This window comes from Dactylosporangium sp. NPDC000521 (assembly GCF_042898305.1).
Taxonomy (GTDB): domain Bacteria; phylum Actinomycetota; class Actinomycetes; order Mycobacteriales; family Micromonosporaceae; genus Dactylosporangium.
Genome location: NZ_JBIAYW010000031.1, coordinates 1 through 57,671, shown reverse-complemented (window position 1 = coordinate 57,671; position 57,671 = coordinate 1). Strand labels below are relative to the sequence as shown.

51 protein-coding genes (1 of these 51 running past the window's edge) are annotated in these 57,671 nt (G+C 72.1%); 14 read left to right on the top strand and 37 right to left on the bottom strand.

The annotated features are described in order from the left end of the window. A protein-coding gene (locus ACFY3L_RS49330) for a hypothetical protein (protein WP_389341059.1) crosses the window boundary here: on the top strand, window positions 1-829 show its 3' portion. The gene continues 170 nt to the left of window position 1, outside the view; only the last 829 of its 999 coding nucleotides appear in the window; its start codon lies beyond the left edge, outside the window; its stop codon occupies window positions 827-829. A gap of 47 nt (window positions 830-876) precedes the next feature. Here the strand turns inward: ACFY3L_RS49330 and ACFY3L_RS49325 are convergent, their stop codons facing one another. Genes ACFY3L_RS49325 through ACFY3L_RS49270 form a run of 12 tightly spaced genes read right to left on the bottom strand, consistent with a single transcriptional unit; the run spans window position 877 to window position 12,128 of the window. Continuing rightward, window positions 877-1,032, bottom strand: coding sequence for a hypothetical protein (locus tag ACFY3L_RS49325; RefSeq protein ID WP_389341056.1), 156 nt, complete (start codon window positions 1,030-1,032; stop codon window positions 877-879). 52 nt (window positions 1,033-1,084) lie between these two features. Then, window positions 1,085-1,576, bottom strand: coding sequence for a hypothetical protein (locus ACFY3L_RS49320; protein WP_389341053.1), 492 nt, complete (start codon window positions 1,574-1,576; stop codon window positions 1,085-1,087). A 15-nt stretch (window positions 1,577-1,591) separates the two neighbouring features. Continuing rightward, the gene (locus tag ACFY3L_RS49315) at window positions 1,592-2,425 is read right to left on the bottom strand and encodes a hypothetical protein (RefSeq protein WP_389341050.1); all 834 of its coding nucleotides are present in this window, start codon (window positions 2,423-2,425) and stop codon (window positions 1,592-1,594) included. A 23-nt stretch (window positions 2,426-2,448) separates the two neighbouring features. Continuing rightward, complete coding sequence (locus ACFY3L_RS49310; RefSeq protein WP_389341047.1) at window positions 2,449-3,678, bottom strand: MCE family protein; 1,230 nt, start codon at window positions 3,676-3,678, stop codon at window positions 2,449-2,451. After that, window positions 3,675-5,084 (bottom strand): MCE family protein, encoded by a 1,410-nt coding sequence (locus ACFY3L_RS49305; RefSeq protein ID WP_389341044.1) that lies wholly within the window; start codon window positions 5,082-5,084, stop codon window positions 3,675-3,677. Before ACFY3L_RS49305 ends, ACFY3L_RS49310 begins: the two co-directional genes overlap by 4 nt. Next, window positions 5,081-6,301 carry an MCE family protein gene (locus ACFY3L_RS49300; protein ID WP_389341041.1) on the bottom strand — a complete coding sequence of 407 codons (1,221 nt, stop codon included), beginning with the start codon at window positions 6,299-6,301 and terminating at the stop codon, window positions 5,081-5,083. Before ACFY3L_RS49300 ends, ACFY3L_RS49305 begins: the two co-directional genes overlap by 4 nt. 1 nt (window position 6,302) lies before the next feature. Beyond that, window positions 6,303-7,292 (bottom strand): MCE family protein, encoded by a 990-nt coding sequence (locus ACFY3L_RS49295; protein WP_389341038.1) that lies wholly within the window; start codon window positions 7,290-7,292, stop codon window positions 6,303-6,305. Beyond that, on the bottom strand, window positions 7,289-8,326 hold the full coding sequence (locus ACFY3L_RS49290) for an MCE family protein (protein WP_389341035.1): 1,038 nt from the start codon (window positions 8,324-8,326) through the stop codon (window positions 7,289-7,291). The genes ACFY3L_RS49295 and ACFY3L_RS49290 overlap by 4 nt, the downstream gene beginning before the upstream one ends. Beyond that, a complete protein-coding gene (locus ACFY3L_RS49285; RefSeq protein WP_389341032.1) occupies window positions 8,323-9,615 on the bottom strand; it encodes an MCE family protein in 1,293 nt (430 codons plus the stop codon). The genes ACFY3L_RS49290 and ACFY3L_RS49285 overlap by 4 nt, the downstream gene beginning before the upstream one ends. Then, entirely contained in the window at window positions 9,612-10,415 is an 804-nt protein-coding gene (locus ACFY3L_RS49280) for an MlaE family ABC transporter permease (protein ID WP_389341029.1), read from the bottom strand. The genes ACFY3L_RS49285 and ACFY3L_RS49280 overlap by 4 nt, the downstream gene beginning before the upstream one ends. Window position 10,416: 1 nt before the next feature. After that, the gene (locus ACFY3L_RS49275) at window positions 10,417-11,178 is read right to left on the bottom strand and encodes an MlaE family ABC transporter permease (protein WP_389341027.1); all 762 of its coding nucleotides are present in this window, start codon (window positions 11,176-11,178) and stop codon (window positions 10,417-10,419) included. After that, window positions 11,175-12,128, bottom strand: a complete 954-nt coding sequence (locus ACFY3L_RS49270) for an ABC transporter ATP-binding protein (protein WP_389341024.1) — start codon at window positions 12,126-12,128, stop codon at window positions 11,175-11,177. The genes ACFY3L_RS49275 and ACFY3L_RS49270 overlap by 4 nt, the downstream gene beginning before the upstream one ends. 165 nt (window positions 12,129-12,293) lie before the next feature. Between ACFY3L_RS49270 and shbA the strand changes: the two genes are divergently transcribed. The 5 genes from shbA to ACFY3L_RS49245 all read left to right on the top strand — a co-directional run bounded on the left by shbA (window position 12,294) and on the right by ACFY3L_RS49245 (window position 17,880). Beyond that, window positions 12,294-12,872, top strand: a complete 579-nt coding sequence (gene shbA, locus ACFY3L_RS49265; RefSeq protein WP_389341021.1) for an RNA polymerase sigma factor ShbA — start codon at window positions 12,294-12,296, stop codon at window positions 12,870-12,872. Between the two features lie 46 nt (window positions 12,873-12,918). Next, entirely contained in the window at window positions 12,919-13,689 is a 771-nt protein-coding gene (locus tag ACFY3L_RS49260) for an anti-sigma-D factor RsdA (RefSeq protein ID WP_389341018.1), read from the top strand. 316 nt (window positions 13,690-14,005) lie between these two features. Beyond that, complete coding sequence (locus tag ACFY3L_RS49255) at window positions 14,006-15,580, top strand: hypothetical protein (RefSeq protein WP_389341015.1); 1,575 nt, start codon at window positions 14,006-14,008, stop codon at window positions 15,578-15,580. Between the two features lie 9 nt (window positions 15,581-15,589). Continuing rightward, complete coding sequence (locus ACFY3L_RS49250; protein ID WP_389341011.1) at window positions 15,590-16,207, top strand: hypothetical protein; 618 nt, start codon at window positions 15,590-15,592, stop codon at window positions 16,205-16,207. A 38-nt stretch (window positions 16,208-16,245) separates the two neighbouring features. Beyond that, window positions 16,246-17,880 (top strand): hypothetical protein, encoded by a 1,635-nt coding sequence (locus ACFY3L_RS49245; protein ID WP_389341008.1) that lies wholly within the window; start codon window positions 16,246-16,248, stop codon window positions 17,878-17,880. A gap of 49 nt (window positions 17,881-17,929) precedes the next feature. Here the strand turns inward: ACFY3L_RS49245 and ACFY3L_RS49240 are convergent, their stop codons facing one another. The 3 genes from ACFY3L_RS49240 to ACFY3L_RS49230 form a co-directional block, all read right to left on the bottom strand. Then, on the bottom strand, window positions 17,930-20,698 hold the full coding sequence (locus ACFY3L_RS49240; protein WP_389341005.1) for a BTAD domain-containing putative transcriptional regulator: 2,769 nt from the start codon (window positions 20,696-20,698) through the stop codon (window positions 17,930-17,932). A gap of 180 nt (window positions 20,699-20,878) precedes the next feature. After that, complete coding sequence (locus ACFY3L_RS49235; protein ID WP_389341002.1) at window positions 20,879-21,487, bottom strand: YdeI family protein; 609 nt, start codon at window positions 21,485-21,487, stop codon at window positions 20,879-20,881. 72 nt (window positions 21,488-21,559) lie between these two features. Continuing rightward, entirely contained in the window at window positions 21,560-22,519 is a 960-nt protein-coding gene (locus ACFY3L_RS49230) for an AraC family transcriptional regulator (protein ID WP_389340999.1), read from the bottom strand. Window positions 22,520-22,632: 113 nt separating this feature from the next. Between ACFY3L_RS49230 and ACFY3L_RS49225 the strand changes: the two genes are divergently transcribed. Further along, the gene (locus tag ACFY3L_RS49225; RefSeq protein ID WP_389340996.1) at window positions 22,633-23,385 is read left to right on the top strand and encodes an SDR family NAD(P)-dependent oxidoreductase; all 753 of its coding nucleotides are present in this window, start codon (window positions 22,633-22,635) and stop codon (window positions 23,383-23,385) included. 105 nt (window positions 23,386-23,490) lie between these two features. Here ACFY3L_RS49225 and ACFY3L_RS49220 read toward each other — a convergent pair whose 3' ends face one another. The 8 genes from ACFY3L_RS49220 to ACFY3L_RS49185 form a co-directional block, all read right to left on the bottom strand. After that, window positions 23,491-24,789 carry an ammonium transporter gene (locus tag ACFY3L_RS49220; RefSeq protein WP_389340993.1) on the bottom strand — a complete coding sequence of 433 codons (1,299 nt, stop codon included), beginning with the start codon at window positions 24,787-24,789 and terminating at the stop codon, window positions 23,491-23,493. A 145-nt stretch (window positions 24,790-24,934) separates the two neighbouring features. Continuing rightward, window positions 24,935-25,555, bottom strand: coding sequence for a helix-turn-helix domain-containing protein (locus tag ACFY3L_RS49215; protein WP_389340990.1), 621 nt, complete (start codon window positions 25,553-25,555; stop codon window positions 24,935-24,937). 4 nt (window positions 25,556-25,559) lie between these two features. Then, window positions 25,560-26,684, bottom strand: coding sequence for an FAD-dependent oxidoreductase (locus ACFY3L_RS49210; RefSeq protein WP_389340987.1), 1,125 nt, complete (start codon window positions 26,682-26,684; stop codon window positions 25,560-25,562). Window positions 26,685-26,690: 6 nt separating this feature from the next. Further along, entirely contained in the window at window positions 26,691-28,013 is a 1,323-nt protein-coding gene (locus tag ACFY3L_RS49205; RefSeq protein ID WP_389340984.1) for an FMN-binding glutamate synthase family protein, read from the bottom strand. 13 nt (window positions 28,014-28,026) lie between these two features. Then, window positions 28,027-28,710, bottom strand: coding sequence for a hypothetical protein (locus ACFY3L_RS49200; RefSeq protein ID WP_389340981.1), 684 nt, complete (start codon window positions 28,708-28,710; stop codon window positions 28,027-28,029). Then, window positions 28,698-29,573, bottom strand: coding sequence for a hypothetical protein (locus ACFY3L_RS49195; protein ID WP_389340978.1), 876 nt, complete (start codon window positions 29,571-29,573; stop codon window positions 28,698-28,700). Before ACFY3L_RS49195 ends, ACFY3L_RS49200 begins: the two co-directional genes overlap by 13 nt. Before the next feature lie 23 nt (window positions 29,574-29,596). Next, the gene (gene glnT / locus ACFY3L_RS49190) at window positions 29,597-30,925 is read right to left on the bottom strand and encodes a type III glutamate--ammonia ligase (RefSeq protein ID WP_389340975.1); all 1,329 of its coding nucleotides are present in this window, start codon (window positions 30,923-30,925) and stop codon (window positions 29,597-29,599) included. A gap of 299 nt (window positions 30,926-31,224) precedes the next feature. Then, complete coding sequence (locus ACFY3L_RS49185) at window positions 31,225-32,322, bottom strand: LCP family protein (protein WP_389340972.1); 1,098 nt, start codon at window positions 32,320-32,322, stop codon at window positions 31,225-31,227. Between the two features lie 373 nt (window positions 32,323-32,695). On the opposite strand from ACFY3L_RS49185, the gene ACFY3L_RS49180 reads away from it, so the two are divergent. Further along, window positions 32,696-34,261 carry a DUF2142 domain-containing protein gene (locus tag ACFY3L_RS49180; protein ID WP_389340969.1) on the top strand — a complete coding sequence of 522 codons (1,566 nt, stop codon included), beginning with the start codon at window positions 32,696-32,698 and terminating at the stop codon, window positions 34,259-34,261. Between the two features lie 249 nt (window positions 34,262-34,510). Continuing rightward, a complete protein-coding gene (locus ACFY3L_RS49175) occupies window positions 34,511-35,734 on the top strand; it encodes a D-alanyl-D-alanine carboxypeptidase family protein (protein ID WP_389340966.1) in 1,224 nt (407 codons plus the stop codon). Window positions 35,735-35,851: 117 nt separating this feature from the next. Here ACFY3L_RS49175 and ACFY3L_RS49170 read toward each other — a convergent pair whose 3' ends face one another. From ACFY3L_RS49170 to ACFY3L_RS49120, 11 genes are all read right to left on the bottom strand, one after another. Beyond that, entirely contained in the window at window positions 35,852-36,793 is a 942-nt protein-coding gene (locus ACFY3L_RS49170; RefSeq protein ID WP_389340963.1) for a GNAT family N-acetyltransferase, read from the bottom strand. A 2-nt stretch (window positions 36,794-36,795) separates the two neighbouring features. Further along, window positions 36,796-37,809, bottom strand: a complete 1,014-nt coding sequence (locus ACFY3L_RS49165; protein ID WP_389340960.1) for a hydroxyacid dehydrogenase — start codon at window positions 37,807-37,809, stop codon at window positions 36,796-36,798. Continuing rightward, window positions 37,793-38,800, bottom strand: a complete 1,008-nt coding sequence (locus ACFY3L_RS49160) for a dihydrodipicolinate synthase family protein (protein ID WP_389340957.1) — start codon at window positions 38,798-38,800, stop codon at window positions 37,793-37,795. Before ACFY3L_RS49160 ends, ACFY3L_RS49165 begins: the two co-directional genes overlap by 17 nt. Before the next feature lie 2 nt (window positions 38,801-38,802). Further along, window positions 38,803-39,825, bottom strand: coding sequence for an NAD-dependent epimerase/dehydratase family protein (locus ACFY3L_RS49155; protein ID WP_389340954.1), 1,023 nt, complete (start codon window positions 39,823-39,825; stop codon window positions 38,803-38,805). A 5-nt stretch (window positions 39,826-39,830) separates the two neighbouring features. Beyond that, window positions 39,831-40,703 (bottom strand): carbohydrate ABC transporter permease, encoded by an 873-nt coding sequence (locus tag ACFY3L_RS49150; RefSeq protein ID WP_389340951.1) that lies wholly within the window; start codon window positions 40,701-40,703, stop codon window positions 39,831-39,833. After that, entirely contained in the window at window positions 40,700-41,620 is a 921-nt protein-coding gene (locus tag ACFY3L_RS49145) for a carbohydrate ABC transporter permease (RefSeq protein WP_389340948.1), read from the bottom strand. Before ACFY3L_RS49145 ends, ACFY3L_RS49150 begins: the two co-directional genes overlap by 4 nt. A gap of 69 nt (window positions 41,621-41,689) precedes the next feature. Next, the gene (locus tag ACFY3L_RS49140; protein ID WP_389340945.1) at window positions 41,690-42,937 is read right to left on the bottom strand and encodes an ABC transporter substrate-binding protein; all 1,248 of its coding nucleotides are present in this window, start codon (window positions 42,935-42,937) and stop codon (window positions 41,690-41,692) included. A 26-nt stretch (window positions 42,938-42,963) separates the two neighbouring features. Continuing rightward, the gene (locus tag ACFY3L_RS49135) at window positions 42,964-44,217 is read right to left on the bottom strand and encodes a Gfo/Idh/MocA family protein (RefSeq protein ID WP_389340943.1); all 1,254 of its coding nucleotides are present in this window, start codon (window positions 44,215-44,217) and stop codon (window positions 42,964-42,966) included. Between the two features lie 26 nt (window positions 44,218-44,243). After that, window positions 44,244-46,430 (bottom strand): hypothetical protein, encoded by a 2,187-nt coding sequence (locus ACFY3L_RS49130; RefSeq protein ID WP_389340940.1) that lies wholly within the window; start codon window positions 46,428-46,430, stop codon window positions 44,244-44,246. A gap of 19 nt (window positions 46,431-46,449) precedes the next feature. Beyond that, complete coding sequence (locus ACFY3L_RS49125; protein WP_389340937.1) at window positions 46,450-48,549, bottom strand: hypothetical protein; 2,100 nt, start codon at window positions 48,547-48,549, stop codon at window positions 46,450-46,452. 232 nt (window positions 48,550-48,781) lie between these two features. Further along, a complete protein-coding gene (locus tag ACFY3L_RS49120; protein ID WP_389340934.1) occupies window positions 48,782-49,594 on the bottom strand; it encodes an IclR family transcriptional regulator in 813 nt (270 codons plus the stop codon). Between the two features lie 221 nt (window positions 49,595-49,815). Here ACFY3L_RS49120 and ACFY3L_RS49115 point away from each other — a divergent pair, with 221 nt between their 5' ends. From ACFY3L_RS49115 to ACFY3L_RS49095, 5 genes are all read left to right on the top strand, one after another. Continuing rightward, a complete protein-coding gene (locus tag ACFY3L_RS49115) occupies window positions 49,816-51,186 on the top strand; it encodes an aspartate aminotransferase family protein (protein ID WP_389340931.1) in 1,371 nt (456 codons plus the stop codon). Between the two features lie 4 nt (window positions 51,187-51,190). Next, a complete protein-coding gene (locus ACFY3L_RS49110; protein ID WP_389340928.1) occupies window positions 51,191-52,378 on the top strand; it encodes a mandelate racemase/muconate lactonizing enzyme family protein in 1,188 nt (395 codons plus the stop codon). Further along, window positions 52,375-53,217, top strand: a complete 843-nt coding sequence (locus tag ACFY3L_RS49105) for an amidohydrolase family protein (protein WP_389340925.1) — start codon at window positions 52,375-52,377, stop codon at window positions 53,215-53,217. The genes ACFY3L_RS49110 and ACFY3L_RS49105 overlap by 4 nt, the downstream gene beginning before the upstream one ends. Further along, a complete protein-coding gene (locus tag ACFY3L_RS49100; RefSeq protein ID WP_389340922.1) occupies window positions 53,214-54,026 on the top strand; it encodes an SDR family NAD(P)-dependent oxidoreductase in 813 nt (270 codons plus the stop codon). The genes ACFY3L_RS49105 and ACFY3L_RS49100 overlap by 4 nt, the downstream gene beginning before the upstream one ends. 182 nt (window positions 54,027-54,208) lie before the next feature. Then, complete coding sequence (locus ACFY3L_RS49095) at window positions 54,209-54,520, top strand: hypothetical protein (RefSeq protein ID WP_389340919.1); 312 nt, start codon at window positions 54,209-54,211, stop codon at window positions 54,518-54,520. Window positions 54,521-54,539: 19 nt separating this feature from the next. On the opposite strand, the gene ACFY3L_RS49090 is transcribed toward ACFY3L_RS49095, so the two are convergent. From ACFY3L_RS49090 to ACFY3L_RS49080, 3 genes are all read right to left on the bottom strand, one after another. Then, complete coding sequence (locus ACFY3L_RS49090; protein ID WP_389340917.1) at window positions 54,540-55,706, bottom strand: transposase; 1,167 nt, start codon at window positions 55,704-55,706, stop codon at window positions 54,540-54,542. An 18-nt stretch (window positions 55,707-55,724) separates the two neighbouring features. Beyond that, a protein-coding gene (locus ACFY3L_RS49085; protein ID WP_389340914.1) for an IS3 family transposase occupies window positions 55,725-57,151 on the bottom strand; the annotation gives its coding sequence in 2 pieces (ribosomal slippage) (window positions 55,725-56,821 and window positions 56,821-57,151; 1,428 coding nt in all). Between the two features lie 181 nt (window positions 57,152-57,332). Then, window positions 57,333-57,671 (bottom strand): ROK family protein (locus ACFY3L_RS49080; RefSeq protein ID WP_389340911.1); only part of this gene is annotated, 339 nt, incomplete at its 5' end.

Here is a 57,671-nt window from a genome sequence, read left to right as displayed (position 1 = left end):
CCCGCTCTCGCTCAACCGGCCCGACCGTGACAGTCCATCTGTGGTGGATCCGAGCGGCAGCCCGAGCGGCAGCCCGAGCGCGGTTCCGGTCGCGCTGGTCCCGGCGTCGGGCGACATTGACCTGACCCTCGCGGTCAGCCCCGGCTGGCTGCCGGCGCAGCCGAAGAAGATCGATTCGGGCATCCGCCCCGGCCAGTCCAGCGTGACGTACCAGTTCGCCGACGGGGGTCGCGTCCGCTCGGTCACCATCAGTGCCTCCGACGCGGTGCCCGACCTGGTCCCGCCCCCGACCGACCCGTCATGGACCGACATCGACGTGAACGGCATCCCGGGGCGGCGGCGCACCGCCGTGTATCCACAGGAGGGCATCCGCGTGTGCCTGCTGGCGTGGCAGGACGGCGCACGATGGCTGAACATCATCACCGACGACGTCGGCACCACGCCATCGTGCGCGGTCGCCCTTCAGGTCGCGGCTCACCTGCAGCGCAAGCCGATGACACTGCCGCGGACGGTGCGCATCGGACTGGTCCCGCAGGGATACACGATGACCGGCACCGGGACGAGGGTGGAGACGTGGTGCCCGCCCCGCGACCAGCAGATGCAGGGGTGCCTGACGGCGCGGCGCGACCCCGTCAGCGAGGGGGTCGACGGCACGCCGGTGATCGTCCGCGGGCACCCGGGCGTGCTCCAGCGCACCGAATCGGTGGCAACCGTGTATGTCACCGGGTACCTGTTGCTTGAGATGCCGACGCCGCAGCGCCATCCGAGGTCCGCGCCGCTGACCGATGCCGACCTGCTCCAGATCGCCCAGAGCGTGGAGATCAGCTGATGACAGGGCTTCCTTGCTCCTCGCCGAGCTGCACCGGGGTCGTGGCGTCAAAGCGACCGGCAGTAGGTGCCAGCGCTCGGCAGTCCACCGTCCGGCACGCCTGCGAACGGCACGTCTGCGAACGGCACACCGGCGAACGGCACACCGGCGAACGGCATACCGGCGAACGGCATACCGGCGAACGGCATACCGGCGAACGGCACGCCAGCGAACGGCACGCCCGCACGGGAAGCGGCCCGGCGGTGGGTCGGACGCTCAGATGGCGATGGCGTTCGAGACCTTCCACGCCCCGTCGACGGGCACCATGGTGAGTACCACGCGGTTCTGGTCGACCTTCTCACCCGTGATATTCGTGTTGCGACGGTACTGGTTGAGGTAGAGCAACAACTCGACGCGTTCCGGGCCGGCGCTGACGACGCCGGAGGCGGACACGGCCGCGCGGACGATTGCCTGTTCCGACACTGCGTTGGGTTTGAGCGCGGCGGTCGTCCGGCCGTACTCGTCGGCGAACTGGCCGGTCACAAACGTCTGCGCGTTCGCGACGCTGGTGTCGAAGCTGCGGTAGTCGTACGAGAAGATCGCCTGCGCGGCGGCGGTTGCGGCGGCGAGCGACTGGCGGACCGCCACGTCCCGCTGGTGCGCCTGCTGGTGCTGGTACCAGCCCGCGCCGGCGACACCCAGACCCAGCGCGATGGCAAGGGCGAGCGCGACGACGCCCTTGCGGTACCCCTTCAGAAACATCGGCATGACGGACCTCCTGCTTCAGCCGACGAACTGCAGTCGGGACACGAGCCAGCGGCCCGATCCGCGGTCGTGGGCGACGTCGACCTGGATGCGGTAGTGCGAGGCGCGCCCTTCCGGCGACTTGGCGTTGCGGACGGTCGCGTCGACGGCGACCAGCACGACGGCGGTGCTGCGGTCGCCGGAGACCAGTGCTGCGCGGAGCACCGTCCCGCGCGACTCGACGTTGTTCTCCACGACCGCGGCCCGCACCTGCGTCTGGCCGCGGGTGAACTCGTCGCGGAAGTCGCCGGTGGCGCCGGCGACGATCCGCTGCAGGTCGCGGTCGACGCTGGCGGCGCTGACCGAGACGAAGTTGACAGTCGTCTGTTTCGCCGCGGCGAGGGCCTCCTGGTGGGCGCGGTCGAGCATCCGGTCGTCGTACCAGCGGCTGCCGAAGACGCCCGCCCCTGTGACGGCCGCACACATGACGACCACCAAGACGACGGTGCTGAGCGCGGGCCGGGAGAACCGGATCCGGCTGCGCGGTGCCGGCTCGCGACGCTGCACCGTGCGGCGGTGCGGTCGCGGCCTGACACGCTTACCCGGTTCCGGCGCGCGCTTCCGCTCCGCCGTGGACTCGGTCGTGGCCTCGGTCCTGGACTCGGTCGTGGACTCGGGCGCGTCCGGTGGGGCCGGGGAGTCGTCGGACAGGACGGGCTCCTCGTCGAGATGTCGCAGGACGGCGGTGATCGGGTCACGCTGCCGCCGCGTGCGGCGGGTGGCCGTGCGGCGCCGGACGCTGCGCGGCGGGAGCTCTGTCCCGGCCGCGCCGCCGTGCACGAGCTTCAGGGTCGGGTGCTCAGGTGCGGACACAACTGCCTCCATCCGAAGGTGCGCTACGGGGTGAGCCCGGCGAGCAGGAGCTGTTTCCAGGACTGGTCCCCGGCGAGTTCGTACTGCCCGCCGGTCGTGCCGAACAGCAGCGGGTGGCCGTCCGTGCTCAACGCCAACCCGGACGCCGGGTCGTACCCGCCGGTGCCGCCCGATGGGCCGGGCGGTGGTGGGTCGCTGCCGCCCGGGCGCGGTGCGTTGTTCGTGCCCCGGACGCTCGAGCCCTGGGCCTGGTCGGCGGCGCCGCAGCGGGTGCCCTGCCCGTACTTGCAGGGCGGTGGGTCGTCGACGTTGAGCACCAGACCGAGGTGGGCGGTGCCGTCCCCGGGCGTGACGGTGAAGCCGCCGGCGACCACCATCGGATACACGACGAGGATCTGCTCGATGCCGGGCAGGCGGCGCGCCGCGACGCCGTTGACCGACACGAGGTTGCCCAGCAGCGTGCCGATCGTGGGGTCGAGCGCGTCCAGCAGCGTCACGAGTTCTCGGGCGGCGGGTGGCGCATCGGTGATGAGCCGCCGCAGGTCGGGGTCGGACGAGCGCAGTGTCGCGGCGATCTGCGCCAGTCCGCTCGCCCATTGCCGGATCGCCGCTGCGGACTCCTCCTGGGTGGTGAGCACGGTGCGGCCGTCGCGCAGCAGGGTGAGCGTCTGCGGCAGGCTCGCCGACGCCTCCCGCAGGATCAGGTCGCCGGCGTCGAGGATGCGGCGCAGCGCCTGCTCGTTGCCCTCGAAGGCGGTGCCGAACTCGTCGATGACGATGGACAGGGCGGCCGGGTCGACGGAGCGCACGAGCGCGTCGAGGTTGGCCAGCAGCGTCTCGGGGGCCAGTGGGACGCCGGTGCGGCTGCGCGGGATGACCGAGCCGTCCCGGAGGTACGGGCCGGCATCGGTGGCCGGGCGAAGGTCCAGGAACTGCTCGCCGACGGCGGAGCGCTGTCCGACGACGGCCCGGGTGTCGCTCGCGACCCGGACGCCGCCGTCCAGCCGCAGCCGTGCCCGGGCATTGCCGTCGTGCAGCGTGACGGCCTCGACCCGGCCGACCGGCACCCCGCGGTAGGTGACCGGCGCGTTGGCGAAGAGGCCGCCCGCCTCGGCGAAGTCGGCATAGACGACGTACCCGCGGCCGAGGAGCCGGTCGCCGAGCCCGACGTACGTGACGCCGACATAGACGACGCCGACCAGCCCGATCACGAGAAACGCCAGGACCTGCAGCTTGGCGGAGCGTCGGATCATGGCAGCAGCCCTCCTCCGAGAACGTCGGGCAGCCCGCCCTGCCGCCCGGTGACGGCGCCGGTCGCGGGTGGCAGCAGGCAGCCGGGCGACAGTGCGGTGCCGGGCGGCAGCACCGTTCCGGGCGGGAAGACGGTGCCGGGCGGCACGATGCCGCCGGGCGGGAGCAGGCTGCCGGGCGGCGGGACGCTGCCGGGCGGCAGCAGGGTGCAGTCCTTCGGCAGGTCGCAGCCGGACGGGGGCTGCCAACCGGGCGGCAGTACCCCGCCGATCGGCAGGCACGGCAGCGGCAGTACGCCCGGCAGCGGCGGCGTGGTGACCGGCGGCTTCGGGCTCTTCCCACCCGTCGCCGGGTTGGACTTCCCCGGTTGTGCGCCACCGGTCGCCGCCGGCGCCGGACCGGCCGGCGCGGTCGCGACGAGCAGGTTCGAAAGGATCGTCGGGGCGTCGAGGTCCGCGGTCGCGCCGAGGTTGACGAAGTCCCCGACGATCGCGCCGGTCACGTTGGGCGGGAACGGGAACGTCAGCATGAAGTCCAGGGACTTCGGCAGCGCGTCGCCCGCCTTCGCCAGCTGTTCGAGGATCGGCTGGAGCGCGCGCAGGGAAGCCAGGGTGTCGTCGCGGCTCTGGTTGACCACCTGGGTGCCGACCCGGCCCAGCTCGCCCAGGGCGGTCAGCGCGAGGGTGAGCTGCTCCCGCTGCTCCTCGAGAACGGTCAGGCCCGGGGCGAGGGAGACCAGCGCCGTGCCGATGACGTCCCGCTGCCGGGACAGCTGCCCGGTCAGGCGGTCGAGCGAGTCGACCGCGCGCACGATGTCGGCCTTCTGCTGGTCCAGGCCGCCGACGAAGGTGTCGAGCTGGTGCAGCACGTCCTTCGCCGCCGGCTCGCGCCCGTCGAGAGCCTTGGCCAGCTCCTCGTTGATCGTCTTGAGCTGCGCCAGGCCGCCGCCGTTGAGCAGCATGCCCAGCGCGGCGAGCACCTCCTCGACCTCGGCCGCCCGCCGGGTCCGGTCCAGCGGCACGACCGCGCCGTCGGTCAACCGGCCCCGCGGCGGCTCGGTCGCCGGCGGGTCGAGCGCCACGTACTTCTCGCCGAGCAGGCTGGTCTGGCGCACCGCCGCGGTCGCGTTCGCGGGCAGCTGCACGTCCCGGGCGATCCGCAGCCGGACGCGGGCCGTCCAGCCGGACAGCGAGATCTTCTCCACGCTGCCGACGGTCACGTCGTCGACCTTCACCGCAGCCTGCGGCACCAGGTCGAGGACGTCGGCGAACTCGGCCGTCACGTGGTACCCGTCGCCGCCGGGTGCCCCGCCCGGCAGCGGGAGCCCGGCGACGTCTGGCAGCCCGCAGCCACCCACGAGGAGCGCGCCGGCGAGCACCGCGACCAGGTGCCGTCCGGCGCGCTTCACGGCGTGCCTCCCAGGATGCCACCGAGGGTGAGGTCCCGCGTGACACCGGGCAGCTCGGGCAGTCCAGGTGGTGCCGGCAGTCCGGGCGCGGCCGGCTGGGCGGACGTCGCGGCGCCGTTCGCGGCGGCCGGCAGGCCGAGAAGCTTGCGCAGCTGGTCGGTCATCGGCAGTCCCCGGGCGTTGAGGGTCTGGGCGAGTGCGAAGCACTCCTTGGGGATCTGCGCCGTCGGCACGAGGTCGACCATGACCGAGCACACGTAGCTCGCCGGGTCGTACGGCCCGAGCGCGTTGTCCCGCGTGTCGAGCGTCCCCGACCTGGCGTTGTAGGCCAGGTTGAGGTTCGACAAAGCCAGCGGGGTGACGTCGAGGATCTCGATGATCGCCTTCTGCTGCCGTACCAGGATGCCCGTCACGTCGGCCAGGGCGTCCACATCGGACTTCAGCGCGTCGCGGTTCTCCCGGATGAACGTGGTGACGTCGCCCAGCGCCGCCGCGAGGCTGCGCAGGGCGGCGGCCAGCTCGTCGCGCTCGCCGGCGAGCTGCCCGGCCACTGCGGCGAGCTGCTGGTTGAACCCCCGCACCTGCTGGTCGCTCTCAGCGAGAGCGGTGGTGAACAGCTGGAGGTTGACGACCGTGCCGAAGAGGTCCTGCCGCCCGTCGGCCACAGTGGACAGTGCGCGGTCGAGCCCGTCGAGCGTGGCGTGCAGGTTGTCGCCATTGCCCTCGAGATTCGCCCGACCGGCAGCGACGAGGTCCTTGAGCGCGCCGTCGGCGTTGGCGCCGCCCGGCCCGAGCGCCCGGTTGAAGTCGTCGAGCGCGCGGTAGATGTCGTCGATCTCCATCGGCGCGGCCGTGCGCTCCACCGGCACGTCGGCGCCGTCGCTCAGGGCCTCGCCACCACTGTACGCGGGGGTGAGCTGCACGTACCGGTCGCTGACGACGCTGGGCGGGATGATCAGCGCCTGGGCGCCGGCCGGGATCCGCCGGTCGGCGTCGTACCGCATCTCCACGCGGACGGTGCGGCCCTGCGGAGTCACCGAGACCACCTCGCCGATGCGCACCCCGAGCACCCTGACCGATGAGCCCTCGTGGATGCCGACCGTGCGGCTGAAATGCGCGACGAGACGCCGTTGCGGCCGCCCGGCCGGGAACACGACGGCTGCTGCCGCGGCGACGGCGAGCACCACACCCGCCGCGATGAGACGACGCCTGCGCATCTCAGCGGCCTCCCGTCGTCGGCTGGTACGGCTGGAGCAGCCCGCTGACGTAGGAGTCGAACCAGCGGCCGTTGCCGACCACGTTGGCGAACGCGTCGACGAACGGCCCCATCCTCTGGATGGTCTGCTCGAGGTTGTCGCGGTTGCGTTGCAACATGACCACCACGCCGCGCAGCTGCCGCAGGGCCGGCTCCAGCTGCTGCCGGTTGTCGGCGATCAGGCCGGACAGCTGCGTCGCGAGCGCATTGGTGCCGACCAGCAGGTCGTGGATGGCGTCCCTGCGGCGGCTGACCTCGGCCAGCAACGCGTTTCCGTCGGTGACGAGCTTGCGGAACTCCTCGTCGCGCGCGGCGAGCACCCCGGTGACGTTGTGCGCGCGGGCAAGCAGCTCGCGCAGCTCGGCGTCGCGGTCGCCGACCGTCTTGGACAGCCGCGACAGCCCGTCCAGCGACAGCTGCACACTCGCCGGGGTATCGGCGAATGTCTGCGCCAGCGTGGTGAACGCGTTCGCCAGCTGGGTGGTGTCGATCGAGCCGAGCGTGTCGGCCAGGCCGGTCACCGCCTGGACCACGTCGAACGGGCCGGCGGTGCGCTCCAGCGGGATCTCGGCGTCGTCGGCGAGCCGGCCCGGCCCGTCGGGTGCGAGCGCCAGGTACTTCTGCCCCAGCACGGTCTTGATCCGGATCGTCGCGCCGGTGCGGGTGCCCAGCCGCACGTCGTGGTCCTCCAGCCGGAACCGCACACGCACGTACGGTCCGGTGTTGCCCTGCGCCAGGTCGACGCCGGTGACCTTGCCGACGCGGACCCCGGCGACGCGGACCTCGTTGCCGGGGACCAGCCCGCTGGCGTCGCGGAACGCCGCGCGGTACGAACCCTGAGCGGTCAGCGCCGCGAGCGCGTCGAGCTGGAACGCGCCGAGCATCAGCGCCGCCAGGACGGCCAGGCTGACCGCGCCGACCACGACCGGATTGCGTTCCCGGAACGGTTTCACGCGCCACCCCCCGGTTGCCGGCAACGCGCCGCCTGGGAGCTGAAGGTGGCCGGGTTGAGGTCGCCGCCCCCGGCCACGCTCACGTTGCCGTCGAAGTCGCAGAGGAAGAAGTTGAACCACGAGCCGTAGGACGCAACGCGGGTCAGCGCGGTATACCGCTGCGGCAGCCCGCCGAGCGTCCGGTCGATGACCGCGGCGTTGTCGTTGAGCGTGCCCGACAGGGTGCCGAGCGCGTTCACGTCGGCGGCGATCGCCGGCCGCGCGTCACCGAGCAGCGAGGCGGTCGCCCCGGTCAGCTGGCCGAGGTTCACCAGGGCGTCGCCGATCGCCAACCGGTCGGCCGCGAGCCCCGACACGAACTGCTGCAGCTGGCTGATCGTCACGTCGAGATCGCCGCTGTGGTCGTCCAGTGTGGACAGTACCGCGTTGAGGTTGGTGACGACCCGGCCGATCACCGCGTCCCGGTCGGCGAGCGTGTTGGTCAGCGAGGCGGTCCGCTGCAGCAGGCTCGCCATCGTGCCGCCCTCGCCCTGCAGAACCTGGATGATCTCGAAGGCGAGCTGGTTGACGGCCTGCGGGGTCAGTGCGGTGAACAACGGCCGGAAGCCGTTGAACAGCACTGTCAGGTCCAGCGCCGGGGTCGTCTGCGACTCGGGGATGACCTGGGACGGCCGCAGCGGCACGCCGTCGCCCGGTCCCTCGCTCAGCGCCACGTACCGCTGGCCGACCAGGTTGCGGTACCGGATCTTCGCTCGGACGCTCGTCGTCAGCGGGATGTCGTCGGCCACGGTGAAGGCGATCTCCGCGACGGTGTTGCCGGCGACCTTGATGTCGCGGACCTCGCCCACCTTTACGCCGGAGATGCGCACGTCGTCGCCGACGAGCAGCCCGGTGACGTCGGTGAAGCGGGCCCGGTAGCTGGTGCCCCCCGTCGAGAACGCGCCCAGCGTCTGTGCGAGCAGGGCGGTCAGCAGCACGGTCACGGCCGCGAAGACGGTCAGCTTCACCAGCGGTGCGAGCACAGTCCGGTTCATGGCGCGTTCACCACCGCTCCGCGCAGCAGCGGGCCCCACAGCAGTACCGCGATGTCCGGCACCTCGGCGGGCGGCACGCCCATCGTCGCGCCCAGCAACGGCTCCAGCAGCTTGCGCTCCTCGGCGGTGCTGGCGTCGGCGGTGGGCAGCGGCGCCGCAGGGACCGCGCCCGGGATCAGCCCGACGGGCAGCTTCGACGGTCCGGGCCGGGCGGCACCGTAGTCGTACCCGTCGTTGATCGGGGTCTCCGGCGCGGGGACGTGCGGGTCCGGCAGGCCCCGGCAGCCGGGGCCGTTCCTCGCGCCGTACACCGGCTCGTCCCTGCCCGGCACGAACCTGCCGTTGTCGCGGGTGATCTCCAGCGTGATGCGCATCCGCCCGGAGGCGAACACCTGCTCCACCCGCGGCTGCAGCGCCACCAGGCCATGCATCAGGCAGGGATACTCCGGCGCGTACGCGGCCAGCAGCTCCAGGACCGGCCGGCTCACGTCACCGACCTGGATGAGCTGGTCGCCGTGGCGTTCGAGGAAGAACCGGGTCACGTCGGCGGCCTCCGTGCTGTCGGCGAGGAACGCGGCGAGCTGGGTACGTTGGTCCGTGACGGTCCTGGCGGTCACCGACGCGTCGCGCAGGATGGCAAGCAGGTCCGGCATCGCGCCGTCGTAGACGTCCAGGACGTTGGCGAGCCTGCGCACGTCCTCGGCGATCAGCGGCATGTCCTTGTTCAGCACGGCGAGGTAGCCGTCCAGGGAAACCAGGTGCTCGCCGAGCTGGTCACCCTTGCCGTCGAGGGCCGTGGCGATCGCGCCCAGGGTCGCCGCGAGCTTGTCCGGCTGGATCGACTGCAGCAGCGGCAACGCGTCGTCGAGCACGCGCTCCAGCTCGACGCCGCTCGCGCTGCGGTCCTGCGGGATCACGTCCCCGTCGCGGATCGGGCGGCCGGTCCGCTGCGCGGGGGGCACCAGCGCGACGTACCGCTCCCCGAACAGCGTCTTGGGCAGCAGCCGGGCGCTGACGTCGGCGGGGATCTGCGGCACGAGCGCCGGGTCGAGCGCGAGCCGCAGCCGGGCGCCGGCGCCGTCGCTGGAGACTGTGCGCACCTCGCCGACGACCACGCCGTGCAGCTTGACCTCCGCGCCGGGGCTCAGCTGCATGCCCGTTCGGCTCGCCCGCAGCGTCACCCAGGTCGTGTCGTCGAACGCCTTGCGGTATTGCAGCACGGCGAGGCTGAGCGCCGCGCCGAGCAGCGCCACGAAGGCGAGGCCCAGGAACCTGTGCCGCGCGTTCATCCAGCGATCCGCACCGTGGTGGTCGCGCCCCAGATGGCCAGCGACAGGAAGAAGTCCACGACGTTCACCGAGACGATCGCCAGGCGTACCGCACGGCCGACCGCTATGCCCACTCCGGCCGGGCCGCCGCTGGCGGTGTAGCCGTAATAGCAATGCACCAGCACGACGATGACGCTGAACACCAGCACCTTGCCGAAGGACCACAGCACGTCCTCCGGCGGGAGGAACAGGTGGAAGTAGTAGTCGTACGTGCCGGCCGACTGGCCGAAGTAGACGATCGCCATCGTCCGGGTGGCGAGGTAGCTCGAGAGCAGGCCCAGCACGTACAGCGGGATGACCGCGATGAAACCGGCGATCATCCGGGTGGTGACCAGGAATGGCAGCGCCGGCACGGCCATCACCTCGAGGGCGTCCACCTCTTCGGAGATGCGCATCGCGCCGAGCTGCGCGGTGAAGCCGCAGCCGACGGTCGCCGACAAGGCCAGCGCCGCGACGAGCGGCGAGATCTCCCGGGTGTTGAAGTACGCGGAGATGAACCCGGTGAAGGCGCTGCTGCCGATCTGGTCGAGGGCCTGGTATCCCTGCAGCCCGACCTCCGTGCCGGTGAAGAAGGTGAGGAAGCAGATGACGCCGACCGTGCCACCGGCGACGGCGAGCGCTCCGGTGCCGAAGCTCACCTCGGCGAGCAGGCGAAGGACCTCCCGCTTGTACCGCCGGATCGTCCGCGGCGTCCAGGCGAACGCCCGCAGGTAGAACGCCAGCTGCCCGCCGAGGTTGTCGAGCTGTCGCAGGATCGGCATGTCAGCTCCCCTTCTGCGGCACGATCTGGAAGTACACGGCGGTGATGACGAAGTTCAGCGCGAACAGCAACATGAACGTGATGACCACGCTGTGGTTGACCGCGTCCCCGACGCCCTTCGGCCCGCCGCGTGCCGTCATGCCCTTGTACGAGGCGACGAGCGCGGCGACCGCGCCGAAGCACAGCGCCTTGATCTCGCCGACGACCAGGTCCGGCAGCTGCCCCAGCGCCTGGAAGCTGGCCAGGTAGGCGCCCGGCGTGCCGCCCTGCATGACGACGTTGAAGAAGTAGCCGCCGGCCACGCCCACCACGCTGACCAGGCCGTTGAGCAGGACCGCGACCAGCATCGTGGCCGCGATCCGGGGTGCGACGAGGCGGTGCAGCGGGTCTATGCCCAGCACCTCCATCGCGTCCAGCTCCTCGCGGATCTTCCGCGCCCCGAGGTCGGCGCAGATCGCCGAGCCGCCCGCGCCGGCGATGATGAGCGCGGTGACGATCGGGCCGGCCTCGCGAACCACCGCGAGCACTGACGCCGCGCCCGTGAACGACTGCGCGCCGAGCTGGCGGACCAGGGAGCCGAGCTGCAGCGCGATCACCGCGCCGAACGGGACCGAGACGAGTGCCGCCGGCAGGATCGACACGGAACTGACGAACCATGCCTGCTGCAGGAACTCGCGCACCTGGAACGGCCGTCGGCCGAGCCCCCGCAGCGCGTCGAGGCAGAACGCGAAGAACAGCCCGGACTGGCGCAGCGGCGCGGTCATCGGACCCGCCCCGGTTCGGTGTGGAAGGACCCCGGCGGCGGAATGACGCCGTGCTCGAAGCACCATTCGCCGGGCGGTCGCTCCGCCCGGCGCGGCAGGCCGTCCGACGGCTGCAGTTGCAGCGGGATCGGCGGCAGGGGCGGAAGCTCGACACCGGCGTCTGCCTCGGCCTTGAGCTCGTCGGCGTCCTTCTCCTCGGCCATGCCGATCGGCCCGACCCGCTGCGCGTTGAGGAACTGCCGAACCACCGGCTCGGTGCTCGACAGCAGCATCTCGCGCGGGCCGAACATCGCCAGGTGGCCGTGGTAGATGAGCCCGATGTTGTCGGGCACCGTACGGGCCGTGTTGATGTCGTGCGTGACGATCAGGAACGTCGCGTCGATCTGCTGGTTGAGGTCGATGATCAGCTGGTTCAGGTAGGCGGTGCGCACCGGGTCAAGACCCGAGTCCGGCTCGTCGAACAGGACGATCTCCGGATCGAGGACCAGCGCCCGGGCCAGGCCGGCGCGCTTGCGCATCCCGCCGGAGATCTCCCCGGGCAGCTTCCGCTCCGCGCCGACGAGGCCGACCATCTCCAGCTTCTCCGCGACGATCGCCCGGATCTCCCGCTCCGGCTTGCGGGTGTGCTCCCGCAGCGGAAACGCGACGTTGTCGTAGATGTTCATCGAGCCGAACAGCGCGCCGTCCTGGAACAGCACGCCGAAGAGCTTCCGCACCTCGTACAGCTCCCGCTCGCCGAGGCGGGTCAGGTCGTGCTCACCGATCCAGATGGCGCCCCGGTCCGGCTTGAGCAGGCCGACCAGCGTCTTGAGGAACACCGATTTGCCGGTGCCGGACGGGCCGAGCAGGACCGAGATCTCGCCGGCGGGCAGGGTGAGGCTCACGTCGGACCACACCGGCTGGGCACCGAAGGACTTCGCCAGTGCCTCGACACGCACCTCGACGCCCATCCGGCCCTCCTGCCTGAACCCGTTGCCTGTGACATCGCGGCAGGGGCGCCCGGCGTAACACCGCGGGCCGGAATTTTTTCGCGACCGCCCGTCCGGCTGGTGGGATCGGCCGCCGCCGGTTACCGTGCGGAAACCCCCCGGTCACGAAGGTGCACACCCAACGCGATGACGGCAACGATCGAACCAGAGCTCGTGGACCGCGCCATGCGGGCCGATCCGGACGCCACGGCGGCGCTGCTCGCCAGGCTGCGGCCCGGCATCGTCCGCTACTGCCGGGCCAGGCTCGGGCGGGTGGGCGGCGCGTACACGACCGCCGACGACATCGCGCAGGAGGTGTGCCTCGCGCTGCTGCGGGCGATGCCCAAGTACCGTGACCAGGGGCGGCCGTTCACCGCCTTCGTCTACGGGATCGCGGCGCACAAGGTCGCCGACGCGCAACGCGCCGCCGTCCGCGACGCCGGGACGGCCCCGCTCGACACGCTCGCTGACCGGCCCGACGCGGCGCCGGGCCCGGAGCAGCGGGCGCTCAGCACCGACCTGGCGCGGCGCCTGTCCGGACTGCTGGCCCAGCTGCCCGAGCCGCAGCGGGAGATCCTCGTCCTGCGGGTGGCGGTGGGGCTGCCGGCCGACGAGGTCGGCGCGATCGTCGGCATGTCCGCGCCCGCGGTACGGGTCGCGCAGTCCCGCGCGCTGGCCCGCCTGCGTACGCTGGCAGGCGACACGTTGGGCGAGGTGGCGGCGTGAACGGGCCGGCGCGTGACCGCGCCGTCGAGCGGAGCGAGGTGACGTGGTGACGGAGCGCAGTGGCGAGCCGCCCGTCGACCTGGCCGAGATCCAGGCCGACGACGCGCTGCTCGACGCCCTCGGCCACGGCGAACCGGCACCGGACGACGACGACCTCGCCGGCCTCCTGGCGGGCTGGAGGGCAGACCTCGGCACCGACCTACCCGCGGACCCCCCCTCCGGCATCCCGGTGCCGCTGCCCGCCCGCCGCCGCACCGGCGTCCGGAGGATGCTCGCCGGTGCCGTGGCGGCCGCCGTGCTCCTCGGCGGCGCGGCGCTCGGCGCCCGTCATTCGGGACCGGACAATCCGCTCTGGCCGCTCACCCGGGTGCTGTACCCGCAGCAGGCCGACGTCCTGGCGGTGGAGCACACGATCGCGCTGGCCGGCGACGCGGTGGCGGCCGGACGCCACGACGACGCCCGCCGCCTGCTCGACGTCGCCGCGACGGACGTGGAACGGGTCGAAGACCCGGCGACGCGGCAGCGGCTGCGAGACCGGATCGAGGAGATCCGCCGCTCCCTGCCGGCGGCGACCGGCCCGGCCGCACCCGCCAGCACGCCGACCACGCCGGTCACCCCCTCGACCCCGGCGCCGTCGCCGGGCGTCACCACGCCTGGCCACACCCCCGGATCGGGCGGCGGGGACCCCACGACCGGTCCCGGTGACCTCGTCCCCGGCCTGCCGACACCGCAGGTGCCGCCGCTGCCCGGGCCGAGTCTGCCGCTGCCGACGCTGCCGCCGCTGCTGCCGACGCTGCCGCCCGGACTCACCGGCTGAGCCGACTCCCGGCGTCGTCGGCCGTCGCCGTATCCGGTGCCCCCGGATCGTCGTTCCTCGTAGCCATGACCACGGCGGGCCCAGACCTTCCCGTCGCGGCGTCGCCACAGGCACTGCCCGATCTGCGGCATGGGATTGATCGAGGTCAAGGGACGCGGGCTGCCCGTGCAGCTCGGACCGCGCAGGCGCGCCACCGCGGCGTCCGGCAGCCCTACCCTGGGCGCCCGCGAGAGCACTGTCCGTAGTTAAGAATCGTTCATGACCGCCGGTCGATGCTTCTCCGCACGGCACAAGGTGTGCCAATCGAGGAGAAGCGATGTCACAAGTCCTGGGCCGGCTCAGCGCCGCCCTCGTCACCGCGGCGGTCGGTCTCGCCGCGTCGACGGTGTTCGCGGCGCCGGCACGCGCCGCGACCCCCGACAGGCTCAGCCCGGGTGAGTCAGCCGCCGTCACCGCGGCCCAGCCGGACGTCGCGTGCGGCCCGGTCGGCGGCCGCGAGAACCAGCTCGCCGCCGAGCTCAACGGGGTGCTCGCCGGCAAGCTCCGCAACGCGATGAACGGCTATCGGGTGTCGTGCGCCCAGGCGATCATCGACGAGGTGCAGCGCCGTGGTCTCGCGCCACGCGCGTCGGTCATCGCCGTCACCACGGCGATCGTCGAGAGCGAGCTGCGCAACAACCCCAACCAGGTGGACCACACCAGCGTCGGGCTGTTCCAGCAGCAGGACAACTGGGGCACGATCAGCCAGCGGCTCGACCCGGCCTGGGCGACCAGCGCGTTCCTGAACAAGATGCTGCAGCTGTACCCGAACAACGCGTGGCAGACGGCGGACATCGGCACCGTCTGCCAGAAGGTGCAGGTGTCGGCGTACCCCGACCGGTACGGCACGCAGGCGGCGGACGCGCAGCGGATCGTCGACGCGGTCGCCCGCAGTGCCGACGCGGGGCAGCAGGCGGCGGCGGTGTACAACCCGGTGAGCCAGGCCCTGGAGGTGTACTACAACGCCGGCGGCACGCTGACCGAGCGGTACTGGGACTCGTCCGGCTGGCACGGTCCGGTGAACCTCGGTGTGGCGATCACCGGTGCCCCGGTCGCGGTCGCCAACCCGCTCAACAACGCCCTGGAGGTGTACTTCAACTCCGGCGGCAACCTCGTCGAGAAGTACTGGACGCCGCAAGGGTGGAGCACCACCGTCCACCTCGCCAGCGGCGTCACCGGCACACCCGGCGCCGTCTACAACCCGGCCAGCAAGGCCATGGAGGTGTACTACAACGCCGGCGGCACGCTGACCGAAAAGTACTGGAACGCCAACGGCTGGCAGGGACCCGTCGGCCTCGGCGCCGCGATCACCGGCAGCCCCGTCGCCGTCGCCAACCCGCTGAACAACGCCCTGGAGGTGTACTTCAACTCCGGCGGCAACCTCGTCGAGAAGTACTGGACGCCGCAGGGCTGGAGCAACACCGTGTACCTCGCCAGCGGTGTCACCGGTACACCGAGCGCGGTGTACAACCCGGCTGGCAACGCCCTGGAGGTGTACTACAACGCCGGCGGCACCCTCACCGAAAAGTACTGGAACGCCAACGGCTGGCAGGGACCCGTCGGCCTCGGCGCCGCGATCACCGGCAGCCCCGTCGCCGTCGCCAACCCGCTCAACAACGCCCTGGAGGTGTACTTCAACAGCGGCGGCAACCTCGTCGAGAAGTACTGGACCCCCCAGGGGTGGAGCAACACCGTCCACCTCGCCAGCGGCGTCACCGGTACACCCGGCGCCGTCTACAACCCGGCCGGCAACGCCATGGAGGTCTACTACAACGCCGGCGGCACCCTCACCGAAAAGTACTGGAACGCCACCGGCTGGCACGGGCCGGTCCCCCTCGGCGCGGCGGGCTGAGGCGCCGTCATGACCCCGCTGCTCACCACCGCCCGTGTGCTGGCCGGCACCGTCACAGCGGGACTGGTCCTGACCGCCCTCGGCGCGTGCTCGCAGGCGCACCACTCCGATCCGGCGGCGACCCGGCCGGCCGCCGCCGTGACGACCATGGCCGCGGCCGCGCCGACCACGCCGGCGGCGGCACCGCAGCAACCCGCCACCGGCACCCCGCCGGCGGCACAGAGCGCACCGGCACGAAGCGCACCCGCGCAGGGCGTGCCGCCGGCGCAGGGCGACCCCCTCGCTCCCGCGCCGCAGCCGTCGCTGTCGGCGTTGCCGGCCGCGCCGGCCGGTTTCACCGAGGCGTGCGCCCCGGCGGCGCTGCTGGCGTACGTCAGGACGCAGCCCGGACCGGTCACCGGCTTCGGCGAGGTCAAGGTCTACGCCTGCGTCGGCGGGTACGCCCGGCTCTACGCCAAGGCCAGTCCCGCGCCGTCCGGTGAACGGCCGGACGGCGACCAGTTCTTCCTGCAGTACAGCCACGGGCAGTGGCGCACCCTCGCCCGCGGCGCGGGCCTCGGCTGCGGCGACGGCACCGCCGAGATCGCCCAGGCGTGCGCGGTCCTCGACTTCGCCGCCAGGCACTGAGCCATCCGACCATCCCTCACCTCATCAGGAGCTTCACCATGTCCGCATCCCGTCTCGTGCGAGGCCTCGGCCACGCCTCCCTCTCCTTCGCCGTCGCAGCCGCGCTCGGCATCGTCGCCACCGCGGGGACGCTCGCCGCCGGCCCGGCCCTTCCGGCCGCCGCGGCGTCGACCCCCGGCAGCCAGATCAGCCGCTCCGAGATCCTGGCCCGGGCCCAGACCCTGGCTGACCAGCCCGTCACGTACGACCAGGAAAGCTGCTGGAACCCGGTCACCCAGACGGTGGCGGGCAAGCCCTGCACCGGCGAGGCGTACCGGCGTGACTGCTCGGGCCTCGTCGCCGACGCCTGGCACCTGCCGGTGCTGCGCCTGTCCCACGCCGGCACCACGAACAGCCCGGTCACCGACGACTTCCAGGAGCAACTGACCGGCAACGACCCGAACCATCCGTGGATGTCGGTGCCCGGCGGGCTCGAGCGGTTCCTCCCCGGCGACGCGATGGTCCGGGACGGGCACATCGAGCTGTTCGCGTTCTGGAAGAACCCGGGCAACCCGCACGACGGTGCCTACGTCTACTCGTTCAACAACGCGGCGAAGGACGGCAAGCCCGCCGAACGCGTCCAGAACCCGTACACGCGGACACCCGTCTGGAACAACCTGGGGTTCAATTCGTGGAGCGATCTGGGGACGTTCACCCCGATCCGCTACAAGAATGCCGTCGATGACGACGCCGTGGGGCAGCAGGCGTCGGCGGTATACAACCCGGCGTCGCAGGCGCTCGAGGTGTACTACAACGCCGGTGGTGTGCTCACCGAGCGGTACTGGGACTCGTCCGGCTGGCACGGTCCGGTGAACCTCGGCGTGGCGATCACCGGTGCCCCGGTCGCGGTCGCCAACCCGCTCAACAACGCCTTGGAGGTGTACTTCAACTCCGGCGGCAACCTCGTCGAGAAGTACTGGACGCCGCAGGGCTGGAGCAACACCGTGTACCTCGCCAGCGGCGTCACCGGTACACCCGGCGCCGTCTACAACCCGGTCAGCAAGGCCATGGAGGTGTACTACAACGCCGGCGGCACGCTGACCGAAAAATACTGGAACGCCAACGGCTGGCAGGGACCCGTCGGCCTCGGCGCCGCGATCACCGGCAGCCCCGTCGCCGTCGCCAACCCGCTCAACAACGCCCTGGAGGTGTACTTCAACAGCGGCGGCAACCTCGTCGAGAAGTACTGGACGCCGCAGGGCTGGAGCAACACCGTGTACCTCGCCAGCGGCGTCACCGGCACACCCGGCGCCGTCTACAACCCGGCCGGCAACGCCCTGGAGGTGTACTACAACGCCGGCGGCACCCTCACCGAAAAATACTGGAACGCCAACGGCTGGCAGGGACCCGTCGGCCTCGGCGCCGCGATCACCGGCAGCCCCGTCGCCGTCGCCAACCCGCTCAACAACGCCCTGGAGGTGTACTTCAACAGCGGCGGCAACCTTGTCGAGAAGTACTGGACGCCGCAGGGCTGGAGCAACACCGTGTACCTCGCCAGCGGCGTCACCGGCGCACCGAGCGCCGTTTACAACCCGGCAGGCAGCGCCATGGAGGTGTACTACACCACCGGTGGCACGCTGACCGAGAAGTACTGGAACGCCACCGGTTGGCACGGGCCGGTCGCCCTCGGCTGACCGACCCCGGCCACGGGCCGACCCGGCGAACCGGGTCGGCCCGTGCGGGCTATCCAGCGTCGCTGAGCTGTAACGCCGTGGCAGTGCCGGCCGGCTCGTCCAGGTCCGCCAGCCGCCTGCGCAGCTGCATCACCCGGCCGTGCTGCAGCTCATCGAGCAACCGCTCGGCCTGCTGCCACTGGGCGCGCGCGCCATCCCGGTCACCACGGTCGAGCAGGACCGCACCGAGATGCTCGTGCACCTCCGACAGCAGATACACGTCGCCGCTGCGCTCGTAGTAGCGGATGGACCTGCGGAAACAGCTCGCGGCCCGGTCGAGCTGCCCCAGGTGGTGGTACGCGAAGCCGACGGTGTCCCAGGTGGCGGCGCGGAAGGTCACCGCGTCGTGGTCCGCCATTGCCTCCAGGGCGGCGAGGCCGCACTCGACGGCCTCCTGGTGATCGCCGGTGGTGCACGCCAGCCAGGCCATCGAGTTGAGCGCGTGGGCCTCGCCCAGGCGGTTGCCGGCCAACCGGTTGAGCTCGACCGCGCGTTCGTGGCACCGGCGGGCCAGCGCCGGCTCGCCGGCGTAGTCGGCGATCACGCCGAGCGTCGTCAGCGACAGCGCCTCACCGGCGACGTTGCCGATCTCCCCGTGGATGCGGCACGCCTCCTCGGCCAGCTCGCGGGCCCGCCCGCTCTGCCCCACCCGGTTGTACGCCACCGCCAGGCTGTGCCGCAGATAGGCCTCGCCGACCCGGTCACCGGCGCGCACGACCGCGTCGAGCACCAGCCAACCGTCGTCGATGCAGTCCCCACCGTACTGATTCTGCTGCTGGAACTTGCCGAACGCCCAGCTCAGCCGCCAGGCGACGGCGGGCAGCCCGAGGGCGAGCGCGCGGCGGACCGCGTTGGCCAGCACCGGATACTCGGTGGTGAACCAGATGCGTGCGGCGTCGTAGTCGGCGATCGGCACGGCCTGCACGTCCTGCGCCGGCGCGGGCAGGGTCAGGTAGCCGTAGATCGGCGTCAGCTGCAGCCGGGCCGCGTGGCTGACGTGCAGGTAATGGTCGAGCAGCCGCACCTCCGCCGCGTGCCGGGCGGCCGCGTCCTGCGCCTCGGCGAGTTCCCTGGCGTACTCCATGAGCAGGTCGTGCATGGCGTACCGGCCGGGCCGCCGCTCCGCCAGCAGCTGCGCGCCGAGCAGCTCCTGGATCAGCCGCCGGGTCTGCGCGACGGGCAGCGCGGCGAGGCTGGCCGCCGCCGGGACGCTGATGTCGTTGCCGAACTGCAGCCCCAGCAGCCGGAACAGCCGTGCCGCGGCCGGGCTGAGGCCGTGCATCGACCAGGAGAACACGGTCCGCGCGTCGATCGCAGGGTCGTCGCTGGCGAGAGCGTCCAGCGTGCTGCCGTCCTCACGCAGCTCCTCGGCGAGCACGGCCAGCGGCACGCCGGGCCGCATCACGATGCGGCTGGCCAGGACGGCCAGCGCGAGCGGCAGCCCGGCGCAGCGGCCGGCCATCTCCCGCAGCGCCGCCGGCTCGCCGGCCGCGCGGGCGACGCCGATGCGGTGTGCGACCAGCCGCACCGCCTCGGGCTCGTCGAGCAGGTCCAGGGCGACGGTCCGGGCGGCGTACGCGACCTGCAGCCCGGCGAGCCGGTTGCGGCTGGTCACGACGGTCCGCGCGGTGGGCGTGCCGGGCAGCAGCGGACGGACCTGTTCGGCGTCGCGGGCGTTGTCGAGCACCACCAGCACGCGACGTCCGGCGAGGTGGCTGCGGTACAGGGCAGCCCGGTCGTCGACGTCGAGGGGGATGCGTCGCGCCGGCACCCCGAGCGCCTCCAGGAACCCGCGCAACGCGGCACCCGGCTCGGTCACCGCACCTCCGGCGGAGAAGCCGTGCAGGTCGACGTACAGCTGCCCGTCCGGGAACCGATCGGTGCGGGCGTGCGCCCACCGCAGCGCGAGCGCAGTCTTGCCGACGCCCGGCGCGCCGTGCAGGACGGTGATCTCCGACGGCTCGTCGAGCCGGTCGAGCTGCGCCTGCCGCCCGACGAACCCGGTCACCCCGACAGGCAGCTGCGCGGCGACGTCGGTCGCCGGGGCGCCGAGCTCGCCGCGCAGGATCGACTGGTGCAGCTGCTGCAGGCCGGCGCCGGGGTCGGTGCCGAGCTCGTCGGCGAGCAGGCGGCGCAGCCGCTCGTAGCGCTCCAGCGCCTCGGGGTCGCGTCCGGCCGCGTGCAGCGCCCGCATGAGCGCGTCGGTGACGGGTTCGACCAGGGGGAACCGCTCGGCCAGCTGCTCCAGCGGGGCGATGGTGGCCGCGCCGCGGCCCAGGCCGAGCGACAGAGCGGCCCAGCGGACGGTGGCGTCGCGGTGCTCGGCCCGCCACAGGGTGCGGCACTCGTCCGCCCACGCACCCTCCATGCCGTCCAGCGGCTCGCCGGCCCACCCTTCGACCGCCTCGCCGAGCAGCCGGACCCGCTCCTCGGCGGTGCCGCCGGCCGCCGCGTCGACCAGCGCACGGAAGCGGTGCAGGTCGACGGTCGCGCCGCCGGTGTCCAGTCGGTACCCGGCCGGCTGCTTCACCAGCCGCGGCGGGTCCTCGCCGAGCCGGCCGAGCAGGCTGCGCAGCCGGGCCACGTACGTGTGCAGCGCGTTGCGGACCTGCGCTGGTGGCCGGTCGCTCCACACCCTGTCGATCAGCACGTCCGGGCCGACCGAGCGGCCTGCGTCGGCCAGCAGCACCGCCAGCACCATGCGCTGCTTCATCGGGCCCAGGTCGACCCGCGCGTCGCCGTCCCACAACTCCACCGCACCCAGCAGGCAAAACTGCATCGGCCCCCGACTCCCATACCAGGACCGAGCCGATCGGCGACGGGACGCCGGCCGGTTGTCTCGGCCACCCCCGCAGCACTCCAGACACCGTCGAAGGCCGCCGTCGGCGGCGGCTCCGTGCCGACCACTGTAGGAGAGAACGACGTCGATCGCGGCCCCGTCCCGCCCCTCGGCCGCCGATCAGGCGGGCGGGGCGGCGGGTCTGGCCTTCTGCGGGTAGATGGTCTCGTGCCGTGCCAGCATCGCGACGAACTCGCCGACCTTCCGCTCCCGCGTCTGCGCGCGCTTGACGGCGTTGAGCCGGTGGATGAGCGCGAACCGGTTGGTTTTGGTGAGCACGTCGAACATGGCCTGGGCGGCGGGGTCGGCGGCGATCGCGGCGATGAGGTCGGCCGGCACCTCCGCCTCGGACGGCGGCGCGTAGGCGGCCGCCCACCGCCCGTCGGCCTTCGCCGCGTCGACCGCCGCGCGGCCCGCCGGCGTCATCCGGCCCTGCTCCTCCAGCCTGGCCACGTGCCCGACGTTGCGCTGCGACCAGGAGCTGCGGGGCGTGCGCGGGGTGTACCGGATCCACGAGACGTCCTGGTCGCCCTTGCGGCTCTGCCCGTCGATCCAGCCGAAGCACAGCGCCTCGTCGACCGCCTGCTGCCAGGTCAGGGTCGTGACCGCGCCGCCCTTCCTGGTCAGGGCCAGCCAGACACCGCTCGACGTGGCATGGTTGGCCGACAGCCACGCCCGCAGCGCGGCGGCGTCGGCGACGGTCAGTTCCTCCAGCTCGGCTCCCGGCACGCCAGCAGCGTAGCCCGGGTCCGGTGAGTGCCGGCACCCACCGCGTGGGCGCGCCGCCGCCGACTTCCTCCTTCAGCTTCCGTTCGCGGCCGGGCGCGGTGGCTGCCGTGCCTGGTTGCGGAACTGAGCGGGCGATGAGCCGACCACGCGGCGGAACGCGGTGCTGAACGCGCTCTCGGACAGGTAGCCCGTGGCCCGTGCGAGCTCGGAGATCGACAGAGTGTCGCGGGCGAGGGCGTCGCGGGCGAGGCTCATGCGCCATTGGATCAGGTACTCCAGGGGCGGGACCCCGACGTGGCTCTTGAAGGTCTGGGCGAACGCGGAACGCGACATGTGGCTGATCTCGGCGAGTTCCTTGAGGCTCCAGGGGTGGGCCACGTCCGCGTGCACGGCGCGCAGGGCGGCACCGATGCCGTCCTCGTTCAGGGCGCCCAGCCAGCCTGTGGGCCGGTCTGTCCGACCGGCGTGTGCGCGCAGCATGTGCACGAGCAGGATCTGTGCGAGGTGGTTCTGCACCAGCGGGCCGCCGGCGGCGGCGACCCCGACCTCGGTGGCCAGGAGATCGATCAGCTGCGCGAGCCGACTGCCGTGAGGATCGGCCGCGCGGACGATCACGAGCGGCGGCAGAAGATCGGTCAGGAGGGCCGCGTTGCTGTCGTCGAACGCGATGTGCCCGACGCAGAGGTAGAGGTCCTCCTCGGACTCCGGGCCGATCCGCACGAACCCGTCTTCGGCACCCGCCCACACCGGCTCCGCCGGGCGCGGGCTCGCGTCGAGCGTGCTGGCCAGTACGTAGGGCGGCGGGTTGCCCAGCATGAAGGTGTCACCCTCCTGCAGGAGCACCGGCTCGTGCCCTTCGAGGGTCAACCAGCACGTGCCGCGCACGAGGCCGCCGATCCGCACGTGCAGGAACGGGTCGAAGCGCAACGCCCACGCTCCCGCGGCCCGGACGCTGGGCCCGACCACCGTGCGGGGCCGGAGCAGACCGATGGCGTCAGCCACTGGATCCCGGAAGCCGAGCACCGACCGCACCTCCTGGACGATACGTAAAGAAGGCCGGACTCTGCATTATGGATGGTACTCGCGATCTCCCGCAGGATCGATGTCGAACGGATCGGCATCGACAGAGCGATGGAGACACCCACATGGGACAGCTGGATGGCAAGACATCGGTGGTCACCGGAGGAAGCAGCGGGATCGGTCTGGCCACCGCCGTACGGCTGGCGGACGAGGGCGCGTACGTGTTCATCACCGGGCGGCGCGAGGCCGAGCTGGAGGCCGCCGTCAAGACCATCGGAGCGGACCGGGCCACTGCGGTCGTCGGCGACATCTCGAAGCCGGAGGACCTGGACCGGCTCTACGAGGCGGTCCGGTCCCGGGGCAAGGGTTTGGACGTGCTTGTGGCGAACGCCGCGGTCGGTGCATTCATGACGCTGGAGCAGACCACCGAGGAGCACTTCGACCAGACCTTCGCGGTGAACGTCCGAGGCACGCTGTTCACCGCGCAGAAGGCGTTGCCGCTGCTCAACGAGGGAGCCTCGATCGTCCTGCTCGGTTCGACCGCCGGCGACCGTGGAGTAGAGGCATTCGGCGCGTACGCGGCGTCGAAGGCGGCCGTGCGGTCCTTCGCGCGGACGTGGTCCAACGAGCTCAAAGGCCGTGGCATCCGGGTCAACGTCGTCTCGCCGGCATGGATCGAGACTCCCGGCGGCACCGCCGCTTTCGGCGACGAGGAGACCGCTCGGGCCGTCAAGGAGAATGTCGCCGCGACCGTGGCCAGGGGCCGCATGGGTCAGCCTGAGGAGGCCGCCGCAGTCGTGGCCTTCCTGGCCTCGGAACAGAGCAGCTACGTCGTCGGCGCGAACTTCTACGTCGACGGAGGCACGAACCAGATCTGACGGACAGGGTATTGCATGCGGCTGGGAGGGAAGCGGGTCCCGGCGCATGGATCTCCACCCGGGAGGAGTGGGCGGGGTGCGCCGGGACCACGATCTGAGGTGAGGCTAGGCGGCCGCGGGCTCCGGGGTGCGCTCCTCCTCGACGACCTCGGGCAGGTCCGCGCCGAGGAGGTCGTAGCCCGACTCTCGGTGGACACTGTCGATGCCCTCCCGCTCGACCTCGGCCGGGACGCGCAGGCCGACGACGACGTCGAAGAGCTTCGCGATGACCCACGTGAGGACGAACGAGTAGGCGAGGACGGCGATGACCGCGGTGGCCTGGTCGGCGAGGAGGCCGAGGCCGCCGCCGAAGAAGAGACCGTCGCGACCGTTCGGGGCGTCAGCGGTGGCGAGGAAGCCGATGAGCAGGGTCCCGATGACGCCGCCGACGAGGTGCACGCCGACCACGTCGAGCGAGTCGTCATAGCCGAACCTGTACTTGAGGTTCACGGCGAAGGCGCAGGCCGCGCCGGCGATGACGCCGATGATGAGTGCGCCGAGCGGATTGACCGCGCCGCAGGCCGGGGTGATGGCGACCAGACCGGCGACGATGCCGGAGGACTTGCCGAGCGAGGTCATGGCGCCGCCCTTGAGCCGCTCGAAGGCGATCCAGGCGAGGCCGGCGGCCGCGCCGGCGGCGACGGTGTTCAGCACGACGACGGCGGCGGCGTTGCCGGACGACAGGGCGGAGCCGCCGTTGAAGCCGAGCCAGCCGAACCAGAGCAGGCCGGCGCCGAGCGCGGTCAGCGGCAGGTTGTGCGGCTTGTGCGGGGTGTTCGGCCAGCCGGTGCGCTTGCCGAGGACGAGCACTACGGCGAGGGCGGCGATACCGGCGTTGATGTGCACGGCGGTGCCGCCGGCGTAGTCGATGGCCTGGATCTTGTTGGCGATCCAGCCGCCGGTGACGGTGTCGCTGGAGAACGCGAAGACCCAGTGCGCGACCGGCAGGTAGACCAGGGTCGCCCAGACAGCGGTGAAGGCCAGCCAGACGCCGAACTTCATCCGGTCGGCGACGCCCCCGGCGATCAGCGCGGTGGTCAGCGCGGCGAAGAGCATCTGGAAGACGGCGAACAGCGCCGGCGGGATGGTGGCGGCCTCGTCGCCCTTGAGCAGCCCACCGAGGCCGAAGTTGCCGGTGTCGAGGCCGAGGATGCCGGCACCGCCGATGGAGTCACCGAAGGCGAACTGGTAGCCGTAGACGACCCAGATGCAACAGACCACGGCCACGGCCCCGAAGGTCATCATGACCATGTTGACGACTCGCTTGGCGCCGACCATGCCGCCGTAGAAGAGGGCGAGGCCCGGGACCATCAGCAAGACGAGCGCGGTGCTCGCGAGCAACCAGGCGGTACTACCAGTGTCCACTGTAGAGGCTCCTTGAGTATCATCGCATGAACCGCTGTCATCCAGCAGTGCACTCAAGCCTCGTTTCGGCTGGTGACCCGCAATATTGCTGATCCATTTCCCGCGGTATCGGACTGCGAAAATCGCTGCCGCGTGCGTCGGCCGGTCAGCCGGCGCGGTCCTGATCCCCGTAGCCGGTGATCGACAGGAACCGGACCGGTAGCTCGACCAGCCCCGACGGCCCGTGCGGCCCCGCCCCGTCGAACTGCAGCGCGTCCCCCGGCCGCATCGTGTACCGGGTGTCGCCGTAGCCGTACACCATCACGCCTTCCAGCATGTAGAGGAACTCGGTGCCCGGGTGCTGGAAGAGTGGGAAGACCTCGCTGGAATCGGTGAGCGTGACGAGCACCGGCTCCATCCGCTTGTGGACCCCGCGCAGGCCGCCGAGCAGCAGGTAGTGATGCCCGACCCGGGTCCCGCGCCGGACGATTTCGGCCCCGCTGCCGGCCGGGGTGAAGACCGCCTCCAGCTCGGTGTCGACGCCCCGGAAGAGTGCCGTCACCGGGATCCCCAGGCCGCCGGCGAGCCGGCCGAGGGTGGTCAGGCTGCATGAGGTCTGCGCATTCTCGATCTTCGACAGCATCGCCTTGGAGAGTCCGATCTTGCCGGCGAGCTGGGCGATCGACAGTCCGGCCGCCTGCCGGTACTCGCGGACCCGGAGCGCGATCGTCCGCTCCAGCGCCCCCTCGGCGAAGGCTGCCGGATCCGCGTCGTCCGTATCGCGCATGTGATCAGGATAGTGACGCCGGCACACCGTGCGCGGCCAGCGTGAACCTGGGGTCGAACGGCGCCTTCCCCATCGCCAGATCCGCCGCGATCTCCCCGACCAGCGGCGCGAACTTGGCCCCGTGCCCCGAACACGGCGAGCACACGACCACATCACCCACCCGATCCAGCACGAAGTCCTCGTTCGCCGTCTTGGTGTAGAGGCAGCTGGCCTCCGCGAACGGCTCCGGTACGAGCCCCGGCAACCGGCGCCGTACGTAGTCGGTCACCCGCGCGCGACTGGCCGGCGAGACCACGCCGTCGCGCGAGTCCCCGGTGGTCACCGACCCTTCCGCGTGCTCGGCCACCTTGATCGCCCCGCCCGGCCCGCCGTCCCGCCCGCCCGGCAACCCGTAACTGGCCGTGTCGTCGCCCTTGTACACGAAGATCGGCCACTCCGTGTTCGGGTCCCGCCGGGGGAAGTGGAAGACCTGCTGCTGCGTCACGGTCAGCTCGGGCAGGGGCGCCAGCCCGCCGAGCACGTCGGACATCCAGGCCCCGGCCGCCACGACCACCCGCCCGGCGACCTGGCTGCCGCCCGCGGCCAGGTGCAGCCGCACGCCACCGCCCGTCAGCGGCTCGATCCGCCGCACCGGCGTGCTCGCGGACGCCGGCACCCCGGCCCGCGCGGCCTCCGACAGCATCGAACGCACCGCCAGATCGGCGTCGACGACACCCGCCTCCGGGTGGTACGTCACCGGCCCGTCGAACGCGAACCCGGGCCAGCGCCGTGACGCCTCCGATGCGGGCATCAGCTCGTGCGGCACACCGGCCTCGGCGAGCCGCGCCGCGATCGCCGCCGGATCACGGCGCCGCCCGAAGTCCAGGCCACCGGTCGTGCGCAGCACGGACGCCCCCGCGGCCAGCTCCAGCTCCCGCCACAGCTCCCCCGCCAGCCCGGTCATCCGGAGGTACAGCGGATCCGGGTAGGCCCGCCGGTAGATCCGCGCCGAACCGTGCGAGCTGCCCGCCAGGTGCCCGAACTCCCGCGCCTCGAAGAGCGCTGCCGGCACTCCGCGCCGGCCCAACGCCCAGGCCGTCGCCGCCCCCATCAGCCCGGCGCCGATCACCGCCACCTCGACAGCGGACACCGCGCCTCACCGACCTTCCGGGAGGCCGGGGATCCAGTCGGTGCCGGCCAGCGGCACCCGGGCCATGGCGGCGGACTCCACGGTGAGCGCCACGAGGTCTTCCGGTTCCAGATGGTGTACGTCGGACTTGCCGCACGCACGGGCCAGCATGGTGGTCTCCATGGTCAACGCGCGCAGGTAGTTGGCGACGCGGCGGCCACCCTCGACCGGGTCGAGGCGCTCCGTCAGCGCCGGGTCCTGGGTGGCGATGCCGACCGGGCAGCCACCGGTGTGGCAGGCGGTGCACGATCCGGCGGCGGTCGCCAGCGACAGGTAGCCGGGGCGGGCGTCGAGCCGGGTGCCGCCGCGGCCGTCGTACTCGGTGTCGTTGCAGCCCAGCGCGATGAGCGCGGCAACCCCGATCGACACCGCGTCGGCACCGAGGGCGAGGGCCTTGGCGACGTCGGCGCCCGAGCGGATACCGCCGGAGACGATCAGTTTGATGTCCGGGTTGCCCTCGATGGCGTCGGAGGCCTGGCGGACCGCGGCGAGCGTCGGGATGCCGGTGTGCTCGATGAAGACGTCCTGGGTGGCGCCGGTGCCGCCCTGCATGCCGTCGACGACCACCACGTCGGCGCCGGCCGCGACGGCCAGGCGGACGTCGTGGAAGGTCCGGGTCGCGCCGACCTTGACGTAGATCGGAACCCGCCAGTCGGTCGCCTCGCGCAGCTCCTCGATCTTGATGCGCAGATCGTCGGGGCCGGTCCAGTCCGGATGACGGCTGGCCGAACGCTGGTCGACGCCCTCCGGCAGGGTACGCATGGCGGCGACCCGCTCGCCCACCTTCTGGCCCAGGAGCATCCCCCCGCCGCCGGGCTTCGCGCCCTGCCCGAGGACGATCTCGACGGCGTCCGCCGCCCGCAGGTCGTCCGGATTGAATCCGTACCGCGACGGCAGGCACTGGTACACCAGGGTCTTGGAGCTCTTGCGCTCCTCGGGGGTCATGCCGCCGTCCCCGGTGGTGGTGGAGGTGCCGACCTCGGAGGCGGCCCGGCCGAGCGCCTCCTTCGCCTGCGCGGAGAGCGAGCCGAAGGACATGCCGGCGATGGTGATCGGAATGTCGAGGACGACGGGCTCCCGGGCATTGCTGGCGCCGAGAACGGTGCGGGTCTCGCAGCGCTCCCGGTAGCCCTCCAGCGGGTAGCGGGAGGCGCTCGCGGTGAGCAGGAGCAGGTCGTCGAAGCTGGGCACGGCGCGGCGGGCGCCCATCCCGCGGATCGCGTAGCGGCCGAGGCGGGCCCGCTCCCGGATGTCGGCCTGCACGCCCGGGGAGAAGGTGTGGTTGTCCAACGGGGCCTCCCGGTCAGTACGCGTCGTGCGCATGGGTGTCGAAGTGGTAGAGCTGGCGGGCCGACGCCACCCGGGTGACGTTCTCCGGATCGATGTGGTCGAAGCCGCAGCGGGCGGCCAGTTCGCGCACCCGGGCGACGTCGGTCTCGGTCAGCTCCTCGACCCGGGCGTCGGTGCCGAGGCTGCGGATCTTCCCGGCCACGTAGATGACCGCCTCGTAGAGGGAGTCGCCGAGGTGGGCGCCGGCGTCGCCGCCGATCAGGACAGTGCCGGCCTGGGCGAGGAAGGCGCAGTACGGCCCGACGTCGCCACCGACGGCGAGGGTGCCGCCCTTGAGCGAGATCGCGGCACGCAGTGAGGCGTCGCCGTCGACCACGACCGTGCCGCCGTGTGCGCAGGACGCGGCGCTCTGGCTGGCGTCGCCCTTGACGTGCACCAGACCGGACATCAGGTTCTCGCCGGCGCCCCAGCCCGCCGGGCCGTTGACGATCACCGTGGCGCGTTTGCCGAGGCCGCCGGCGTAGTACCCGGCCGCGCCGTCGATCGTGACGGTGACGTCGGCGTCGAGGCCGACGGCGAGGTTGTGCCGGCCCATCGGGTTCGCCAGCCAGATGGCGGCGCCGTCCGGCAGTTCGCGGAGGGCGCGGTTCGCTTCCCGTACCGGCGAACGGTCGAGGTCGACGGTCAGCGTGTCCACGAGTAGACCTCCTCCGGCTGGGGTTCGAAGACGCGGGCGGTTTCGATGCCGGGCAGCGCGGCGAGCGCGCGGTACTCGGAGGCCATCGCGACCCAGCGGTCGGTCTCGGCGATCAGGGCCGGCTTGCAGGCGACGGCGTCGCGCACCACCGCGAAGCTGTCGGCGGTCGAGACGAGCAGGGTGTAGAAGCCGTCGAAGCGCTCGCAGAGCAGTCGCAGCGCCTTCTCCACGTCGTCGCCCCGGCTCAGCCGGTGGGCGAGGAACCGGGCGCCGACCTCGGAGTCGTTGTCGCTGTCGAAGGTGACGCCGTCGCCGATCAGCTCGCGACGGATCGTGGCGTGGTTGGCGAACGAGCCGTTGTGCACGAGGCAGACGCCGTCCTCGACGGAGAACGGGTGGCAGCCCTCGGGCGTGACGGCGGACTCGGTCGCCATCCGGGTGTGGGCGACGGCCTGGTAGCCGGTGATCGAGTCCAGGCCGAAGCGATCGGCCACGGCCATCGGATGACCGACGCCCTTGAGCACGGCGAGACCCGGGCCGCGACCGGCGATCAGCGCGTGCGGCAGGGCCGCCCGGACCTGCGAGGCCAGCAGCGCCGTCGGGATCGCGGCGCTGAGGAGCACCACTCCCCCGCGTTCGACCGCCGTCACGCCCTTGACGGCCGCCTGCGCCTCCGCGACCGTCGTGCCCAGCAGGGCGACGGTGGCCTGGCCCTGCGGGGCGAGGGTGTCGTCGCCGTAGACGGCGATGCCGGCCGAGTCGGGGCCGCGCTCCGAGACCTGGTGGAGCATGCCGCGCAGCAGTGCGCCGAGCCGGGGCTGCAGCGTGTCGTCGCGCAGGTGCAGGCCGACGATTCCGCACATGTCGGTACCTCCTTCGGTGCGTGCTAGACGGCGGTCAGGTACCGGTTGGTCTCCCAGCCGGTGACGGTGTTGTGCCAGCCGAGGAACTCGTCGCGCTTGCGGTCGGCGAAGTAGCCGGCGACGCCGGGACCGGCGGCGTCGAGGGCGCGCTGCACGATCGGGTCGGCGTGCAGCGCGTCGACGGCGTGCAGGAGCGTGATCGGCAGCGGGACGGCACCGGCCGGGTGCTGACCGGGACCGGACGGGTCGCCGGGATCGACCTTGCGCTCCATGCCGTCGAGGCCGGCGGTGAGCAGGGCGGCGATGGCCAGGTACGGGTTGGCGGAGCCGTCGCCGCCGCGCACCTCGATGCGGTTGCGGTCGGGGACGCGGATCAGGTGCGTGCGATCGTTCCCGCCGTAGCTGGCCCGGTTCGGCGCCCAGGTGGCACCGGAGTTGGTGGAGACGGCGCCGCGCCGCTTGTAGGAGTTGACGGTCGGTGCGAGCACCGACAGCAGGCCCGGCGCGTGTTCCAGGACTCCGCCGACGAAGTAGTACGCCAGCTCGGAGAGGCCGAGACCGCGCTGGTCGGCGTCGTCCGGAAAGAGCGGTTCGGCCCCGGACCACAGTGACATGTGCAGGTGCAGGCCGTTGCCGGTGCGGTCGGTGAACGGCTTCGGCATGAAGGTGGCGAGCATGCCGCGCTGCTCTGCCAGCATCTGGATCAGATAGCGGGCGGTGATCACCCGGTCGGCGGTGGTGAGCGCGTCGGCGAACGTGAAGTTCTGCTCGAACTGGCCGTTCGCGTCCTCGTGGTCGTTGGCGTAGTTGCCCCAGCCGAGGCCGTTCATGGCGGTGGAGACCGCGGTGAGGTGGTCGTACATGCGGGTCACGCCGCGAGCGTCGTAGCAGGGCTGGGCGGCCCGGTCGTCGGCGTCGGCGGTGCGCAGACCACCGCTCACGTCCCGGTTGAGCAGGAAGTACTCGATCTCGGCGCCGACGTGCGCGTCGTAGCCCTTCTCCCGCAGGTCGGCGAGGACGGCCTGGAGGATGACGCGTGGCGCGTACGGCCACGGGCTGCCCTCGACGTGCGGGTCGCAGTGCACCATGGCGAGCCCGTCGCGCAGGAACGGCAGCGCGGCGAAGCTGGCCGGGTCGGGGATCGCCATGATGTCGGGGTCGCAGGGCTGCTGACCGAGCGCGCCCGCGGCGTAGCCTGCGAAACCGACACCCTCGGTGGCGAGCGCCTCCAGCGCCTCGACCGGCACCAGCTTGGCGCACGGCTTGCCGTCGAGGTCGACGAAGGTCGCCAGGATGAATCGGGTCTGATGCTGGTCTGTGAGGCCTTTCAGCGCTTCGTACCGGTCCGCCACGGCAACCCACCTCTGTCCACTACGGGGAACCCTAGTTGAACAGAAGTAGACCCGGCGATTGTTGCCTTGCCGTGCAGGTGTTGTGTCACATCGGTTTCGCCGGACCTCGTGACCGGTGTCGGCTGTCGCCGTGCCCCGCCCCGCCGGCGTCAGACGCTCCTGTCAGTCGCGGAAGCGTGGAGCGCTGAGGGTTCAGGCATTGGCGGAGGCAACGTGAGCGCGTAGTCGGTGGAAACCCGCGGTCCACCCCTCCACGATCAGTTCGAAGAACGCCTCGCTTCGCTGCTGCGCGACCGGCGTCAGGCGACCAGTTGGGGGTGGGCGGCGAGGAAGCCCTTGACCTGGTCGGTCCGGACGGCGGTGAGCAGGTTGATGCTGGTCTGGTCGAGGTCTTCGGCCGTGCCGTTGCCGGGCGACCGGTTGAACGTGCCCTCGTTCGTCTTGATGGTGACCACGTCGTCGCTGCTCACGCCGTGCATGGCGTACGCCCAGTCGGCCAGGTCGATGCCACCGCTGTCGATGGTGATCGCCTTGCCGGCGCCCTCGATGACCTTGTTGAACCGCACCGGGTTGGTGAGCACGTCCTTGCTGAGCATCTTCTTGAAGACGGCCTTGATGAACTGTTGCTGGTGGCGTTGCCGGTCGTAGTCGCCGTTGGGCAGGGTCTCGCGTTGCCGGACGTAGTCGAGGGCCTGCCACGATTCGAGGTGCTGGTAGCCGACGTGGTAGACCACCGGGGTCACGCCCGGAACCGGGTCCAGGCCCTGGCCGCCGTCGTCTCTGGTGTACTGCCGGAACGGGACCTCGGTCCCGCCCGTGCTGTTGTGACCGATGCTCACGGACGTGGTCTCCTGGTCCACGTACATGTCGACCCCACCGAGCACGTTGACGACCTGTTGGAAGCCGGTGAAGTCGACGATCCCCGCACCGTCGAACGTCACCCCGCACAGCTTCTTGATCGTCAGGGCGAGTAGCTCGACGGCATGGCGGCGGGCGGCCGGCCCGGTGAGGCCGTTGCCGCCGTAGGCGAACGCGGCGTTGACCTTGTCGTCGCCGCCCGGGTACTGCCTGGCCCCGTTGTCGTACGGCGGGACCTCGACCCAGGTGTCCCGGGGAATCGAGACCATGAACGCGGCGTCATACGTCGCCGGGATGTGCAGGATGATGATCGAGTCGGAGCGTACGGGTTCGCGAGGGTCCTGGCCGGGGCGGGCGTCGACACCGATGAGCAGGATGTTCTTCGCCCCTGTGACGGACGCGTGGCCGGGCTGCTGGGCCCAGCTGCCGGTGTCGCCGAGCAGGTTCTGCTCGACGACGCCGCGCGTCGCGTACGACAGCAGGGCCTCCTTCGCCACGAGCACCGCGCCGGCCAGCACGACCAGGGTCGTGCCGAGCACGATGCACCACCGCGCCCACAACGGAGCCTTGGGCCGTGCGCGCTGGTTCCGGTCGCTCGGCACGGTTGCCCGGCCGCACGCGCGCTGGTTCCGGCCGGTCGGCACGGTTGCCCGGCCGCGCGCACGGCCGGGCCGGTCGTTCACCGGATCACCGGACCGGTGCGGTTCATCCGGAGAGGTCACCGGGCCGGCTCCTGTTCACGAGTACGTCGGACAGGAGAAACCTATGGACCAGGTGGACCGGCGGCCGTGGCGTCCTGCGACATCAACCCCGTCTTTCACCCCCTACGAACCGGTGCCCGGGTACGAATGGGCCGCTCGCAACACGCGTTCGTCACTCACGGGGATCCCATGCCGGTACTTCCTGCCCTCCATGCGGCGCAGTAGCGTCGCCGGGGTCGCGCCGCGGTGGTGGCTCTACCTGCCGGCGTTCTTCCTGATCGCAGCGGGGTGGGCGCTCGCGCTGCCGGTCAACGGCACGTACGACGAGAAGGACCACATCGCCCGTGCGTACGCCGTGACCACCGGACAGCTCACCACCCACCGCACGGTCGTCGACCGGCGCGACGACCGCAAGCCCGCGTTCCTGGTGCCGGCGAGCCTGATGCCCAGCAACAGCAACGTCGACTGCGCCTGGGCGCCCCGCCCGGCGCGCCCGGCCGACTGCCAGCGCTGGACCACCGACCGGGCCCGCGTCCTCACCCCGAGCGGGGCGGCCAGGTACAGCCCGGTCTACTACCTGCTCGTCGGTGCGCCGCTGGTGATCGCGCCCGACCGGACCGGCATCCTGCTCGCCCGGCTCATGTCGGCGCTGGCCGCGGCCGCGCTCCTGGCCGGAGCGGCCGGTGCCGCGCTGCGGCTCGGCAGCCGGTTGCTCGCGCTCGGTGTCGTGCTCACCGCGACGCCAATGGCGGCGAACCTGGCCGGCTCGGTCAACCCGAACGGCCTCGAGATCGCCGCGGGCATCGCCGTCTGCTGCGGGCTGCTCGCCCTGCTGCGCGCGCCCGACGCACTGCTCGGCGACCGCGCCGTGCGCCGCCTGCTCGTGCTGGTCGGGGTCGGTTCGCTGGTGCTGCTCACCGTCCGCCAACTCGGGCCCGCGCTGCTGACGCTCATCGTGACGGCGTGCGTGGCGCTGGCCCGCCCCGGCCGCATCGCCCAGCTGTGGCGGCGCCGCGAGACGCGCTGGATCGTTGCCGGCTCGTGGTCGCTCGGTCTGGCCGGTTCGCTCGGCTGGATGGCGTACTCCGGCGTGGCCGGCGTCGCTGCGGTCGCCCGCGACGCCCAGCACCTCACCCCGTCGGAGCTCGCGCAGGTCCTCGCCACCCGGCGCATCCCGTTCTATCTCAGGCAGGTCGTCGGCCAGTTCGACTACGGCGAGACCAAGCCACCGCTGGTGGTCATCGCGGCGTGGTGCCTGCTGCTGGGCGCCGTGGTGGTGCCGAGCCTGATCCACGGCGGCCGCCGGCTCACCCTCGTCGCCGCCGCACTCGGCGCCGCCTGCCTCGGCCTGCTCCTGACCCTGGAACTGCACTATCTGCCGATCATCGGCTGGTTCGCGCAAGGCCGGTACGCGATGCCGGCAGCCACCGGTGTGGTGCTGTGCGCCGCCTGCGCCCCGCGGTTCGAACGCCGCCTCGCCGCGCGGCACCGGCTACGCCCCTACTGCACCGTCCTGACCTTCACGGCCGCAGCCCTGCACGTGTACCTGCTGGCGTTCGTGATGACGCGTTTCCAGTCCGGCCCGGGCGCGCGCCTCGACCCGTTCACGGGCGTCTGGCAGCCACCGGTCGGCGTGCTGCCGCCGCTGCTGGCGGTGCTGGCCGGCGGCACGATCCTCGCGGTGCTGGCGGCAGTGGCGACCGGCGACAGTACGCGTGGTCCCGTCCACACACCGTCAGAACAGCACGCGTTGCCTTCCATGCCGAACGTCCGGTGACACGCTGCCCCCGTCAGGCGCGGCGTCACGCCAGGACCGCGGAGCCCTACGGCTACGCCGCCTCCGCCTGCCTCCGGCCCGGGCCGGAGCGGTCACTGCCAGCTTCCCGGCCGCCTGGAGTCGATCGAGCGTTTCGGACGTTAGCCGGCGGTCGCACTGGGTAGCGGCGGCTTGCCGTGTTCGTGCCGCGGCTTGACCTTCGAGCGATCCGCCGTGGGGGTTCGGTTGACCAAGATCAGTGTTGAGCCGGTGGTTGCGCCGTCGCCGGTTCGTCGTCAAGGGCTGCGGCTGTGGCTGACCGTGGCCGCGGCGGTCGTCGCGCTCGCCGCCGGCGGGTTCGTCACGTTCAGGCTCACCAGTACCGTGCCGGCGCCGCAGATCAAGCAGACCTTGCCGCAGACGTACACGATCCCGGGCGCTGCGCCGGTGTTGCCGTGGCCGCAGGCCGGGCAGGCGACGGTCGAGATCGACGGACTCGGCCGGGTGGGCAGCTCCGGTGGGTCGCGGCCCGTGCCGATCGCCAGCGTCACCAAGGTGATGACCGCGTACCTGATCCTGCGGGATCATCCCCTGCGCCTCGACGAGAACGGCCCCACGCTGATCGTCTCGCCGGAGGAGGCCGCCGCCTACCCGTCCCAGCTCGCCTCCGGCCAGTCGGTGGTCCAGGTGGTCGCCGGTGAGGTGCTCACCGAGCGGCAGGCCCTCGAGGCTCTGCTTCTGCCCTCGGCCAACAACGTCGCCCACATCCTCGCCCGGTGGGACGCCGGCAGCAGCGACGCGTTCGTCACGAAGATGAACCAGACCGCGGCCCAGCTCGGGATGGCCGATACGAAGTACACCGACCCGTCCGGGCTCGCACCGACCACCGTCAGCACCGCCGCCGACCAGGTCACCCTGGCCCGGGTGGCGATGCAGGTGCCGGTGCTGGCGCAGATCGTGGCGATGCCGAAGGCCACGCTGCCCGTGGTCGGGCAGGTCGAGAACGTCAACACCCAACTCGGCAAGGACGGCCTCGTGGGCATCAAGACAGGCTTCACCGACGAGGCCGGCGGCTGCCTGCTCTTCGCGGCCGAGTTCTCCGCGGAGGGGCAACGGTTCAGGGTCATCGGCGCCGTGCTCGCTCCCGGCCCGAGCCCGGCGGACGCCTTCGAGGCCAGCCGTCGCCTGATACAGGCCAGCAGCGGCCTGCTGCACAAGTACAAGGTCGTGCACGCCGGCGAGGTCGTGGCGACCCTCCGGGGACCGACGGGCAGGAGCACCGCCCTCGCCGCGACCGGCGACGTGGACGTGGTCGGCTGGCCCGGCCTGACGTACCGGATCGACACGGTGGGCGCCTTGCCGAGCCGCATCGCGGCGGGCACCGGTGCCGGCACGCTCAAGTTCACCGCCTTGGCCACTGCCGCGACCACGGCCGTGCAGGCCACCCACGCGCTCGAACCACCGAGTTGGTGGGAACGAATCACGCACGGGTGAGACGCGGGAGGTCATGGACCGAAGGACGCCGCTACATGGGCGCCTCACCCGCTTCTCACCATCGCCCGCCGCACTACCCGGCGGGGCCCGCCGGGCGATTCCGCCTGTGCCCAGACGTCACAGGTAGTCGCCGGGCCAGTGGAACGCCCCCGGGGCGGCGGTCATCGCGGCGATCAGCTCCGGAGCGGCGTGCAGCGGCCGGAGCATCCCGGTGGTGTCGGTCTCGGTCACCGGGTCGCGCAGCAGCCAGGGCAGCGCCGCGTCGATCGCGGGGTCGGCGGGCAGCCGGGCCGTGCAGCGCCGCACGCCCGCCGCACGGGCGTCCTCGGCGACGGCGGCGAACAGGGCGCCGAGGGCGTCCTCCCGGCCAGGCCGGCACGCGGTCTCCAGGACGTGTACGTCGCCGGCCGTGCGGCGCAGGACCATGTACCCGCCGAGGCGGCCGCGCCGGTGGGCGACGAGCACCTCGGCCGGCGGCGCGTACCAGACCGGCACCCGGCGGTTCCAGTCGTCGGCGGTGCGGACCGTGGTGAGTGGGCGGTGGGCGTTGAACGCCCGGTGGGCTGCGGCGAGCCTGCTCCATTCGGTCAGCGAGCCGGGACCGACCGTCCAGCCGGAGGACGGTGAGGCCGGCCCGGCGGGGCCACCGGCCGGGGCCGGTGCGCCGGTCGGGTAGCGCAGCGTGAACGGTTCGAAGCCGCTGCCGCGATAGACGTCCGGGGTGCCGGTGAACAGCAGCGACCAGGAACAGCCGTCGGCCGTCATCGCGGCCAGGGCCAGGTCGAGCAGGCGGCGGGCGTGGCCGCGGCCGCGAGCCGCGGGGAGCGTCGCCACGTTCGCGATCCCGCCGACCAGGTGCACACCGCCGTCGGCGGCGCGCAGCCGACGAGGAAGGTAGTAGACGGCGGCCAGGACGGTCGCCGCGTCCACCGCGACGAACGTGCGGGGGAAGCGCCCCGGGTCGCCGGCCCACAGCGGGAAGACGTCCGTGTCGGGAAAGGCCGCCGACCACAGGGCGCGCAGCGACGGCTCGTCGGCGGGGATGGCCGGGCGGTGCACGGTCAGCCCATGCGGGTGAGCAGCTGCCGGGTCACCGCGTGGGCGAGTGGCCGCCCCGCGGCGTACCGGGTGATCTCCTCCACCACGATCGCGCCCTGACGGCGCCGCCCCTGCACCGTGCCGGCGGCCTGGTGCGGGGTGAGCAGCACGTTCGGCAGCGCCCGCAGCGGGTGCCCGGTGGGCAGCGGCTCGTCGTCGAACACGTCCAGGGCCGCGTCGATGCGGCCGGTGGACAGCTCGGCGACCAGCGCCGCCTCGTCGACCAGCCAGGAGCGGGCCGTGTTCACCAGGCCGGCGCCGTCGGGCAGGAGCGCCAGCTCGCGGGCGCCGAGCAGGTGCCTGGTCTCCGGCAGGACCGGCGCGTGCAGTGCGACGATCCGGCTGCCGGCGAGCACCTCGTCGAGCCCGGCCAGCCGCACACCGAGCGCGGCCGCCTCGGACACGGAGAGGGTCGGGTCGGCCAGCGTCACCTCGGCGCCCAGGGCGCGCACCAGCGAGACGTAGGCGCGGCCGGTGCGCGACGCGGCGACGACACCGACCGGGCAGCCGAGGATCTCGTCACGCGGCGGCGCCTGCTCGGCGGCGTCCCACGCGGTGCCCGCGTGCAGGGCGTGGTCGAAGCGGGGCAGCCGGTGCAGCAGCGCCAGCGTGAAGGCCAGCGCGACCTCCGCGACCGACCGGGCCATGCCCTGCCCCGCCTGAGTGACGGCGATGCCCCGGTCGAACACCCCGCCGGTGACGAACGGCTTGACCGACGCGCCGGTGTGGGCGACGAGCCGCAGCCGCGGGGCCAGGTCGAGCAGGCCGGCGTCCAGCCGCGGGAAGCCCCACGCGGTGACGAGCACCTCGGCGCGGGGCAGCCACTGCGCCGCCGCGGCGTGGTCGTCCACCAGGACGCAGTCGGCGACCTCGGCCAGCCGGACGCCGACCTCGGCCGGGAAGAACTGGGCGCGCAGGGCGGGCGGCACCGACACGACGGTCACCGGCCGCCGTGGCGCGTCACCGGAGCCAGGCATCGCGGTGCTCCTCGACGAAGTCGTCGTCCGTCAGCCACGGGTAGGCGGCCGCGACCCGGGTCAGCTCCTCGGCCTGGCCGGCGGAGAGCCCCTCGTCGGGGTCGAGGCACCACACGCCGGCGAGCAGCCCCTGCCGGCGCAGCACCTCGTGGACGCCGGCGATGCAGCCGCGGAAGGCGTTGGCGGCGTCGAACACGGCGGCGTTGGCGTCCGTGACCGCCGCCGCGCGGTCGGTCAGCTCGGCGAGCGCGACGGCGTCGCCGTCGCGGGCCGCGCGGACCCGGTCGAACATGGCCACCGCGGCGCTGGTCCAGACCGCCCACTGGCCGAGCAGGCCGCCGGCGAAGCGCCGCCCGGCGAACCGGCCGAGCAGGTCGCCGACGATGTGGTCGTCGTTGCCGGTGTAGAGGGCGACCTCCTCGCCCCGGTCGGCGGACACGATGCCGCGGACGGCTTCCAGGGTGCGGTACCGGTCGAACGGCGCGAGCTTCACGGCCACCACCGCCGGCAGGTCGGCGAAGGCCCGCCAGAACGCCGTGGACAGGCGCGGGCCGCCGATGGCGGGCTGGAGGTAGAAGCCGACCACCGGCAGCACCATGCCCACCGCCCGGGCGCGCTCCAGCAGGGTGGCCTCGTCGGCGCCCGGCACGACCGGCGACAGCAGCACGGCGTCGTAGCCGAGCCCGGCGGCGAGCTCGGCCTCGGCGACCGCCTGTGCCGTGTCGCCGCACGCCCCGGCGATCTTCACCACCGGACGGCCGGCCTCGGCGTCGACCACCTCGGCGGCGAGAGCCAGCACCGGCGCGAGCAGCCCGGCCTGGCGGATCTCGAACTGGGTGGTGTGCACGCCGACGGCGACGCCGCCCGCGCCGGCGGCCAGGTAGTAGCGGGTGAGCGCGCGCTGCCGCCGCTCGTCGAGGGCCCGGCCAGCGGTGAGGGCGAGGGGGTGCGCCGGGATGACGGTGCCCGACCGGAGCAGATCAAGGCCCACGGTCAGAACCTCCCGTCGCGGACGGCGAACTTGGTCGGCTTGCCCGAGGTGGGCAGGCCCGCGGCGAGCCAGTCCGCCTGCCAGTCGATGAGGGTGCCGAGCGGCACGTCCGGATAGCCGAACAGTGCGTGGCAGCGGGTGGCGTCGTTGAGCAGCGCGGCGGGGGCCTCGGTGCCGGTGATGGTCACCGGCCGGCCGAGCCGTTCGCCGAACCTGGCGGCGAGGCGGCGCACCGGGGCGGTCTCCGGGCCGGTCACGTTGAGGGTGAACACGCCGGTGCTGGCGTGGCGCAGGGAGCGCAGGGCGACCTCGTTGGCGTAGCCCTGCCAGACCACGTTGACGTGGCCGGTGGTGACGTCGATCGGCGTGCCGGCGAGGACGGCCTGGCCGACGTCGGCGAGCACCCCGTAGCGCAGGTCGACCGCGTAGTTGAGCCGCAGGACCGTCACCGGGGTGCCCCTCGTGGCGGCGGCGTGGGCGAACACCTGCTCCCGGCCGAGGCAGCTCATCGCGTAGTCGCCGACCGGGCCGGTCGGGTCGTCCTCGGCGCAGCCGCCGGAGGCGACCGGCACGAGCGGGTAGACGTTGCCGGTGGAGAACGCCGCGATCCGGGCGCCCGCGTAGCGGCGGGCGACGGCGGCGGGCAGCACCGCGTTGACGACCCAGGCCAGGTAGGGGGCGGCCGAGGTGCCGAACTTCGCGCCGACCATGAACACCACGTCGGTCGCGTCGGGCAGCTCCCGCAGGTCGCGGTCGCCGAGCAGGTCGAACGGCACCGGTTCGACGCCGTCGGCGGCCAGCGCCGCCGCGACCTTCTCGTCGGACCAGCGCGACACGGCGTACACCCGGTCGCTGGTGCGCCCGGCCGCGTCGAGGCCGCGGCGGGCCAGCCGGCACAGCGACGGGCCCATCTTGCCGCCGGCGCCGAGGACGACGAGGTCGCCGGCGCCCTCGGCGAGGTCGGCGACGAGCGCCGGCGACGGCCGGGCGAGCCGGTCCTCCAGTTCGGATTCGCTGCTGAACACGGTTCTCATCCTTTGATTCCGGACATCGTGACGCCCTCGGTGAAGTACCGCTGGCCGACGAGGTAGGCGGCGAAGATGGGCACGAACGCGATCACCGAGCCGGCGAGCATGACGTTGAGCGGCACCTGTTCCTGCTGGAGCGAGGCGATGCCGACGGTGAGCGTGCGCATGTCCCCGCTCTGCCCGATGATCAGCGGCCAGAGCAGGTCGTTCCAGTGCCACAGGAAGACGAACACGCCCAGCGTGGCGAGGATCGGCTTGCACAGCGGCAGGACGATCCGGGTGAACATCCGCCACTCCGACGCGCCGTCGATGCGGGCCGCCTCGAACAGCTCGTCGGGCAGGCCCTGGATGAACTGGCGCATCAGGAACACGGCCTGGGCGTTGGCGAGGGTGGGCAGGATCAGGCCCCAGTAGGTGTCGACGCCGCCGGCCTTCGCGATGAGGATGAACGTCGGGATGAGCGTGACGTGGTACGGCACCATCACCATCGCCAGGAAGGACCAGAACATCGTCTCCCGGCCGGGGAAGCGTTTTTTCGCGAACGCGTAGCCGGCCATCGCGGCGAGCAGCAGCACCAGCACGACGCTGACGACCGAGTAGATCGCGGTGTTCAGCAGCCAGCGCAGGATGCTCTGGGCCTCCAGGACCTTGCCGTAGGCGCCGGTGTCGATCGGCCACGGCAGCAGGCTGCCCGGGAACTCGACGGCCGCCGCCGGTTTGAGGCTCAGGACCACCATCGCGTAGAAGGGGAACAGCGTGACGACGCTCGCCACGGCCAGCAGGGCGGTGCGCAGCACCTTGCCGGCCGGGCCGGGCTGCAGGGCGCGGTAGGCGCGGGGCCGGCGGGGCCGACGGGGCGCGGTCGTGACGGTCACTTGTCCCTCCCGAGGGCCAGCCGCTGGATCAGCGCGACGAAGAGCGTGAGCACGAACAGCGCGACGCCGATGGCACTCGCGTAGCCGAGGTCGAAGTACTTGAAGCCCTGCTCGTACAGGGCCATGACGAGCGTGTAGCTGGCTCGGGCCGGTCCGCCGCCGGTCATCGCGTAGACGAGGTCGAAGACCTGGAACGAGGCGGTCGTCTCGATCACCAGCAGGAAGAACAGCACCGGCCGCAGCTGCGGCAGGACGATCCAGCGGAACCGCTGCCACGGCCCGGCCCCGTCGGTGAGCGCCGCCTCCTCCAGCTCGCGCGGCAGGTCCTGCAACCGGGCCAGGACGATGAGCATGCCGTAGCCGAAGTGCGACCAGACGCCGACGAGGGCGAGCGCCGGCAGGACCAGGGTGGTGGAGGCGAGCCACGAGTCGTCGGGCAGCCCGAACCAGCCGAGGATCCGCGACCACGGGCCGTCGCTGGAGAAGACCCAGGCGAAGATCGTGGCCACGAGCACGAGGCTGGTGACGACCGGCAGGAAGAACACCGAGCGGAAGAAGCCGACGCCGCGGAAGCCGCGCCGGACCAGCAGGGCCAGCCCGACCGAGACGGCGACGGTCAGCGGCACGTACAGCAGCGTGTAGACGACGGTGACCCGCAGCGCCTGCCAGAACACCGGGTCGTCGGCGAGGCGGCGGGCGTTGTCCAGCCCGGTCCACTCGGCGTCGGCGCCGATGGAGTACTCCATGAACCCGAGCACCAGCCCCGCGATCGCCGGGCCGAACCGGAACACGAGGAACAGCAGGAACGCGGGAAGGACGAAGAGCAGGCCCCACCGGGCCTCGCGCCGGGCCATCACCCGCCGGGTCCGCCGCGCCGGCACCTGTGCTATTTCGGCCACCTGTGCTGTATCGGCCATCCGCCGTCCTTTCCGTGAGCAAGGGAGCCGGCCCGCCGCGAGGGTGCCGCGGCGGGCCGGACCGGAGGGTCAGAGCAGCGCGTTGGCGGCCTTGGCCGCGTCGGCGAGCGCCTGCTCGGGGGTCTTCTTGCCGATCAGCGCCGCCTGGATCTCGGGCGCGAGCACGCCCATCACCTCGCGGCTCTTCTCGTTCAGCGCGCCGACCGTGGTGCTGGCGAGGGTCTTCTCCATCGCGCTGTTGATCGGGTCCGACGCGTAGAGCGTGCCGGCCGACTTCTTCGCCGGGAAGTAGCCGCTCTTCGTCTCGTAGGCGGAGGTCACCGACGGCTGGCTGGCGAACGTGATCCACTCGCCGGCGGCCTTCTTCGCCGAGCTGCCCTTGAGCATGGCGAGGCTGCCGACGGTGCCGTAGCCGACGCTCTTGGCGTCCTTCAGCGGCGGGAAGATCTTGATATTGTCCGCGCCCCAGAACGTCTTGACGTCGGCCGGCACGTGCTGCCAGGTGCAGGCGACCTTGTTCTTGGCGACGTTGGTCTGCTCGAAGGCCGGGATGCTGGTGAGCAGGTCCTTCTGCACGTAGCCGCCGTCGGCGAGCTGCTTGAGGAAGGTCAGGGCCTTGACGCCCTCGGGGCCGTCGAACGCGACCTTCTTGCCGTCCTTGCTGAACACGTCGCCGCCGGCCTGCCACAGCAGCGGGTAGAACGACTGGTTCAGGGTGGCGGCCGGGTCGGCGTAGTAGTTGGTGACGTCGAAGCCCTTGGCCTTGAACTGCGGGGCCAGGGCGAGCAGGTCGTCCCAGGTCTCCGGGTAGTCGGTGATGCCGGCCTCGGCGAACACCTTGGCGTTGCACATCAGCGGGTTGCTGCTGGTCAGGATCGGCGCGCCGAGCATCTTGCCGTCGAGGGTGACGGCGGCCTTGACGTTGTCGAGGTAGTCGGCCTTGGCGTCGGCCGGCAGGTAGCTGTCCAGCGGCTCGATCATCTTGTTGAACTTGCCGAGCTGGTCGGGGATCAGGTAGACGACGTCGGGGCCCTTGCCGCCGGCGATCGCGGTGGTCAGGGACTCCTCCCGCTTCGCCCACGGGAAGATCTCGACCTTCACGTCGATGTTCGGGTGGCTGGTCTTGAACGCGGTGACCTGCTCGTTCCAGAAGGCGGTGTGGGCCGCCTGGTCGGGGATGACCGGGTAGATCCACATCGTGACCGACGCCTTCTCGTCGGACCCGCCGCCGCTGTCGCCGGACCCGCCGCCGCACGCGACGAGCAGCCCGGCCACCAGCGCGGCGACCGCGACCGGCGCGAACCTGCGAACTCGCATCGATGTTTCCTCTCGTGAGTGATGGTTCACTGCGCGGGCACGGTCACGACCGTGCCGGTGTGCCGGGCCGTCTCGGCGGCGAAGACCGCGAGGTGACTGGCGAGCGACTGGTCCAGTCCGGACCGGATGTGGCTGCGGTCGCCGGTGGCGACGGCGCGGATGAAGGCGTCCATCAGGCCGCTGTCACCGCCGCCGTGGTCGTCGGCGGCGGTGGACCCGCCGACCGGGCCGGTCTCCAGGACCTCGATCCGGTCGGTGCGGAAGTCGTGCACCCGGACCCGCTCGCCGTCGCCGGAGAGCATGCCGTGGGTGCCGAACAGCTGGGTCTGGCGGTGGGTCTGCTCGGTGAACGCGGTCATGGTGAACGTGGCGGTGACGCCGCCGGTCAGCTCCATGGCCACGACCTGGTGGTCGACGACGTCGTTGTCGCCGTTGTACACGCAGCGCCCGTAGGGCCCGGTCCGCAGCGCGTCGAGGAGCGCGGCCTCGTCGGTGCCGTCGGTGACGACGCTGACCGGCCACACCGCTCCCCGTTCGCGCAGCCGCGGCAGGTACAGCTTCGGTGCCGAGTAAGGACAGGCGGCCTCGACCGGGCAGTCGAGGCACCGCTCAGTGGCTCCGGCCGGGCGCTGGTCGGGCCGGAAGTGGCGCAGGCCGCCGAAGCTGGCGACCTGCTCGATGCGCCGGCCGGTGACGTAGCTGATCCAGTCGAGGTCGTGGCTGGACTTCGCCAGCAGCATCGGCGCCGCGAGGTCCTCCCGCCGCCACGGTCCCCGCACGTACGAGTGGGCGTAGTGCCACCAGCCGACCGGCTCCAGGTGCTGGACGCTGACGATCTCGCCGAGCACGCCGCTGTCGACGACCCGCTTCACCAGGTCGGTGTACGGGGTGTACCGCAGCACGTGGCAGACCGCGAACAGCACGCCGGTGGCGCGGACCGCGTCGACGATCTCGCGGCACTCCGCCTCGGTCGGCGCGAGCGGCTTCTCCACCAGCAGGTGGTGGCCGGCCCGCGCGAACGCGACGGCCGGCGCCACGTGCATCCGGTCCTGGGTCGCGATCATCACCGCGTCGGCCTCGACCCCGGCGCCGAGCAGCTCCTCCCAGCCGGTGAACTGGGCGGCGCCGGGGTTGTCGGCCACGACGAGGCCGCGCTGGTGCGGGCGCGGGTCGGCGACCGCGACCAGCCGCGCCCGCTCCGGGTGGTCGGCCACCCAGCGCGCGTACGTCTGGCCCCGGTTCCCGGCGCCCACCAGCGCCACCGTCACCTGCTGCTCCACGTCGTCTTCTCCTTGCCGGTCAGTGGTCAGACGCTGAGGTTGCCCGTGTCGCGGACCCGCGCCCCGGCCGGCGGCAGCGACCGGGCGACGCCCTCCTCGACGCACGCGGTGTGCAGCAGGGAGGAGCCGTCGCCGAAGCCCGCCTCGGCCAGCCGCAGCCGGCCCCGGGTGAACAGGGCACCGACGGCCGAGTACCGGTTGCGGCCGGACTCGACGGCGACGTGGGCGGTGTCGCCGTCGGCGGCCGTGCTCACGTAGGCACCGAGGTCCCAGGTGACGGCGCCGGTCGCCGCGGCGCGGGACAGGAAGGCCTTGGCCGCGTTGGTACCGCTGAACACCGCGCCGCCACCGACGCTGATGCGCTGGTCTGCGGCGCCGGCGAGCCGGATCCCGGTGTCGGTGAGCGTGCCGCCGTCGACGCGGACGTCGGCCGACTTGACGGCGATCGGAGCTGCGGTGGCCGCGCCGGTCAGCGTCGTGCCGGTCAGGTACAGCGGTCCCGGCCCGTTGAACGCGTGCCCGTCGAGGCCGGTGATGCTCGTACGCACCAGGTGTACCGGCGCGGTGACGCTGGCCTGCACCACCTCTGTGCCGGGGGCGGCGAGCCGGAACGCGCAGCCCTCGATGACGTTCGGCCGCCCGGAGCGGCTCGACTGCTGCGAGATGATCAGCGTGTCGTCGGCCGAGCAGCCGCGCAGCTGGACGCCGTCGGCGTTGACCCACAGCATGCCGGAGCCGGCGAGGCCGGCCTTGCGGATCACCTGGACGTCCTCGAGGGTCAGGTCGGTGACCTTCACCCGGGCCACGAACCACGAGCAGACGTGCTTGCGCACGGTGATCCGCTTGGCCGCCGAGCCCCACGCGGCGCCGGAGTTGGCGAACGTCATCAGCCCGGAGTTGCCGGTGTAGACCAGGTCGTGCTCGTACTGGCCGTGGGTGACGAACGGGCCCTGGTCGTCGCCGTCGCCGTGGCAGTTGGTGACGTAGCCGTAGGCGGAGGCGGTCCAGTCGTTGAGGTGCCTGGCGTTGGACGTGCGGCAGTCCTCGACGTGCCCGTACAGGCAGTAGATCTGCTGGGTGAGGTAGCCGGCGCCGCCCCAGGTGACCGAGGTCGGGTTCTTCAGCGTGCACCGGGCGGTGTGGAAGTGGGTGCACCAGCGGCGCATGATGACCGGCCAGAACGAGCCGGTGGCGTCGACGTCGGCGACGTCGCAGTGCACGGCGTACTCGTAGGCGATCGGGTGCGATCCGGTGTACTGGTCGCCGCCGTTGCCGGTGAAGACCAGGTTACGCACGTGGACCCGGCTGACCGGCTCGACCCGCGTCCAGGTCAGCGTCCGGCCGGCGGCGAGCTCCCAGCCGTTCTTGTAGCCGATGCGGATGTGTGTGCCGTCGATGATCTGGGTGACCTGCACGAGCTTCTGCAGCTCGCGTTCCCATGCGCCGGCGAGCTTGTTGACCTCGACCGCGTACCACTGACCGACCGCGAACGCGGCGGAGTCGCCGACCTGGAAGGAGTCCCAGCCCTCCAGCACGGCCTCGGTGAGGGTGTGGGTGTGGACCTGGTCGGTGACCGTGCCGCGGAAGAACAGTACGGCGGCGAACGGGTCGTCGCGGCCGGCGTCCTCGATCCCGTCGGTCGACATGGTGTGCCCGCCGAAGTCGAGCACCAGGTCGCTGCGGGTGAACCGGTGGCGCTTCACGAAGTGCAGGTCGGTGTGCGCCTCGATGCGGTGGATCGACGGGTCGCCGACCATCGCGTCGAGCGCGGCGTCGGCCGGTGTCTTCGCGTCGAAGACGCCGAAGTGCCGGAACTCGACGACGCCGTCGTGGACCTGCAGCCAGCGGCCCGGGCCGGGCCGGTCGCGCTGCGGGTCGAGGACGGTGCCGCCGTTGGCCGGCGCGCTGCTCGCCGGGTCCCAGCGCATCAGCCGGGCGCCGCCGTCGCCGGCCGCGAGGTGGCCGTCGACGTGCACGAGCTGGCCGGGGACGAGGGCGCGGTACTGCAGGGCGAGCAGCGCCGCGACGGAGCCGACGTGGAAGACGGCGTCGCGCATCGGGCTGAGCCGGTCGGCGTCGTCGCCCGGCGAGTAGGGGGTGGCGTGAGCCGCCGAGGCTGGGGAGATCGCGAGGGCGGTGCCGGCGAGGGCCAGGCCGCCGAGCCCGGAGGCGCGCAGCAGCGCGCGGCGGGTCGTCGATTCGGAGCGATCCATCGGAAGGGTCTCCTGCCGGTCAGACGGTGAGGTTGTCGGTGGTGACGATCCGGGCGGAGTCGGCGGGCAGCTCGCGGCCGACCCCGTCCTCGACGCATCCGGTGTGCAGCAGCGTGGAGGTACCGCCGAAGCCCGCCTCGGCGAGCACGAGGCGGCCGCCGGTGAAGCGGGCGCCGACGGCCCGGTACCGGTTGACGCCGGTGTCGACGCGGACGTGCGCGGTGGCCGCGCCCGTGGCGGTGCTGCGGTAGTCGCCGAGCTCGATGCGAACCTGCCCGGTGCCGGCGGCCCGCGTCAGCAGCGCGCCGCGGGCGTTGGTGCCGGTGACGGTCGCGCCGCCGCCGACGACCAGGCGCTGGTCCCGCACGGCCGACAGCTCGATGCCGGTGTCGGTCAGGGTCCCGCCGTGCACGACGACCTCGGCGGCGCCGATCTGCAGCGGCGCCGCGCCGGGCGAGCCGGTCAGCACGCAGTCGGTGAAGTGCACCGGGCCGGCGCCGCGCAGGATCGCGCCGTTCAGGCCGCGGAACGTGGTCCGGACGAAGTGCACGGGGTTGCTGACCGGCGTCTGGTGGACGACGGTGCCGGCGGGCTGGTCGAACTCGCAGTCGGCGATGATGTTGGGCCGGCGGGAGCGGGCCGAGCGCTGCGCGATGCTCAGCGTCCGGGCCGAGCAGCCGCGCATCTGGATGCCGTCGGCGTTGACCTGGAGCGTGCCGGCCGGGTCGAACGTGGAGCGGGCGATGACCCGCACGTCCTCCAGCGTCAGGTCGGTGATCTTGGTGCCGGCGACGAACCAGGAGCAGACGTGCCGGCGGATCGTGATCCGCTTGGCGCTGATGCCCCACTGCCCGCCGCTGTTGGCGATGTCCATGAGGCCGGAGTTGCCGGTGAAGACGAGGTCGTGCTCGTACTGCCCATGGGTGGTGAACGGGTTGCCGCCGGCGTCGTCGCCGTCGCCATGGCAGTTCTCCACGGTGCAGTACGCCGAGGCGGTGAGGTCGTTGAGGTGCCGGGCGTTGGAGCTGCGGCAGTCGACGACGTGGCCGTAGAGGCAGTAGATCTGCTGCGTGAGGTAGCCGGCCCCGCCGTACATGACCGTCGGCGGGTTCTTCAGGGTGCAGTTCGCGGTGGTGAAGTGGGTGCACCAGCGGCGCATGATGACCGGCCACCAGGTTCCGGTGGCGTGGATGCCCTCGACGTCGCAGCGCACCGCGTACTCGTAGGCGACCGGGTGGGAGCCGCTGTACTCCCGGTCGTCCGGTCCGGACCCCGGGTACTCGCCGGTGAACGCGACGAACCCGAGGAAGACCATGTTGCGCACGTGCGCCCGGCGGACCGGCTCGACCCGCTGCCAGGTGACCGTACGCCCGGGGTCGAGCTGCCAGCCGTTGAGGTAGCCGACCCGGATGTGGGTGGCGTCGACGATCTGGGTGACCTGCACCATCTTCTGCAGCTCGCGCTCGTCGGCGCCGGTGAGCGGGTTGCTGGTCGCGGTCCACCACTGGCCGACCGCGAACCGCTTCGCGTCGGGCACCTGGAACACGTCGGACAGCTCCGGCACGGTCTCGGTGAGCGTGTGGACGACGGGGGCACCGGTCGGCGTGCCGCGGAAGTACAGCACCGCGCCGAACGGGTTGTCGTGGGTGTTGCGCTCGATGCCGTCCGTGTGGACGGTGTGGCCGCCGAAGTCGAGCTCGATGTCGCTGCGGCCGAACGTGTGCCGCTTGACGAACCGCAGGTCGGTGTGGGCCTCGACGCGCTGGATCGACGGATCGCCGACCATGGCGTCGAGGGCGTCGTCGGCCGGCGTGTCGCGGCCGAAGACGCCGAACATCCGGAAGTCGCCGACGCCCGCGTGCACGGCCAGCCAGCGGCCGGCCGGGCGGCCGTAAGGATTGTGGACGGTGCCGCCGTTGCCGGCGGCCGTGCTGGCCGGGTTCCAGCGCAGCAGCGTGCCGCCGCCGTCGCCGGAAGTGTGGTAGCCGGCGACACGGACCATGGTGCGGGCGGTCAGCAGCGCCGGGTGGATGGCGTTGAGGGCGGCGACCGTGTCCACCGCGAGGATCCGGTCCTCGGGCGTGACGTGGTCGGGTGGGGGCGAGCCGGGTTGACCCATGGAAAGCCTCAACCTTCGCGGTCCAGCCGTGCGGCGACGCCGCCGCACAGCGGTGCGGTTCTTTGGGGGTGAAGGTCGGGCAAACGCGCGAGGCGCGCAGGCGGCGGAGCTGCTGACCGGAACGTCCCGGCACCGGGGCTGCGGCGCGTCGGGAGTCAGCTAGTTCGCCCGAGAGGGTCACGACCTTGGTCGTGACGTTGGCGGGGACTTTAAACAGCCCGTGAACTCGGTGTCAAGCGTTGTCGCGGTGATCGACGTGGCCGAGGCGGGCCGAGATCTCGTCGGCGGCCTGGCGCACCTGCCGGCCCACCTCCTGGTAGCGCCAGGTGGGCAGGCCGAGCTTGAGGCCGGTCACGCTGATCGCGCCGCAGCAGCCGCCGGTGTGGTCGCGCAGCGCGCTGCCGATGCAGAACACGCCGTCGGCGTCCTCCTCGTCGTCCAGGGCGTAGCCGGCGGTGCGGACATCGTCCAGGTGCGCCTGGAGCGAGTCGAGGTCGGTGATCGTGTGGTCGGTGCGCTTCGGCAGCCCGACCCGGCCGATGAGCTCGGCGACCTGCGCGGGGCTCATCTCGGCCAGCAGCGCCTTGCCCAGGCCGGTGCAGTGCGGCAGCTCGCGGGTGCCCATCCGCAGGTCGAGCTGGATCCGCTCGCCGTTGCTGACCTGGTCGATGACGACCGCGTGGGCGCCCTCGGGCACGGCGAGCCGGGAGCTGAGCCCGGTCTGCACGGTCAGGGTGCTCAGCACCGGGCGGGCGATGTCGCGCAGCGAGAGCTGCTCCTGGGCCCGCACGCCGAGCCGGGCGAGGGCCATGCCGAGCCGGTAGCGCCGGTTCAGCCCCTCGCCGTCGGCCGCCGCCAGCCCGTGCTGGCCCAGCGTGTAGAGGGTGGCGAAGACGGTGCTCTTGGACAGGCCGCACGCCTGGGCCACCTCGGTGACGCTCAGCCCGCGACCGGGGGCGGCGGCGGAGAGCGCCTCCAGCACCTCGGCCGCGCGGCTGACGCTGCGGACCAGGTATCTGGCGTTGTCGGATTCGTCGGTGCTCATGGTCCTCATTTCGCGCGCTGCTGTTCGCCCAGGCCGAACAGCGTAACAAAGCTGTTCGAAAACCGCGCCCCCGTCGTGTTGACCCCGTCGATCAGGCGTGCCTAGGATGCTGAACACTGTTTGGCAGTACCGAACAGTGTTCAGAAATTCTCATGCGGCGGAAGACATCGCGGCGCCATGACCGGGCTGGGCCATGGCACCGCACCGATGAGGAGTTAGGTGTGAAGCCACGAACGGCCCCATCCGGCACCACGCTCGCCGAGCGCGCCCGCCGGGTCATCCCCGGCGGCGTCAACAGCGGGCAGCGCAGCATCCCCGGACTCACCGAGCTGGTGATCGCCCGGGCCGTGGGTGCGCGCTTCTGGGACACCGACGGCCGCGAGTACACCGACTATCACGCGGCCTTCGGGCCGCCCCTGCTCGGCCACAACGACCCTGACGTCAACGCCGCCGTCACCGAGGCCGGCCGGCGCCTCGACCTGTGCGGCGTGGCCGTCACCGACGGCGAGATCCAGCTCGCCGAGACCCTCGCCGAGCTGGTGCCCAGCATCGAGCAGGTACTGCTCACCAGCACCGGCAGCGAGGCGACGTTCCACGCGCTGCGGGTCGCCCGCGCCGCCACCGGCCGGCGCCTCGTGGTGAAGTTCCAGGGCTGCTACCACGGCTGGCACGACGCGGTCAGCCTCAACGTCATCTCCGCTCCCGACCGGGTCGGCGTGCAGGACCCGATCTCGACCGGCATCCTGCCCGAGGTCCTCGACGCCACCCTCGTGCTGCGCTTCAACGACGCGCCGGCCGTGCGCGCGGCGTTCGCCGAGCACGGCGAGCAGATCGCCGCGGTCATCGTCGAGCCGGTGCCGCACAACGTCGGCTGCCTGCTGCCCGATCCGGAGTTCCTGCAGGCGCTGCGCGACGAGTGCACCCGCGCCGGCAGCGTCCTCGTCTTCGACGAGGTGATCACCGGCTTCCGGCACGACCTCGGCGGCTGGCAGCGCATCAGTGGGGTCACCCCCGACCTGACCACGCTCGGCAAGGCCCTCGGCAACGGCTACCCGATCGGCGCGCTGGGTGGCCGGGCCGACCTGATGGACCTGTTCAGCACCCGCCCCGGCGCGCCGGCGTTCTTCGCCGGCACCTACAACGGCCACCCGGCCGTGGTCGCCGCCGCGCTCGCCACCCTCGGCAAGCTACGCACCGAGCCGGTCCACGAGCACGTCTACCGCCTCGGCGAGCGGATCCGCGCCGGCCTCGCCGAGGTCTTCGCCGACCTCGGCGTGCCCGCTGTGGTCACCGGCCACGGGTCGGTCTTCGTCAGCTATTTCATGGACGGGCCGGTTCCCCGCACATACGACGACCTTTTGCGCAACGATGCGGGCATGTTCATCGGCTACCGGCGCCGGATGCCCGAGCACGGCGTCTTCGAGCTGCCGCTCAACCTCAAACGCAACCACGTCTCCTACGCGCACACCGACGCCGACGTCGACCACCTCCTGGAGGCCACCCGGTCGGCGGTCCGCGACACGCTCGCCGCGGGCGGCGTCACCGAGCTGGCCGGCACCGCCACCATGGGCGGCGCCGTGGGGAACGGGTGAGCCGATGCTGACCGTCAACACCACCCGCCCGGCCGGGCCGGCCGGCCGGATCACCCGCGTCGAGACGCTCAGCCTCGGCACCGCCTGGCGCGACTTCTCCTACGTGCGCGTGCACACCGACGCCGGGCTCAGCGGCGTCGGCGAGATCACCCATCCGTACCGCGGACGCGAGACCTGCCAGCTCGCCGAGGCGATGGCCGCCCGCCATCTCATCGGCGCCGACCCGTTCGACGTCGAGGAGATCTGGCTGCGGCTGTACCAGGGCGACTTCCTGCGCGGCGGGGACGTCGGCGGGATCGTGCTCTCCGGCGTCGACCAGGCGCTGTACGACCTGATGGGCAAGGCACTCGGCGTCCCGGCCTACCGGCTGACCGGCGGGGCCTGCCGCGACCGGGTCCGGGTCTACGCCAACGGCTGGTACACCGGCGACCGCGAGCCCGTCACCTTCGCCGAACGGGCCGTCGCCACCGTGGCCCGCGGCTACACCGCCCTCAAGTTCGACCCGTTCGGCGCCGGGCTCGGCGAGCTGTCCCGCACGGAGCTGCACCGGTCCGTGGCCATCGTCGCCGCGGTCCGCGAGGCGGTCGGCCCCGACGTGGAGCTCTTCGTCGAGGGACACGCCCGCTTCGCCATGCACACCGCCATGCGGCTCGTCCACGAGCTGGCGCCGTTCGACCTCGGCTGGTTCGAGGAGCCGCTGCCGTGGACCCACATCGAGCGCTACGCCGAGCTGCGGGCCCGGGCGACGATGCCGATCTCCGGCGGCGAGCACTTCCACAACCGCTACGAGTACGCCCGGCTGTTCGCCACCGAGGCGGTCGACATCATCCAGCCCGACCTGTCGATGGCCGGCGGCTTCACCGAGATCCGCAAACTCGCCGCCATCGCCGACCAGCACGCGATGGTCGTCGCGCCGCACAACTCCAACTCGCCGCTGTGCACCACCGCCTCCGTGCACGCCGTCCTCGGGATGCCAAACTTCAAGATCCTGGAGACGTTCGACGGCATGCTGGAGGACTACGTGTTCGACGCGGTGCGCGGCGCGCTGCCGATGACCGGCGGGCACATCGACCTGCCGACCGCGCCCGGACTCGGCATCGAGCTCGACGACGAGGTCTTCGCCGAGCACCCGCCGAGCCACGGCTTCTGGAACATGTTCGCCGAGGGCTGGGAGAAGCGGGACCGCCGATGATCGTCGACGTCCACTCACACCTGTTCGACTGCCCGGACCACGTCGGCGACCCGTTCGCCGCCGAGGCGGCCCGGGCCCACGGCGGCCACGTGGACCTGACGGTGCGGTGGGCCGACTACGCCGCCACCGCGCCGGAGGACACCCGGACCATCGTGGTCGGCGGCAAGGCACGCCGGTCCGGGCTGTGGGTCGACGACGCCGCCGTGGCCGCCTACGTCGCCGAGCGGCCCGACCGGCTGATCGGCTACCTCGCGCTGGACCCGACCCAGCCGGGCTGGCGCGACGAGCTGGAGCACGGGCACGCCGGCCTAGGCCTGCGCGGGATCAAGCTGATGCCGATGTACGCCGGGTTCGACCCAGCCGACCCCGCCTACGACGACCTGTACGCCTACGCGGCCCGGCACGGGCTGCCGCTGCTCGTGCACACCGGGACCACGTTCGTTTCCGCGGCGCCGCTGCGGTACGCGCTGCCGGTGCACCTCGACGAGGTCGCGATCCGCCATCCCGAGCTGCGCATGGTCCTCGCCCACCTCGGCCACCCCTACGAAGGGGAGTGCATCGCGGTCATCCGCAAGCACCCGCACGTCTACGCCGACGTGTCCGCGCTGCACTACCGGCCGTTCCAGCTCTGGCACAGCCTCCGGCTGGTCCAGGACTACGGCGTGTGGGACAAGCTGCTGTTCGGCAGCGACTACCCGTTCACCACCGTCGACGCCTCCATCGAGGGGCTGCGCGCGGTCGGCCGGGTCCCCGGCATCCCGGGCCTCGACCCGCTCGACCCCGAACAGATCGAACGGCTGATCCACCGCCCGTCGCTGGACCTGCTGGGGCTGTCGTGACCGCGTTCGACCTGACCGGCCGGACCGCCCTGGTGACCGGTGCCGCCCGGGGCCTCGGCGCCGCGTTCGCCGCCGGTCTGGCCGGCGCCGGGGCCGACGTCATCGCGGTCGACCGGCCCGGCGCGGACCTCGGATCGACCGTCGCCGCCGTCACCGCCGCCGGCCGGGCCTGCCACCCGCACGCGTTCGACCTGGCCGAGACCGAGGCGATCGCGCCCTGGGCCGACGAGCTGCGCCGCGCGCACGGCCCGCTGCACATCCTGGTCAACAACGCCGGGGTGGCCGCGCTGGAGCACTTCAACGAGATCACCGTCGCCGGCTGGCGGGCGGTCATGCGCGTCAACGTCGAGGCCGTGTTCTTCCTCGCGCAGCGCGTCGCCGAGCACATGATCGCCGACGGGGTCTCCGGCCGGATCGTGAACATCTCGTCGAAGAACGGCCTCGTCGCCGAGGCCGGCCTGGCCCACTACAACGCCTCGAAGGGCGCCGTCGAGCTGCTCACCCGCTCGCTCGCCGCCGAGCTGGGCCCGCACGGGATCACCGTGAACACGATCGCGCCCGGCATGATCGCCACCCCGATCGACGGCGAGTTCCCGTTCGACCGCGCGGCCTTCGAGGCGGCGTGGGCCGAGCGGATCCCGCTCCGCGGCGGCTACGGGCGCCCGGAGGACTGCGTCGGCGCGCTGCTCCTGCTGGCCTCCGACGCCGGCCGGTACATCACCGGCACCCATCTCGTCGTCGACGGCGGCGTGCTCGCCGACCAGATGCCCCGCCTGCGGTTCATGCCGCCGTACCGCAACACGCTCTGACCCCGGCCGCGCCACCCACCCCACGGCTCATCCTCACCCCGCCCAGCAGCCACGTCACGGACCACCACCAGCGCGGCGGGCCGATGGCCGACACCTCGGCGTAAGGCGCTTATTCCTTCCCGAGCGGGGCAGGTCGCGGCCGTGCGGGCCATTGGGATGCGCTGGCAGCCAACATCGGTCGTTTGACGTTGGCCGAGTGGATTCAGATCATCGCAGCCACAGCTGCGGTCGCCGCGGCGGTTGCCGCCGCCTCGGCCGCCCGCTCGGGGCGCGGTGCGGCCCGGACCGCTGCCAAGCAGCTGCCGGAGTTGCAGATACAGGTCGAGATCAACGCGGCCCAGGCGAAAGCCGCCGACGAGCAGGTCGTCCTCGCGCAGGTAATGCTGAAAGCCGCCACGACCCGGGTTCCACAGATGAGTGGCAGTTCTAGGCCCAGAAGATTGGCGTTGAACTGGGCAAACGACGGTTGGCCCGGTGACGGGGCGTGTCACTAGGCAGGGGCGTTTGTGCTGGTCAACCGCGTGTGGCTAGGTCGAGGATCGCCTTGGGCGGCTCGATGTCGAGGGCGGCGAGGATGTCACGTTGGGTCTTGGTCAGTGTGGTGGTCTGCCGGAAGGTGCCGGCCGGGCCGGTGTAGGTGACCGCGTGCAGGCGTTGCAGCTCGTCGCGGATGGCGGGCCAGGCCCGGCTGGTGGTGGTCTCGATGATGCGGATGAGCAGCAGGGCCAGCCAGCACAGGGTGACGTGGGCGCGGATGCGGTCTTCCTTGCGGTGATAGACGGGTCGCAGGTCGATGACCTGTTTCATGGTGCGCCAGCCGCGTTCGACCTCCAGCAACTGCTTGTAGCCCAGGGCGATGTCCTCAGTGGACAGTGTGGGGTCGGAGGTGCGGAGCAGGTACTTGCCGTCGAGGTTGGTTTCGCGGGCGATCGCGGCCTGGTCGACGCGCAGCAGTCCGCCCGGGGTGCGGCGCAGGTAGCGTTTCAGGTGGGGCTTGGTGGAGATCACGCCGGCCAGTTCGTCGCGCCGGGATCGGGGCAGGGTGTCGGTGCCGTCGATCAGGTCGGTCAACGCGGCAACGTGCCGGGCGCGGGTGGCGGCGTCGCGTTCGGCCTCGGCGGGGTTGTAGCACACGACGAACCGGTCGTCGGCCAGGTCCGGGCCGAGACGCACCTCTTTGACCTGCAGGTTGTCGCGGACGGTCTGGTAGCGGCCCTGCCGGGACAGGGCGGCGTCGGCGGCGGGGGTGCCGCCGCGCAGTTTCTCGCCGAGGATGTAGTGCCCGCCGCCTTGTTGCAGGAAGCGGCGGTTGGCCGCGGACGCGAACCCGCGGTCGGCGACCCAGACCACCCGGGCCAGGCTCCAGGCGCGCATGTCGGTCTTGACCTGGCGGATCAGGGCGGAGTCGGCGGTACTGCCCGGCCAGCACCAGCAGCGCACCGGAATGCCGTCGCGGGTCACGGCCATGCCAACGATGACCTGGGGCAGGTCGTCGCGGTGGTCCTTGGACTTGCCGTAGCTGCGGAACCCGCCGGTGGCGGCCGGTTCGGTGTCGTTGGTGGGCCGGCCGTGGACGTCGCGGCCGATCGGGTCGTCGGCGTCGGTTTCGAAGTAGGTGGAGGTGGTGTCGAAGAACAGCAGGTCGACTTCGAGGTTGAGCAGGTGCGCGGTAGCTGTCAAGATTTTGAGGCAGGTAGGTCAGGGATTCTTTGAGTCGGTGTTCTTGCTGGTCGGGGTGGGTGGGTTGATCCAGGCTGCGGTGGGAAGGGCGGCGGGTTCGGGGTGTTTGCGGACGAAGCGTTCGGGGTTGCGCTGGTAGGCGGCGGTCAGGACCTCGGCTCGGACGGCGTTGACGGCGTCGGTGTGTCCATAGTGGACGTCGTGCGGTGTGTGCCAGGCGATCCCGGAGTGCCGGTGCGCGGTGTTGTACCAGGTGAAGAAGGTGCGGCAGAAGTCGCGGGCCTGCTCGATGGTGTCGAAGCGGTCCGGGAAGTCGGGCCGGTACTTCAACGTCTTGAAGTGCGCTTCGCTGTACGGGTTGTCGTTGGAGGTCCGCGGTCGTGAGTGGCTCTTGGTGACGCCGAGGTCGGCGAGCAGGAACGCGACCGGTTTGGAGGCCATCGACGTGCCGTTGTCGGCGTGGATGGTCAGCGTGTCGCGGTCGATGTGCTGCTTGGCGATCGTGTCGGCGAGGAGTTGCTCGGCCAGGGCGCTGCTTTCGCGGTCGGCCAGGAGCCAGCCGACGACGTAGCGGGAGTAGATGTCGATGATCACGTAGAGGTGGAAGTAGGACCACTTCGCCGGTCCGGCCAGCTTGGTGATGTCCCAGGACCAGACGCGGTTCGGACCGGTGGCGACCAGTTCTGGTCGGACCCGCGTCGGGTGGGTGGCCTGCCTGCGCCGTTCGCGGACCTCGCCGTGCTCGCGCAGGACCCGGTACATGCTCGACACCGACGCGATGTAGGCGCCCTCGTCGAGCAGTTCGTGGTAGACGGTCGCCGGGGACTTGTCGACGTGCTCGGGATGGTTCAGCAGCGACCGCAGCGTGTCCCGCTCGGCCCGGGACAGCGCCCGCGGCTGCGGTCTGCGTTCCCGTGGCGGGCGCACCGGCGCCGGCGACTGACGGTGCCGGCGGTAGTGGTTGGCCTGCGGCCGTCCGGCCGCCGCGCACGCCGCCCGGACCGACCCGAGCAGTCCGGTCAGCTCGACGATCGCCTCGTCGATCATGGCGTCGGCTCGCTCCCGCTGCTCGGGCTGCCGGTCGCGAGTTGACCCAGCAGCGCGGAGAGTTTTCCCTGCACCTCGATCACCGCCCGAGCCTTCGCAAGCTCGGCCTGCAGCCGTTCGTTCTCCCGGCGCAGCCGGGCGGTCTCCCGCTCCCGTGGATCGGCCGGCGGACGCCCGACCGGCTTCGCAAGGGCCTCCCGCGCCCCGGCATCACGCTGGGAACGACACGCCGCGATCAGCGACGTATATAAGCCCTCCCGCCGCAGCAGAGCACCCTTACCCGCCTTGTTCAGCGACTCGTACTCCTCCAGAATCCGAGCCTTGTAGGCGGCCGAATACGTACGTGACCGGGCCTTCGCCGGCACCTCAGGATCGGGTACCTCGCTACTGGAACTCACCGGGCCGGGTCTCCTCGCTCGCCCTCAACTCAACATTTGAAGAGTAGATCTTGCCTCTCATGATCTTGGCAGAGAGGGGCTTGGACGGAGCTTGACCCGCGTGCTGTGTGGAACAGGGTGGGCGCGGCTCCGCCGGCGGATGGGCTGGCGGGCGACCGGCGTGTGTGGGCGGTCGTCTGATTCAGGTTCCTTCGGTGGTTGCCCGAAGCAGTTGACTGTCGTGTGTGCCCGTGTGGGCCGGTGTTGCGGCCGTATCGAAGGCGGGCAGGTGCTGCGGGTTGGTCAGTAGTGGGGCAAAGCCGAGTTCGGCGGCGCCGACAAGGGTCGCGTCGTCGGCCAGACCCGAGGTGCGCAGTCGTACCCGCTCGCGGGCCACCGGCAGAACGTTGATCGCGATCCGGGCACGCACCTGCGCCGACGCGGCTGGGTAGACGTCGCGCAGCATCCCGCCGAAGATCACCATGGCCGGGTTGAACAAGTTGATGAGGTTGGCCACGCCGATGCCGAGCCAGTCCCCGAT

Coding starts and splice junctions, on each gene's coding strand:
- ACFY3L_RS49320 (WP_389341053.1), bottom strand. CDS start 1,576: ATGCCGATGTTTCTGAAGGGGTACCGCAAGGGCGTCGTCGCGCTCGCC.
- ACFY3L_RS49310 (WP_389341047.1), bottom strand. CDS start 3,678: ATGATCCGACGCTCCGCCAAGCTGCAGGTCCTGGCGTTTCTCGTGATC.
- ACFY3L_RS49300 (WP_389341041.1), bottom strand. CDS start 6,301: ATGCGCAGGCGTCGTCTCATCGCGGCGGGTGTGGTGCTCGCCGTCGCC.
- ACFY3L_RS49290 (WP_389341035.1), bottom strand. CDS start 8,326: ATGAACCGGACTGTGCTCGCACCGCTGGTGAAGCTGACCGTCTTCGCG.
- ACFY3L_RS49285 (WP_389341032.1), bottom strand. CDS start 9,615: ATGAACGCGCGGCACAGGTTCCTGGGCCTCGCCTTCGTGGCGCTGCTC.
- ACFY3L_RS49280 (WP_389341029.1), bottom strand. CDS start 10,415: ATGCCGATCCTGCGACAGCTCGACAACCTCGGCGGGCAGCTGGCGTTC.
- ACFY3L_RS49275 (WP_389341027.1), bottom strand. CDS start 11,178: ATGACCGCGCCGCTGCGCCAGTCCGGGCTGTTCTTCGCGTTCTGCCTC.
- ACFY3L_RS49270 (WP_389341024.1), bottom strand. CDS start 12,128: ATGGGCGTCGAGGTGCGTGTCGAGGCACTGGCGAAGTCCTTCGGTGCC.
- shbA (WP_389341021.1), top strand. CDS start 12,294: ATGACGGCAACGATCGAACCAGAGCTCGTGGACCGCGCCATGCGGGCC.
- ACFY3L_RS49255 (WP_389341015.1), top strand. CDS start 14,006: ATGTCACAAGTCCTGGGCCGGCTCAGCGCCGCCCTCGTCACCGCGGCG.
- ACFY3L_RS49250 (WP_389341011.1), top strand. CDS start 15,590: ATGACCCCGCTGCTCACCACCGCCCGTGTGCTGGCCGGCACCGTCACA.
- ACFY3L_RS49245 (WP_389341008.1), top strand. CDS start 16,246: ATGTCCGCATCCCGTCTCGTGCGAGGCCTCGGCCACGCCTCCCTCTCC.
- ACFY3L_RS49240 (WP_389341005.1), bottom strand. CDS start 20,698: ATGCAGTTTTGCCTGCTGGGTGCGGTGGAGTTGTGGGACGGCGACGCG.
- ACFY3L_RS49225 (WP_389340996.1), top strand. CDS start 22,633: ATGGGACAGCTGGATGGCAAGACATCGGTGGTCACCGGAGGAAGCAGC.
- ACFY3L_RS49215 (WP_389340990.1), bottom strand. CDS start 25,555: ATGCGCGATACGGACGACGCGGATCCGGCAGCCTTCGCCGAGGGGGCG.
- ACFY3L_RS49195 (WP_389340978.1), bottom strand. CDS start 29,573: ATGTGCGGAATCGTCGGCCTGCACCTGCGCGACGACACGCTGCAGCCC.
- ACFY3L_RS49180 (WP_389340969.1), top strand. CDS start 32,696: ATGCGGCGCAGTAGCGTCGCCGGGGTCGCGCCGCGGTGGTGGCTCTAC.
- ACFY3L_RS49165 (WP_389340960.1), bottom strand. CDS start 37,809: ATGCCTGGCTCCGGTGACGCGCCACGGCGGCCGGTGACCGTCGTGTCG.
- ACFY3L_RS49145 (WP_389340948.1), bottom strand. CDS start 41,620: ATGGCCGATACAGCACAGGTGGCCGAAATAGCACAGGTGCCGGCGCGG.
- ACFY3L_RS49140 (WP_389340945.1), bottom strand. CDS start 42,937: ATGCGAGTTCGCAGGTTCGCGCCGGTCGCGGTCGCCGCGCTGGTGGCC.
- ACFY3L_RS49130 (WP_389340940.1), bottom strand. CDS start 46,430: ATGGATCGCTCCGAATCGACGACCCGCCGCGCGCTGCTGCGCGCCTCC.
- ACFY3L_RS49125 (WP_389340937.1), bottom strand. CDS start 48,549: ATGGGTCAACCCGGCTCGCCCCCACCCGACCACGTCACGCCCGAGGAC.
- ACFY3L_RS49120 (WP_389340934.1), bottom strand. CDS start 49,594: ATGAGCACCGACGAATCCGACAACGCCAGATACCTGGTCCGCAGCGTC.
- ACFY3L_RS49110 (WP_389340928.1), top strand. CDS start 51,191: ATGCTGACCGTCAACACCACCCGCCCGGCCGGGCCGGCCGGCCGGATC.
- ACFY3L_RS49105 (WP_389340925.1), top strand. CDS start 52,375: ATGATCGTCGACGTCCACTCACACCTGTTCGACTGCCCGGACCACGTC.